This window comes from Rhodococcus cerastii (assembly GCF_033042195.1).
Classification (GTDB): Bacteria; Actinomycetota; Actinomycetes; order Mycobacteriales; family Mycobacteriaceae; genus Rhodococcoides.
Genome location: NZ_JAWLKF010000001.1, coordinates 1 through 56,097, shown reverse-complemented (window position 1 = coordinate 56,097; position 56,097 = coordinate 1). Strand labels below are relative to the sequence as shown.

Here is a 56,097-nt window from a genome sequence, read left to right as displayed (position 1 = left end):
CTCTTGACGTTCGCCTGCCCCATCCGGAGCTGAATCTGTTTGTCGAACATGGTCATCAGCGGTAGCGGATCGGCCATGCCGCCGTACACCCCGATGATCGAGATGGTTCCACCGCGGCGGACGATGTCGATTGCCGAGTACAGCGCGCCGAGTCGATCGACACCGGCCTTCTGCATCATCGGCGCGGCAACGGCGTCCGGAAGCATTCCGACGATCTGCTGTGCGAGTTTGCCGACCGGTGATCCGTGCGCCTCCATACCCACCGCATCGATGACCGAGTCCGTGCCCCGGCCGTCGGTCATCTCGCGGATGACGTCGCCGACGCCACCGCTGTGCTCGGCCAGGTTCACCGTCTCGATTCCCCGTGCCGCGGCGCGGGCGAGTCGCTCGGGTACGAGGTCGACGGCGATCACTCGCGCGCCCTTGTGCTGTGCGATGCGCGCTGCCATGTCTCCGATGGGCCCGAGACCGAGGATCGTCACCGATCCCCCGTCTGGAATTGCCGCATACTCGACGGACTGCCATGCGGTGGGCAACACGTCGGAGAGGTAGACGAATCGCGAATCCGGCGGTCCCTCCGGAACTTTGATGTGAGTGAACTGCGCCTGCGGGACGCGGAGGTACTCGGCCTGACCGCCGGGAACTTGCCCGTAGAGCTTGGAGAAGCCGAACAGTGCTGCACCCGTTCCCTGCTCGCGGACCTGCGTGGTCTCGCACTGGGTGTAGAGGCTCGAATCGCACATGTAGCAGTGCCCGCAGGAGATCTGGAACGGGATGACCACTCGGTCTCCGACTGCCAGATCGCCGGTCTGCGTACCGACTTCCTCGACGATGCCCATCGGCTCGTGGCCGAGGATGTCACCTTCGTCCATGAAGGCACCGAGTGTTTCGTACAGATGCAGGTCCGAACCGCAGATGTTTGTCGTCGTGATCTTCACGATCGCGTCCGTCGGCAGTTCTATCCGCGGGTCGGGAACGGTGTCCACGCCGACTTTCCTCTTGCCTTGCCAGGTCACTGCGCGCATGTGGTCCTTCCGATGGAACGACCTCGAAGTTCGATGTCGTGCAGTGTGCATTGCCTGTTGTGACAGGTCACAAACACAGAGGTCGTGAGTGGTTGGTACCGAGCGTCAGCGGGTAGCCACCACTATGACCGCGTTGTTCTCAGTCGATCCGTCCACCGCCCGCTGCCCTGCGCTGCCCACTCCCTGTGGGCCGATCTCCGATGCCATCACTCGGTGCCTGACCGCGGGTGAGCCGAACGGGACTGCGATCGTGCCGACGCCGACCGAGGTCGATGCCACGTCACGAGACGTGCAACTGTCGCTCCTGATCTGCTACGAACTGCACTACCGCGGGTTCGCAGGAGTCTCGGACGCCTGGGAATGGGATCCCGAACTCCTTCGACTGCGAGGAGCTCTCGAGTCCGCCTTCCTGGCCTACGTACGGGAGAACGTGGAACCCGGCACCGACGCGATCGCAGAGATGGACGCACTGTCCGTCGAGGCCACCTCGGGAACCGGCCCGTCCTGGTTCCTGCGCGACGAGGGGTCATGGGAGCAGATGCGCGAATACTTCGTGCACCGATCCGTCTACCACCTCAAGGAAGCCGATCCGCATGCCTGGGCCATTCCCCGCTTGACGGGTCAGACCAAGGCTTCCTACGTAGCAGTGGAATTCGACGAGTACGGCGGCGGTAAAGGCGACCGCCTGCACCAGCATCTGTGGGCCGAATCGATGGTGGCCGCCGACCTCGATGCAACGTACCTCGGCTACGTCGACCGCGTCCCGGCGCAGACACTGGCGTGGGTCAATCTCATGTCGCTCTTCGGCCTGCACCGTGGTCTGCGCGGTGCCACCGTGGGCCACCTCGCGGCAACCGAGATCACCTCGTCTCCGGGCTCACAGCGCTACGTGCAGGGACTGCAGAGGCTCGACGCCCCCGCAGCATGCATCGCGTTCTACGCCGAGCACGTCGAAGCGGACGCCGTGCACGAGCAGGTACTACGTCACGATGTGGTCGGCACGCTCCTCCGCGACGAGCCCGAATTGGAGGCAGATGTGGTGTTCGGAATGCGTGCGCTGGATTTCGTCGAGAACGAGCTCGCCGACCACGTGATGGAGCGGTGGTCTGCCGGTCAGTCCTCGCTGGACTGAGAGGGTCGCCGCTTGGCGCGGTGGCTCGTGTCGCACAGCGGATAGTTCTTGCTCCGCCGACACGTGCACACCGCGACGACGAAGCGATCCGACTCCACCCGCGTACCGTCGTCGAGTTCGATGCTCACCGGTCCGTCGATCAGCATCGGTCCGCCGCGGACGATTCTCACCGTGGTGCGCGCACCTGCCGCGTCATCGCTTGTCGCCACGAACGACCACCAACTCCTCTGTTCGGCACCCCGGAGCCAATGCTCCGCGAGCTTCCAGCCATTCTGCGCGCCGGTGCATCACAGGCCCGAAATCGATGGTCTGCCGGCCGGCTTCCGTCACCGAGAATCCGTTGTCGGAGAGCATTCTCACGGTGCGGTGGGGGCCGGAGAACTCCGAATGGACGACGAGCAGCACGCCACCCGGCGCGAGCAGGTCGGCCGAGGCGCGACACAGCGGATCGAGCACCGTCCGGCCGTCCTCGCCCGCATCCCAGGCGCGGTGCAGGCCCATCCCCGTCGGAGGAAGCTCGGACGGGACGTACGGGGGATTACAGAGCAGTACGTCGAACGGTTCGAGCTCGGCGGCCTCTGCCAGGGAACCCAACCTGACGTCCACCTCGACGCCTACCGAGCGTGCGTTCCGCTCGGCGCAGTCGACAGCGCGGGGCGAGATGTCGAATGCCACCACTTCGCGCGCGCCCAACAGTGCGGACGTGATTGCCACGGCACCACTGCCGGTGCACATGTCCAAGACTCGCGCGCCGGGGACGATGCCCGTCGTGGCGGCGATGTCACACAGCAGAAGCGAATCCTCCTGCGGTTCGTACACTCCGGGATCGGCGTGCACGGATGTCAATGCTCGGATGGAATCGGATTCGGCTGTCGTCATCGGCGTGCCTCCCACGGTGTAGCGATCGATGTCGTATTCCCGTCGGACCCGCAGTCAAACCCGTTGCCGCTTCGAGGCTTACGAACACCCCACCCCGGGTAGTCCTGTGGAGCGTGGTTGAGGAGTAGCCCGCGGTCCCCGAATGTCGACTGTCGATTCCCCCGTGCGCCGGGCGAGGAGTTCGGCTGCTCAGGAGTGTGTTCATGATCGTCGTACCGTCCATTACGCCCCCGCTAGCCGAAGTGATTCCGTCACTGAAAGCCTCGCGGAGCTTCGATACCGAGATGATGCTGTCGGTCGACGAGAGCGCGGGTGCCGACATCGTCGTCCGAGTGACCGGCACGATCGGTGACTCGGATGTCCCCCTCCTGGCCGAAACGCTCGGTGAGGCAGCCGAGCGCGGGCGAGCGTTGATACTCGACCTGTCGTCGGTGGCCGGAGCCTCGGCCGGTGTCCATTCCGTACTCGACGCCACCGCCATCCGACTAGGCCGGTGGAATCAGCAACTGTCAGTGGTACTTTCGCCGGCACTGCAGCAGTCCGGCATCGGTCTCGTACCCGACCGAGTCGAGGTACGAGGATCCACGACCGAATCCGTGCTCGCGCCGACAGCAGACACCCGGTGATCCGTTCGATGACGACGAGCGCACGCACCGAAGCGCGGCAGGTGTCTCTGTGACCACCCCCAACACGACCTACGACGTGCTCGTCGTCGGCGGCGGCAACGCGGGCATCAGCGCGGCAGCCCGACTTCTGAAGAAGGGCATCTCCGACGTCGCGGTGCTCGAACCCAAGAAAGTGCACACCTATCGCCCACTGCTCTCGTACGTGGGCTCCGGTCAGGCAGCTCTGACCGAGGCCGAGCGCACCCAACGTTCGGTGATCCCGACCGGATGCGTCTGGCTGGAGGACTCGGCGACAGCGATCGACCCGGTGAATCGTCTGGTGCGCTGCGCGTCGGGCACCGAGTACGGCTACCGGGATCTCGTGCTCGGACAGGGGCTCGTCGTCGACACCGACGCGCTGCCCGGAGTGTGGGCCGCGCTCCGATCCCCCACCGTCACCAGCAATTACCTCGACCGAGCCGAACGCACCTGGCAGTTGGTACGCGATCTGCCCGCCCACAGCAGCGCGGTGTTCACCGTGCCGCGGCCACCGGTCGGGTGCACCGGCACCACCCTCAAGCCGCTGTTCCTCGCGGCAGACCATTGGACCCGCACCGGCCGCATGCCGGGAATGGACATCACGCTGGTGGTGGATCGACACCGCCTACTGGGTGTGCCGCAACTCGACAGCATCGTGATCGCACGACTACGCCAGCTCGGCGTGCGCATTCTGACCCGCACTGCGGTGACGGCACTGCACCCGGAGAGCGGACACATCACCGTCACGGACCACGACGGCATCGATGAGCGGCTCGGCTACGACATGCTGCACCTCGTACCGCCGTTCCGCGGTCCGAAGTGGCTGGAGGAATCGAATCTGACCGGGTCCGCCTCGCACGGTGTCGTCGACATCGACGGACGAACTCTGCGCCACCGGATCCATCCGGAGATCTGGGCCGCAGGTGACGGCGCAGCCATCGACACCGATTCCTCGGGTGGCGCACTGCGCAAACAGATTTCGATTCTCGTCGACAATGTGATCGCAGCGCGCAGCGGCACTCCGTTGTCGGAGTACGACGGCTACACCGTGGCCCCCATCCCGGTCGACGCACACCGCCTGATCGCTGCCGAGTTCGATCGCACCGGAACCCTGACGCCGTCGTTGCCGTCGTTCGTCGACCCGCTGAAACCCCGGCGCTCCGCCTGGGCGTTCGACCGTTACGGCCTACCGCTGTCCTACTGGAACATGATTCTCGCCGGCCGACTCTGACCGATCGGGCGAGCCCATGAACCCGTCGGGGTCGTGGACGATGACCCGGTGACCGTCGTCCTCCAGGGCGCGAAACGCATCATGCAGGAGCCGTCGAGCCGTGCCGTCGATTGCCCGCACCTCACTGAAATCGACTGTCGTACTGTCATTTTCGCCGAAACCGTGGACCATTCGGGCGATGATCGCCTCGGCACCCGCGAACCGAAGATCACCCTGCAGCTCCACTGTGGTCATACCCTCCGCCTCGGTCACGCTGCGGATGGCCGATTCGCCGCTGGGTGCCACATGCATCATGTGCAGACCCAGATCGCGCGAGAGCCTCTCGAACACCGCCACCCCACGGACGCTGTTGCCGTGCTCGTTCAGCCTCGGAGACAGCACGGCAATCCCCACCTGACCGGGCAACACACCGATGATCGCCCCGGCAACCCCGCTCTTGGCCGGAATACCCACGGACGCAAGCCAGCTGCCGCTGCCGTCGTACATTCCACAGGTGGCCATGACCGCCAACACGTGTCGATCGATCGCCGGGTCGACCACCTGTTCGCCCGTGCCGGGATCCTTCCCACCGTTCGCCAACACCGCGGCGATCCGGGCCAGATCGTTGCAGGTCACGGTCACCGCGCACTGACGTGCATAACCGTCGACGACATCGGCGGGCTCGGCTCCGAGATGGCCGACCGACTTCAACAGGTGCGCGATCGCGGTGTTCCGGTCGTCGGATTCGAGTTCTGCCTCGTACACCTGACGGTCGACGGAGAGTCCGCGGCCGGCCATTCGGCTCAGAAGGTCCGTCAATCGCCCTGCCCGCTCTTCGCTTCCGTCGCCTCGAATCATCGAATGCACCGCCAGCGCACCGGCATTGATCAACGGGTTCCGCGGTCTTCCGGTCTCCGCTTCGAGGGATATCTCGTTGAACGAGTCTCCCGACGGCTCGACGTCGACGGCCTCGAGCAGCGCCTCGATACCGTTGTCCTCGATGGCGAGCGCGTACGCGACCGCTTTGGCGATCGATTGGATCGAGAATTCGGTGTCGGTGTCGCCCGCTCCGTGCAGCGATCCCCCGACGGTGGCGAGGGCGACCGCGAACGTGTCGGGATCCGCCGAGGCCACTACCGGGTTGCCCTCGGTCACCGTCCCTCCGTCGAACTGTCTGCAGTCCTCCAACACGGAGGCGAGGTATTCGGGAACAGGCGATCTCATGTGTCCACGCTAGTCCTCGGCGAACAGGTCTTGACATCACGGCCGTACTGCCGCTTACACTCCTGGTTCCTCAACCGTTGTAGGGCCCCCTCCCGCAAAGATCGGATTCCTGACGTGCGATTGCGACGCCTGATCGCTGCCGACTCGACAGATCGTCTGGCCGTGTACGCACCCGAGTCGGGATCGTGGGTCGACCTCGATACCGCCGTGTCGACATTGGGTGCCGACGAGTCTCTCCGCCCGCTCACCCGCACCGTGCTCGGATTTCTCGATGCCGGCGAACGCGTGCGCGACGCGGCCTCTGCCGTGATGCAGCGCGCAGTGTCCGAGGGAGTCGCGGTGATCGACCGACCGGCACCGACGCTCCCGGTGGTCCCGGCGTCGCTTCGCTGCTTCCTCGGCTGGGAGGCTCACTGGGATCTGGCCGCGCACAACCTGGTTCGCCGCAACCTGCCGAAAGCTCTCCCCTTCATCCGCGGATTCGAAGCCGTCACTCGATCGACGTTTCCGGCGCTCCGTCCGGGGCCTGGGTTCGACGACCATCCGGTCTACTACACCGGCAACCACCTCACCGTCGTAGCCGACGAAGCTCCGGTCGATTGGCCGTCCTACAGCCGGGCACTGGATTTCGAGCTCGAGTTCGGAGCCGTGGTGACCAGGCCCGTCCGCGACGTATCCGAGCGGCGGGCCACTGCTGCGATCGGTGGGTACGTGGTGTTCGACGACATAAGCGCCCGCGACACCCAGTGGGAGGAACAGCGTCGCACCCCGTTCGGTCCGGTGGTCAAGACCAAGACATTCGCCAGCTCCATGGGAGCCGACATCGTGACCGCCGACGAGATCACGCCGTATCTGGATTCGTTGACGGCCACCGTCACCGTCAACGAGGAACTGTGGTCGACGACCGGCACCGCCGGTATGCGGTACTCGGTCGGCGAATCTCTCGCATACGCCAGCCGCGGCGAAAACGTCCATCCCGGTGAACTGTTGACGTCCGGCACGCTTCCACATGGATGTGGCCTGGAACTCGACCGCTGGATCGCCCCGGGCGATCGCGTCGAACTGAGTATTCAACGGATCGGATCGGTCACCAACACGATCGGGACTCGCTGAACTCAGCGCTCGGTATCGGACTTGTCGGTGGAGGCATCCTGGAACATCTCCAGGAACGATCCGAAGCCGGATGCTCCCTTGCGTGGTTCGTCCATGTTGTGGTCGACGGCTCCCGCCGCCCCCTCGTCGTGTGTCATGTCTTGTAGCTTGCCGCTCGCAAATTTCAGCGAATCAGGGACCGAGGACACGAATCGGCAACGAAAGATAACGGACCGATAACGACGAACTCGAAGCTATGGATGGATCGAGCACGGTTTCCATCCATAACTTCGAGTTCGGTGGAGAGAGTTAAGCCAGCTCGAAGCGATCGAGCATCATGACCTTGTCCCAGGCAGCGACGAAGTCCGCGACGAACTTGTCCTTGGCGTCGTCGCAGGCATAAACCTCTGCGAGAGCGCGCAATTCGGAGTTCGATCCGAACACCAGGTCGTTGCGAGTTCCGGTCCACTTCTTCTCACCGGTCGCCGCATCCTTGGCTTCGTAGATGCCTTCCTCCGCGGCCGGGACCCATTCGGTGCCCATGTCGAGGAGATTGACGAAGAAGTCGTTGGTGAGCGTTCCGACCTTGTCGGTCAGGACGCCGTGCGACGACTTTCCGAAGTTGGCTCCGAGCACACGCAGTCCGCCGACGAGCACGGTCATCTCGGGTGCACTGAGCGACAACAGGTTCGCCCGATCGACTAGGGAGTACTCGGCCGGAAGCTTCTGACCCTTGCCGAGGAAGTTGCGGAATCCATCGGCCTTCGGCTCGAGATCGGAGAACGAATCGACGTCCGTCTGCTCCTGCGTCGCGTCCATGCGGCCCGGCGTGAACGGCACGCTGACACCCGACGCCTGCTCGAGTGCTGCGACGCCACCGAGAACGACGAGGTCGGCGAACGACACCGTTCCGGAGAACGACTGCTGGATTCCCTCGAGCACACGAATGACCTGTGCGAGCTCGTCGGGCTCGTTGACCTCCCAGCCTGCCTGCGGCTGCAGGCGCAGACGGCCACCGTTGGCACCGCCGCGCTTGTCGCTGACTCGGAACGACGACGCCGCGGCCCAGGCAGCCGAAATGAGCTGCTGCTGAGTCAGTTCGGAGTCGAGGATCGTCTTCTTGAGCTCGGCGATCTGCGCCTCACCGATCAGTTCGTGATCGACGGCCGGGATCGGGTCCTGCCAGAGCAGAGTCTCGGACGGAACCTCGGGGCCGAGGTAGCGGGTGACGGGTCCCATGTCGCGGTGGGTGAGCTTGAACCACGCCTTCTGGAATTCTTCGGCGAGCTCCTCGGGATGGTCGAGCCAGCGACGAGTGATCTGCTCGTAGATCGGGTCGACGCGCATCGCGATGTCGGACGTGAGCATCGACGGGTGGCGACGCTTGGAGGGATCGGCGGGGTCGGGAACGAGATCCGCGCCCTCGCCGTTCTTCGGGCGCCACTGGTGCGCACCTGCGGGGCTCTTGTAGAGCTCCCACTCGAATCCGTACAGCGTCTCGAGGAAGCTGTTGTCCCACTGGGTGGGTGTGGGGGTCCAGATGACTTCGAGACCACTGGTGATCGCATCCGCGCCGACGCCACTCTGATAGCTGTTCTTCCAGCCCAGACCCATCTGCTCGATGGGTGCACCCTCGGGCTCGGCACCGATGTGCTCGTCGGGATCCGCCGCACCGTGCGTCTTGCCGAACGTGTGCCCACCGACGGCGAGTGCCGCGGTCTCGATGTCGTTCATGGCCATCCGGCCGAAGGTCTCGCGGATGTCCAGTGCGGACTGCACCGGATCCGGGTTGCCGTTGGGGCCTTCGGGGTTGACGTAGATCAGGCCCATCTGCACTGCGGCCAAGGGGTTTTCGAGACTGGTGCGGTCACCGTTGTAGCGCTCGTCGCCCAGCCAGGTCTGCTCGGGGCCCCAGTAGACGTCCTCGTCCGGCTCCCAGGCGTCGACGCGACCGCCGGCGAAGCCGTAGGTCGGCAGACCCATGGACTCGATGGCCACGTTGCCGGTGAGCACGATCAGGTCGGCCCACGAGAGCTTGCGACCGTACTTCTGCTTGACCGGCCAGATCAGACGACGAGCCTTGTCCAGGCTGGCGTTGTCCGGCCAGCTGTTCAGTGGGGCGAAGCGCTGCATGCCCGCTCCGGCTCCACCGCGTCCGTCCTGCTTGCGGTACGTGCCTGCGGCGTGCCACGCCATGCGAATGAAGAAGGGGCCGTAGTGACCGAAGTCGGCAGGCCACCAGGGCTGCGAGTTGGTCATGAGGGCTTCGATGTCGCGCTTGACCTCGGCGAGGTCGAGGGAGTTGAACTCGGCGGCGTAGTCGAAATCTGCACCCATCGGGTCGCCGACGGCCGGGTTCTTCTTGAGAATCTTGAGGTTCAGAGCCTTGGGCCACCACTCGCGGTTGCCGCCACCCTCGACGGGCATCGGCATCGAGTCGTGCATGACCGGACACTTGCCACCCGACTCCTGTGGCTGATCCTCGTTCATCTCTTTTTCGCGTGTTGTGTGATCTTGTGACACGTGCTTCCTTCCGAAGTGTGACGATCGGGCTGTGATCGAGGTCGATTCACGAACTCTGCTGTGTTCGAGAACCGGGAGGGAACGAAACAGGAGCTGTCGACTGCCCTCGAGCAGCCGAACACTGTGCGCAGAAGCCCCAGTAGATGACTTCCGCCTCGTCGATCGTGAAACCGACGGAGTCCGATGCGGTGAGACACGGCGTTTCGCCCACCGCGCAGTCCACGTCGGCGATGACACCGCAGGAGCGGCACACCGCGTGGTGATGGTTGTCGCCGACACGAGATTCGTACCGAGCAGGAGATCCTGCCGGTTCGATTCGCCGTACCAGGCGCGCCGCGGTCAACGCATTGAGCACGTCGTACACGGTTTGCCGCGACACCTCGGGCAGCACCGATCGCACGAGCCCGAGGATCGTGTCGGTGTCTGCATGAGGATTGGATCCGACGACCTCGAGCACCGCGACCCGAGGACGGGTCACGCGCATGTCGGCGGTGCGTAACAGCTCCGCGTACGGTGAGATCGGCATCACAGCAATACTATCCTCCGCTTTTCTGGACAAAGTCAAGTATGCAGACGAATTCGCCGAATGTCGACCGCAACGACGCTCGACGCGTCACCTCGGAGCCGACACGACTCCCACTGTTCGTTTTTCGGTCACTCCCCCGTGGCCTCGAACCCGATCTCAGGCCGGGTCGGAGACAGCCGCACCTGTGCGGCCTCGATCAGCGCCTGCCGTTCCACTGCTTCTCGATGCCGCGCAACACCTCGAGCGTCCGAGCAGAATCGGCATCGACAGCCATCCTCGACCGGGCGCGCTCGAGCGCACGCTCGGCCCGCGTCACCGCACGGTGCCCCGAGTCGGTGGCCTCGACCATGTACTGCTGCCGATTTCGCGGATTGACGCTCCGCGCCAGCAGCCCCGCCTCGACCAGACTTGCCGTCGTGGCGGTGATACTCGTCCTGTGCCGCACCAACTCCCGCGACAGCGCACTGTAGGACATCGGCCCTCGTCTGCACACCAGTTCCAGTACCTCGTACCTCGCCCAGCTGAGCCCCTGCGCATCCAATGCCTCGGCCAGACGAACTCGCGCGGCCGACGCCATGCGCAGCACCGTGGACACGATTTCGAGCTCGGTCGAATGCACCGGAGAGCTACCACCGTCGAACGATTCAGCGAGGGCAGTCATCGAACACCCCCTACTTGATCTCTGCGAGGACGGTGCCTTGGGTGATGGCGTCGCCTGCGGTGACGGTCAGGCCGGTGATGGTGCCTGCTTTGTGGGCGTTGACGGGGTTTTCCATTTTCATTGCTTCGAGGACGGCGATGAGGTCACCGGCGTCGACGGTTTGGCCTTCGTCGACGGCGACTTTGACCACGGTGCCCTGCATGGGTGCGGTGACCGCGTCTCCGGATGCCGCGCCTGCTCCAGCACCACCACGGGTACGAGCTTTGGGCTTGCGGCGTACCGCGCCCGCGGGCCCGCCGCCGCTACCGCCGCCGAGGGACAGTTCCCCGGGCAACGACACCTCGACGCGGCGGCCACCGACCTCGACGACCACGGACTGCCGCGGCAGGACTTCCTCGTCGTCGATGGGTTGTCCGGCGGTGAACGGGGGAACCTGGTTGTCCCATTCGGTTTCGATCCAGCGGGTGTGCACCGAGAAGGAGTCGCCGTCGCCGATGAACGCCGGATCGGAGACCACCGCGGCGTGGAACGGAATCACCGTCGCAAGTCCTTGGACGTCGAATTCGGCGAGTGCTCGACGTGAACGGGCGAGGGCTTCCTCGCGGGTCGCGCCGGTGACGATGAGCTTGGCGAGCATCGAATCGAACTGGCCACCGATCACCGAGCCGGATTCGACACCGGAATCGACGCGAACACCCGGTCCCGACGGCGCACGGAAGGTGGTGACCGGTCCGGGGGCGGGTAGGAAGCCGCGTCCGGCGTCTTCGCCGTTGATCCGGAACTCGAACGAATGCCCCCGGGGTTCGGGGTCGTCGGTGATGGACAGTTCTTCACCGTTGGCGATCTTGAACTGCTGCAACACCAGGTCGATGCCCGAGGTTTCCTCGGTGACGGGATGCTCGACCTGCAGACGGGTGTTCACTTCCAGGAACGACACGAGGCCGTCCTGGCCGACGAGATACTCGACCGTCCCGGCACCGTAGTAGCCGGCTTCGAGGCAGATCGCCTTGGCGGAGGAGTGGATTTCTTTGCGTTGGGCGTCGGTGAGGAACGGTGCGGGTGCTTCCTCGACGAGTTTCTGGAAGCGGCGTTGCAGGGAGCAGTCGCGGGTGCCGGCGACGATGACGTTGCCGTGTTGGTCGGCGATGACCTGCGCTTCGACGTGGCGGGGCTTGTCGAGGTAGCGCTCGACGAAGCATTCTCCGCGCCCGAACGCGGCGACGGCTTCGCGGGTGGCCGAATCGAACAGTTCGGGGATTTCCTCGCGGGTGCGGGCGACTTTCATGCCGCGGCCGCCGCCACCGAACGCGGCTTTGATCGCGATCGGCAGGCCGTGTTCGTCGACGAAGGCGAGGATTTCGTCGGCGTCCTTGACCGGTTCGGAGGTGCCGGGGACCGAGGGGGCTTTGGCGCGGGCGGCGATGTGGCGGGCGGTGACCTTGTCGCCGAGGTCGCGGATGGACTGCGGGGACGGTCCGATCCAGATCAGACCGGCATCGATGACGGCTTGGGCGAAGTCGGCGTTCTCGGAGAGGAATCCGTAGCCGGGGTGGATGGCGTCGGCCCCGGACTTGGCGGCTGCATCGATGATCTTGTCGATCACCAGGTACGACTCCGCGGAGCTCTGCCCGCCGAGCGCGAACGCCTCATCGGCCAGACGGACGAACGGGGCGTCGGCGTCGGGTTCGGCGTACACAGCGACACTGGCCAACCCGGCATCGGCCGCAGCCCGGATCACCCGCACCGCGATCTCACCACGATTGGCGACAAGAACCTTCGAGATTTTCTTATGGGAAGTCGAGGTAGTCATGTACTGAAATTCCTTCACTGGCCATATCGGGCATTGACGAAAAGAGCTGGGGCACTTGCAAGTCCGTAGCGATGCATGTCTTCCGGGCGACCCCACAGATCGATTGGGGCCGGCAATTCCTCGGCCACCGACGGCTGCGCGGCAGTCAAAACCGCAACGAGAGCAGCGATCTCGACGTCCGTCGGACTTCCGCGAAACGACCAACTGACCGACGCCGCATCATGATTCGCTTCGCTCACTGCGTCATGATTCGCTTCGTCGTTCGCTGCGTCATGATTCGCTTCGTCGCTCATAGTGGGATGTTTCCGTGTTTCTTGGGTGGGAGGGTGACTTGTTTGCGTTCGAGTAGTCGTAGTGCGGTGACGATCTGGCCGCGGGTGTGGCTGGGGGGTATGACGGCGTCGAGGTAGCCGCGTTCGGCGGCGATGTAGGGGTTGACGAGGGTGTCTTCGTATTCCTGCTGCAACCTCAGGCGCAGGGCGTCGACGTCCTCACCGTTCTTCGCTGCTTCGAGCAACTGTTTGCGGTAGACGAACCCGACGGCACCGGAGGCTCCCATGACGGCGATCTGCGCGGTCGGCCATGCGAGGTTGACGTCGGCTCCCATGTGCTTGGACCCCATCACGTCGTAGGCGCCGCCGTACGCTTTGCGGGTGATGACGGTGATCTTGCCGACGGTCGCTTCGCCGTAGGCGTAGAGCAGTTTCGCGCCGCGTCGGATGATGCCGTTGTATTCCTGCCCGGTGCCGGGCAGGAACCCGGGAACATCGACCAGGGTGATGATCGGGACGTTGAAGCAGTCGCAGGTCCGCACGAACCGGGCTGCTTTCTCGGAAGCATCGATGTCCAACGTTCCGGCGAACTGGGTGGGTTGGTTGGCCACGATCCCCACCGATCGGCCGTCGATGCGCCCGAACCCGACGATGATGTTGCGGGCCCGACCTTCTTGGACTTCGAGGAATTCGTCGTCGTCGAGGATCCGGGTGATGACCTCGTGCATGTCGTACGGGGTGTTCGGTGAGTCGGGGATCAGGGTGTCGAGTTCGAGATCCTCGGCGGTCAGATTGTCTTCGATGGACCCGGTGATCGGGTCCGACGGTGCGGTGCGGGGGGCGTCGGCGCGATTGTTGCTCGGTAGATAGGACAGGAGGTCGCGGACGTAATCCAACGCGTCTTGTTCGCCGGAGGCGACGTAGTGCGCGACACCGGATTTCTCCATGTGGGTGTGCGCGCCACCGAGTTCTTCCATGGTGACGTTCTCGCCGGTGACGGTTTTGATGACGTCGGGTCCGGTGACGAACATCTGGGAGGTGCCGTCGACCATGACCACGAAGTCGGTCAGTGCCGGGGAGTAGACGTGCCCGCCGGCGGCGGGTCCCATGATCACCGAGATCTGGGGGATGACTCCGGAGGCGCGGACGTTGCGGTGGAAGATCTCGCCGTACAACCCGAGGGAGACGACGCCTTCCTGGATGCGGGCTCCGGCGCCTTCGTTGATCCCGACCAGGGGGCGTCCGGTTTTGATGGCCAGGTCCATGACCTTGACGATCTTCTCGCCGTAGATTTCGCCCAGGGAGCCGCCGAAGACGGTTGCGTCCTGGGAGAACACGCACACATCGCGGCCGTCGACGGTGCCGTAGCCGGTGACGACACCGTCACCGAAGGGCCGGTTGTCTCCGAGCCCGAAGTTCTGGGAGCGGTGCCGGGCGAGGGCGTCGAGTTCGACGAACGAGCCCTCGTCGAGCAACGCGGTGATCCGTTCGCGGGCGGTGAGCTTGCCTTTGGCGTGGACCTTGTCCACCGCTGCCTCACCGGACGGAATCTCCGCAACCGCGAGACGTTTACGAAGATCGGCCAATTTACCCGCAGTGGTATGGATATCGGGTTCGGTCGTGGTCATGAAGGTGTCCCCTACGGTTGCTTGTTCGGGCGTGTCGAGTGGGTTCTGATGTCAGCTGGTTGCGAGCGATCGGGCGATCACCAGACGCTGAATTTGGTTGGTGCCCTCGAAGATCTGGGTGATCTTGGCGTCGCGCATGTATCGCTCGACGCGGAAGTCGCGGGTGTAGCCGTAGCCGCCGAAGACCTGTACCGCGTCGGTGGTCACCTTCATGGCCGCATCGGTGGCGATCAGCTTTGCCACGGAAGCGTTGCGCGAGTAAGGAAGTCCGGCGTCACGCCGACGGGCGGCGTCGAGGTAGGTGGCGCGAGCGGAGTCCACTGCGGCCGCCATGTCCGCCAATACGAAACCGAGGCCCTGGTGGTCGATGATCTTCTTGCCGAACGCCGTACGTTCCTGGGCGTACTTCACCGCGTCGTCGAGTGCCGCCTGGGCGATTCCCACTGCTACAGCGGCGATTCCGAGCCGTCCGGCGTCGAGCGCGCTGAACGCGATCTGCAGCCCCTGCCCCTCCGCACCGATTCGCCACTCGGTGGGGACGTGCACGTTGTCGTAGTGCGCCGAGGTCGTCGGGACGGCGTGCAGCCCCATCTTCTCCTCGGGCCTACCGAAGCTCAGGCCGTCGGTTCCGTCCGGAACGAGGAAGCACGAGATTCCCTTGGATCCTTCACCTGTTCGGGCGAACAGGTTGTAGAAGTCCGCCACTCCACCGTGCGTGATCCACGCCTTCGAACCGTTCACCGTGTAGCCGCCCTCGGTCGGGGTGGCCTTGCAACTGAGTGCGGCAGCGTCCGAACCGGCCTGCGCCTCGGACAACGAGTAGGCACCGATCTGAGCCCCGCCGAGCATGTCGGGAAGCTTGTCGGCTTTCTGTCGGTCGGTACCGAAGGCCATCACGGGATAGCAGGCCAGACCGTGCACGCTCACTGCAACGGCCACTGCCGCCCAGCGCGACGCCAGTTCTTCGAGGACCTGGAGGTAGACCTCGTACGGTTGGCCACCACCGCCCCATTCCTCCGCGTACGGCAGGCTCAGCAGTCCTGCCTCCCCCAGGGTGGCGAACACATGGTCCGGGTACGCCTCACGCCGCTCGTGATCGTCGACGATCGGGTCGAGCACCTTGTCTGCCACGTCGCGGGTCAGCGCGATGAGGTCGCGCGCTTCGGCAGTGGGCAACAGACGATCGACGGGCACGTGAAAAACCTCCGGGAAGTTCGGATCAGTACTGCCGGATGATCCGCAGTACTGATGCACAGTACTGCACAAGGCGATGCAGTACCATCCCTGATGTGAACGCACCCGTGACCTCGCATGCCACGGCACGCCGTTCCGAGCTCTTCGACCAGCTCGTGAGCCTGTTTCTGGCAGAGGGCTTCGCCCACCTGACGCTCGACACCATCGCTGCCCGCCTCCGATGCTCCAAGTCCACGCTGTACACACTGGCGTCGAGCAAGGATCAGCTCGTCGGCGGTGCCACAGTGCACTACTTCAAGTCCATGACCACCCAGGTCGAGAACGCGGTCGCCGAGGTGGACGGCACCCGCAATCGCATCACCACGTATCTCACCGCCGTCGGCGCGGCCCTGGAATCGGCGTCCGAGCAGTTCATGACCGATCTGGCATCTCTCGAATCCGCTCGTTCGGTGTACGAACGCAATACCGCGATCGCCGCTCGGCGTGTTCAGGAGTTGATCAGCGAGGGCGTCGCCAGCGGTGAAGTACGAGACGTGCACGCCGCATTCGTCGGCGATGTCGCCTCCTCGGTCATGGTGCGCATCCAGACGCGTGAGGTGTTTCGCCTGACGGGTTTGAGCGACGGCGACGCCTATCTCGAATTGGCCAAGCTCTTGACCGCTGGAATCGGCGCCTAGCGGGAGCCGGGAATGAATCCACCTCGACACACGCTGCAGTACTGTGAACTTAGTTGATCCTTCAACGAAAGAGCGCGTGATGAAGAAGATCGGATTCTTGTCCTTCGGACATTGGTCGGCATCCCCACAGTCGCAGACACGGTCTGCGTCGGACGTGCTGCTGCAGTCCATCGACCTCGCGGTCGCAGCCGAAGAGCTCGGTGCCGACGGCGCGTACTACCGCGTCCATCACTTCGCCAACCAACTCGCGTCGCCGTTCCCCCTGCTCGCCGCCGTGGGTGCCAAGACGAGCACCATCGAGATCGGCACCGGCGTCATCGACATGCGGTACGAGAACCCGTTCTACATGGCCGAGGACTCGGGCTCTGCCGACCTCATCTCCGGCGGACGGTTGCAACTCGGCATCAGTCGGGGATCGCCCGAGCAGGTCATCGAGGGTTACCGCTACTTCGGCTACGCACCCGCCGACGGTTCGGATCATGCCGATATGGCGCGTGAGCACACCCGCATCTACCTCGACCTCCTGGAAGGCAAGGGCTTCGCGCAGCCCAATCCACGACCGATGTTTCCCAACCCACCCGGACTGCTGCGCCTCGAACCGCACTCCCCCGGATTGCGTCAGCGCATCTGGTGGGGTGCCGGAACTCGCGAGACCGCCGAGTGGACCGCGCGCCAGGGTATGAACCTGATGAGCTCGACACTGCTGAGCGAAGACACCGGTGTGCCGTTCCATCAACTGCAGGCCGAGCAGATCGAACGATTCCACAAGACGTGGAGCGATGCAGGCCACGATTTCGCACCGCGAACGTCCGTGAGCCGCAGCATCTTTCCGATCGTCAGCGATCTCGATCGGGCCTACTTCGGCCGAGAGGGCACCGGCGACGACCAAGTCGGCTACCTCGACGGCGGCAAAGCACGGTTCGGCAAGACCTACGCGGGCGAGCCCGACCGGCTGATCGAGGAACTGGCCACCGACGAAGCGATCGCTGCCGCAGACACTCTGCTGCTCACCGTCCCCAACCAACTGGGCGTCGACTACTGCGCTCACTTGCTCGAGACACTGCTGCGCGACGTCGCTCCCGCCCTGGGGTGGCGTTGATCACCTGCTGAGCAGCGGCGTTTGGCTTCGGTGAACGTGGGTACTGGCAGCAGGTTCACCCACCCCACCTGCCAGGAGTTCCCATGCTCAAACGCGACGTATCCGCGCGCCTCGATGTAGACATCACCGCAGCCACCACGCTCGAATTCCAGATCGCAGTCGCACCGCACCCAGGTACGACGGTCACCGAGTCACTGTCCTTCGTCCTCGACGGTAACCCCATCGAGGCCAAGGAAGTGAGCGGACCGCACGGCAACCGGATCCACGTCATGCCTGCCGACGTCGGCAATCTGCAGGTCTCGTACGACGCCACCATTCTGGGCAACACCACCCCGGCTCCGGTCACCGACTACGACATGTCGCTCTATCTCCGGCCGAGCCGGTACGCCGAGGCCGACAAGTTCTACGGGTTCGCCGCAACCGAATTCGGCGACTACGCGGACTCCGAGGAACTGCTGGCGAAGATCTCCGCATGGGTGGGCGCACGTCTGAATTACGTTCCGGGAAGCAGCGATCCGATCGACGGAGCCGTCGACACATTGCTCGCCGGACAGGGTGTCTGCCGGGACTACTCGCACCTCGTGGTCGCCATGCTGCGTGCGGTCAACGTTCCGGCTCGGCTGGTGGCGGTGTACGCACCCGGCTGCGATCCGATGGACTTTCACGCCGTCGCCGAGGCGTTCGTGGGCGGCCAGTGGCGTGTTGTCGATGCCACCTGCCTCGCCCCTCGCTCGACGCTGGTGCGAATCTCGGTCGGTCGCGATGCTGCCGACACCGCATTCCTGGACAACCACAAGGGTGCGATCACCCTGAACAGTTCGGTCGTGACCGCTGTCGTCGACGGCGAGCTGCCTCAGGACGACATCACCGAGCTGGTCTCTCTCACCTGATGCTCCGAGCGAACACTGCGGCGATATGAGCTACATCACAGCGGCGTTTGCTTTCAGGGGCGGAAACCGACTAAGTATCCGTTACCAACAATCACAGCCACCTGAAAGGGCAACACCATGAGCTTCATCGACAAGGCCAAGAACGCTGCAGAAGACGCCATCGGCAAGGCCAAGGAGGTTGTGGGCGACGCAACCGACAACAAGGACCTCGAGGCCGAGGGCAAGAAGGACCAGGGTTCGGCAGGCGTGAAGAAGGTCGGCGAGAACATCAAGGACACCTTCAAGTAACCACCCCCATCGCATCGAGTGCCGCCGATCTCGATGATCGGCGGCACTCGCCTTTCACTCCCACCTTTCCTCACACCAGAGAACGGATGCCCCTCATGACCACATCGACAGACACGACCAAGGCCCCCAAGCGTCGCGGCGGATTCGCCTCGAAGTTCGCCCTCCTGATCACGCTCGTCCTGGTCGCAGCGCTGGTGATCTTCGTGCTGCAGAACACCGTGCACACCACGATCAACTTCCTGGGTTGGAACTTCGACCTCGGTCAGGGTGTCTCCCTGCTCGGCGCAGCCGTCGTCGGTGCCGTCATCACGCTGACCGCGACCGCAGCGCTCAAGGTTCGACGCGCAGTCCGCTGACCGACTTCGACCCGAGAAGGAATGCCCGATGCTTCCCCTGCTTGCCCGTAAATACCTGTACCGCTACCTGATCGTCGCGATCGGGCTACCCATCCTCGCCCGACTGCTGGCCTTCGCCGGTCAGAGCCTCGAAAAGCGAACAGGGAACGACAACTTCGTGTCCAGGGGCCTGAAATCGGCCGGCAGATTCGCGCAGAAGCGCGCCGACAAGTCCCAGGGCAAGCAGGACCGCAAGTCCCGCAGCGTCGGTCGCTAGAGCCGGTCGCCGGTTTCTCGGCGGAGGTCCTTCAGCACTTCTCGGAGCACGACCCGATCGTCGAATTCGACGATGTCTCGACCGTAGGCCTGCTCGGTGTCGCAGCCGCGGCCCGCGACCACGACCACATCGTCGGGTTCGGCCATCTTCACTGCGAGCGCGAGCGCAGTACGACGGTCCGGCTCGACGACGACCGACGCCGACCGTGCAGCTCGCGCACCTTCCGCCACCGCAGCTCGGATGGTGTCGGCATCCTCGGACAACGGACTTTCGTCGCTGACGATCACCACGTCGGCAAGTTCGGCTGCGGTAGCTCCCAGCGGGAAGCGTTTGCCCGGATCGCGTTCACCCGTTGCCCCGACGACCACGATCACCCGACCGGTCACCAAAGTCCGTACGAACGGCAACAATCGGCGTTGTCCCGCGGTGTTGTGCATGTAGTCCACCAATGCCAGAAACGGCTGCCCGGCATCGACCTTCTCGAGCCGTCCGGGAACGGATCGAACGCTCTCCAATCCTGCGGCGACCACCGCGAGATCCTTGCCTGCGGCCAGTGCTGTGGCAAGCGCAGCAAGTGCGTTACCGGCCTGGTGCGGACCGAGCAGGGGCAGTCGAACGTCGATCGAACCCGTAGGTGTTCGGACAGTCATCGTTGTATCGACGCCGGTGCATTCGATGTGCTCTCCGAACACCTCCGCACGGATGTCGAGTACCGACCACCTCCAGCACGGAACGTCCACGAGCTGGGCCAACCTTCTTCCGTACACGTCGTCGATACCCACCGCCGCGGCTGCTGTTCGGTGGGCTGCGAACAACTCCGCTTTGGCGGCGAAGTATCTGTCCATGCTGCCGTGATAGTCGAGGTGGTCGGGACCGAGATTAGTGAACCCGACCGCAGAGAAGCGCATACCGTCGATGCGGTGTTCGGACACTGCATGAGAGGACACCTCCAGCGCGACAGCCGTTGCGCCCTCGTCTCGAAAGCGGCCGAGCGTGCGCTGGACCGTTGCAGCCTCGGGTGTCGTTCGCGCAGTGGGTGACCACGTCGCCGGCCCGGCCAGTCCGATGCCGGTCATCGTGCCGACCGTCTCGCCCGAGGCCTCTAGCCCCGCAGCGAGCAGCAGTGCAGTGCTGGTCTTTCCATTGGTTCCGGTCACCCCGTAGACGTCCATGGCGTCCGCGGGGAAATCGTGGATCAGTGCGCAGACCGCGCCTGCGCTTCGGCGCGGGTCGTCGACGACGACGGTCGGCAGCACGGTCGACGGCCTGTCGGACAGGACGGCCACCGCTCCGCGCTCGTACGCCTCGAGTTCGTGGTTCGACCCGTGGGCGTGAGAGCCCGGAAACGCCAAGTACAGGTCTCCGGGGCGGACCGTCCGGGAATCGTCACTCGCCCCGGTCACGCGCACGGATTCGATGGGTACAGGTGATCCGATCGTGCGAGCGATATCAGCGAGCGCCGTACCGAGACCTCGGCCCGGCGACTCCCAGGATCCGTCGGCCACGGGCTCGGTCAATGACCCGCCGGGTCGGTGAGGGATTTGCCTTCCTTGGCCTTGACACGCTTGCGCTCCAGGAGGACCAGAGCAATCCCGGCGACGAGTAGCACCGGCGCGGCAACGGCCCCGATCCACACCCACCCGGTGAATCCGTAACCTGCCGCGGTGAGAGTGAGACCGAGACTCACCAATGCCACTCCGATACAGATGTACCCGGGCCAGTTGCGTGTGTCGACGATTGCCTCACCCGCGTGCCCGCGCGTCGTCCGATCGTCGTCGGTTGCCCCGGCGTCGGATTCTCTCGTGTTCTCGTCTGCCATGTGGATCCTCTCCGGATACGGACCGTTCGTCCCATTCGAGACAAGCGGTTCGTATCGGCTGCCCGCTAGTCACCGGCGGTAAACCTGAGGTCGGATCGGACGATCAGTCGTGCCAACTCACTGCCGCGAACGGAGCGTGGCTGGCGAGTCGGCCGACGATGCCGGCGTGCGCGAAATCCTTGGCCGTCGCGACGGCGTCGAGCACGTCTGCGCCTTTCGCGAGCTCCGCGGTGATGGCTGCGGCGAACACGCAGCCGGCACCCGACACGCGCTCTTCGCCCACCTTGGGGGCGCGCAGCACGGTCAGTTCGGACCCGTCGTAGACGACGTCGACGGCCTCGTCGCCGGGCAGACCTGTGCCACCCTTGACCACCACGAAACGAGGCCCGAGATCGGCGATTCTCTTGGCGGCCTCACCCAGATCGTCGACGGTGTCGATGGCGTCCATTCCGGACAAGGTCTGCGCCTCGAACAGATTGGGGGTGATCACGGTGGCCAACGGAAGGATCTCGCGCCGCAGGGCATTGTCGGTGTCGAGTGCGGCACCCGGCTCCTGGCCCTTGCAGATCAGGACCGGATCGACGACCAAGTGCCGCCACGGCTGCAGGCGCAGCGACGCCGCTACCGTGTCCACGGTGACGGGGGTGCCGAGCATGCCGATCTTGACGACATCGAGATCGTGAGCGGCAGTGGCCACTTCGATCTGATCGGCGATGACCGTGCTGTCGATGGGCACGAATCGGTGCCCCCAGCCCGCCTTCGGATCGAACGAGACGATGCACGTGATCGTGCCGACTCCGTAGACCCCGAGCCGCTCGAATGTCTTGAGATCTGCTTGCAGACCGGCTCCGCCGGTGGCTTCCGAACCAGCGATGACATAGGCGATTGTCGACATGGCCTCAGTATGACAATCGCAGATCGGCACCGACGCGAGTGGTCGCCACGGGATTGGGTCCGGAGGTTTCGGGGCATACGTCGAAGTCGGTGCGTCTCCTCGAGCAACCGACGACACCGCGCAGTACATCGACTTCGAGCCCAGGAGTAGCGGAGCACGATCGGAGATCGTGCAATCACGCACAACGACGAGAGTTTCGGAGGCCGAATCGTGCCCACCAGCAGAAATACGTCAGCCACCTGCGAGGACGTCTGGAACGTCCTGGCGAACGGATGGAGCTATGCGACCTGGGTCGTCGGCGCGTCCCGCATCCGCGCTGTCGACGGCAACTGGCCCGCAGTCGGCAGCTCCATTCATCACTCGGTGGGTGCGTGGCCTGCAGTACTCAGTGACGTCACGCGGTCGGTGGGACTCCATGCCGGTCGAGAACTTGTGCTCGAAGCCCGTGCACTGCCGTTCGGGAAGGCCTCGATAACAGTGCGACTGCATCCTCTCGCCTCGGGCTGCCGCATCGAAATCATCGAGCACGCAATCACGGCACCCTTCGATCTGGTCCCCGACCGGGTCCAACATCTTCTGGCGCATCCACGCAACGCCGAGGCGCTGCGCAGGCTTGCACTCCTGGCCGAGCGGTCCACTGCACCGTGACCAAGACCCCACTGCGACAAGCAGTTTCGGGAAAAATGCTGTTCGTGTTCATTCTCGGCGATGTGCTCGGTGCCGGAATCTATGCTCTCGTCGGTGAGATCGCGGGTGAGGTCGGCGGAGCGATCTGGCTCCCCATGCTCGTCGCGCTGCTGATGGCGCTGCTGACCGCGGCGTCGTACGCGGAGTTGGTCACCAAATATCCGAGGGCGGGCGGCGCGGCGGTCTTCGCGCAACAGGCGTACGGCAAACCGATAGTGTCGTTCCTCGTCGGATTCTCGATGCTCGCAGCGGGTGTCACCAGTGCGGCCGGGCTGGCACTCGCCTTTTCGGGTGACTACCTGGGCGTGTTCCTCGACGTGCCTGCCGTACCCGCTGCAGTGGTCTTCCTGCTGTTGATCGGGTTGCTCAACGCGCGCGGCATCACCGAGTCTCTCCGCGCCAATCTCGTGATGACGGTGGTCGAGGTGTCCGGGCTGGTCGTCGTCATCGCCCTTGCCGGACTGGTGTTGAGCCGCGGCGACGGTGTGCCCTCTCGCGTCCTCGCATTCACCGACGAGACGACACCGACCTTGGCGGTTCTCGGCGCGGCTCTGCTGGCCTTCTATTCGTTCGTGGGTTTCGAGACGTCCGCGAACATCGCCGAGGAAGTCGAGGACGTGCGCCGGGTCTACCCACGAGCCCTCCTCGGTGCCGTCACCGTGGCCGGTGTGGTGTACGTGCTCGTCGGGCTTGCTGTCTCGACGGTCGTACCTGCCGACACACTGTCGCAGTCCACCGGTCCACTGCTCGAGGTCGTCGCTGCAGCGGATGCCGGCATTCCGCCGTCGGTTTTCGGTCTGATCGCACTCGTCGCTGTCGCCAACGGCGCGTTGCTGACGATGATCATGGCATCGCGGCTGACGTTCGGGATGGCGCGCGACGGTCTGCTCCCCGGAGTGCTCGCCGAGGTTCTGCCGGGTCGCAAGACACCGTGGACTGCCATCGTCGCCACCACAGCTGTCGCGATGGTCCTGGCCACCACCGGTTCTGTTGCGGCACTGGCCGAAACCGTGGTGCTCCTGCTGCTGTTCGTCTTCGTCAGCACCAACGTCGCCGTGCTCGTACTACGCCGAGATCGGGCAGAGACCGACCATTTCCGAACGCCCACAGCACTTCCCGTCCTGGCGCTGATCACCTGTGCCGTACTGCTGACCCAGCAGTCGGGAGCAACGTGGCTCCGCGCCGGACTGCTTCTTGCGGTAGGCGTAGCGCTGTACTTCGTCGGTACCGTGCTGACCGGCAGGACGAAGACCGAGCAGAGGAGTACATCCCGATGACCACGACCGAAGTAGACGCGATCGTGATCGGCAGTGGCCACAACGGCTTGGTCGCGGCGGCAGCGATGGCAGACGCCGGCTGGGACGTCGTGGTCCTCGAGGCCGCCGAACATCCCGGCGGCGCTGTGCGCAGCGCCGAGCTCGTTCCCGGTTTCACCAGCGACCTCTTCAGCGCGTTCTACCCGCTGGCGCTCGCCTCGCCTGCCATGAAGGCACTCGAGCTGGAAAGCCACGGGCTGCAGTGGGCACACTCCCCCGCGGTGTACGGCCATGCGCGATCACCGCAGGACACCGACGCTCCGGTCGTCCACCACGATGTCGAGATCACCGCCGCGCGGCTGTCGGAACACGACGCGCGGGACGGCCGCACCTGGTTGCGACTCTTCGAGCAGTGGGAGCGCATTCGCGAGCCCTTCATGAACTCGCTGTTCGGACCGTTTCCACCCGTCGTCCCCGCGGCTCGCCTCGTCCACGCCTTGGGCGTACCCGAGACGCTGCGCTTCGCACGATTCGCCGCCCTCCCCGCCCGCGTGATGGCTCACGAACTCTTCCACAGCGAGGCCGCTCGCTGCCTCCTGCTGGGAAACGCCATGCACGGTGACGTCCCGACCGATGCCCCCGTGAGCGGGATGATGGGCTGGCTGCTCACGATGCTGGCCCAGGACATTGGGTTTCCGACCCCCGTGGGCGGATCCTCTGCGCTGACGTCGGCGTTGATTCGGCGTGGCGCCGCATCGGGTGCGGTGCTGGAGTGCGGTCAGGCGGTCGAGCACATCGAGGTGCGCGGCGGTCGAGCTCGGGCAGTGCACACCGCGGCCGGCGACACGTTTCGGGCGCGCCGAGCGATCGTGGCCGACGTGTCCGCACCGGCGCTCTACGGTTCACTGCTTCCGTACGACGCCGTGCCGCGCCGTGTGCACGACGACTTGCGCACCTTCGAGTGGGACACCCCTGTGGTCAAGGTGAACTACGCGCTCGATCGTAGAATCCCATGGAATTCACCGTCTCTGGCCGATGCCGGCACCGTTCATCTCGGTGCGGACGACAACGGTCTCGTGCATTGGGCAGCCGATCTCACGACCGGAGTCCTTCCCGCGAGTCCGTTCATGCTGTTCGGTCAGATGACCACTGCCGATCGGAGCAGATCACCGGAGGGCACCGAAAGCGCTTGGGCCTACACGCATCTGCCGAGAGGCGTCGTCGACGACGCGGCCGCCGACACCGTGGCGGATCGGGTGGACGAAGTCCTCGACGCCCACGCACCGGGGTTTCTCGATTCGGTCGTCGGGCGGGTCGTACAGCGACCGAGCGATCTGTACGGTGCCGACGCGAATCTGCACGGTGGTGCGGTGAACGGCGGAACCGCACAGCTGCAGCAGCAGTTGATATTTCGACCGACACCGGGTCTGGGTCGGGCGGAGACGCCGGTGGAGGGCCTGTTCTTGGGTTCGGCATCGGCGCACCCCGGTGGCGGAGTGCACGGAGCCGCCGGGCTCAATGCCGCCCGGGCAGCGCTCGGCCAGCGAGGTGTCACCGGCTGGGTGAAGAAGAAAGTCACCGGTTCACTCATCGACATGTTGACCCGGTGACGCCGTTATCGAAGCGAGATCTTTCGTTACCGGTTCGAGACCTCGGACGAGGTCTACCGAAATCGGACACTGACATTGTTGAAAGCACAACAACTCAGCGTCGTGCACCGTACGGGAAGACCGACCGGTCCGAGCGCTTCGGGGAAGAGGTAAAGACATGTTGACCAGCACCGCAACCATGGAACGCTCCCTTCGCGACGACGAAGGCGTGTTCCGACTCGAGACCGTCGTGCGACCGGACCGCCGCAACACGCTGCGCGCGTTCGGCGAACTGGACATGTCCACCCGGGCCGAGTTCGTGCACAGCCTCGACCGCCTGGCATCGGCGTCCGTGCAGGTGACGGTCGACTTGTCGGAGGTCTCGTTCATGTACTCCGGCGTCGCCAACGCGATCATCGATTTCACCTTTGTACATCCGGGCAAGATCGCCGTATTCGCGCCTGCACGCTCGGTCCGCATGGTCCTGGAAGTACTGGGCGCAGGTGACCTGTTCGTCGACACGTTTCGGTCGTGAATCCGACTCGACAACAGGTAACGTCCAAGTTATGTCAGAGGAGCCGACCGGAGGACCGTTCGAGATCGTGGCAGCCGAGCACGACTCGGCCACCGTACTCACCGTTCGAGGCGAGTTGGATCTCGACACCATCCCAGAACTGTCCGCCACCGCGTTTCCCGCGGCCGACAGTGCAGCAGGAGGTCTCGTCGTCGATCTGACCGACGTCAGCTTCCTGTCGTCGAGCGCGATCACTGTGCTGGTGCGAGTGTGCGATCGGCTACCCGATGCCTCACGTATGGCGCTGGTAGCGGTCGACGGAGTCGTGGTTCGTCCGGTGCAGCTCAGCGGAATCGATCGAGTGATGGCGACATTCACGACCGTGCCCGACGCGGTTGCCCACGTTCGGTCGGCTGCTCTCGACGCGGAGGTCGACCGATGACCGACCGATACCGAATCGGGCGACGACGATGACCGAGAGCAGTCTCGCTCCCAGTCGTTGGAGCCACACCGCCCCGGCCGAGCCCGGCGTGGCGACCGTACTTCGGCGCCGGTTGCATCACTGGACTCTCGAACTCGGCGTGAGTAGTGATCTTGTCGACGACATCGTCCTCGGGGTCTACGAGGCACTGGCAAACGTGGTCGAACACGCCTATCACTCGGTGCCCGAGCCAGGGACGATGACGATCACCGCCGCCTACGAACACCGGACGCTGACGGTGACGATCTCCGACACCGGGACGTGGCGTCCACCGACGCCGACGACCAATCGAAGTCACGGCCTGCAACTCGCAGCCGCGGTGGCCGACGACCTCCTGGTCGACCATCGACCCGGTTTCGGCACAGTGGTCACTGCTGTGTGGACCGATCCGATCACAACCGACCACTCGAAACCCGCCACCCGCTCGTCCTGACCGAAGGGAGTCCCCATGTCTGCCACGGCTGCTGATCTACTCGACACTGCACCGTGCGGCGTGTTTTCGGTCGACGTCGCCACTTCGCGAATCCTCTACGCCAACGCGGCCGCCGCTCGGATCACCGCGCGCAGCCGCGAGACGCTCGTCGGAATGTCCGTCACCGACCTGTTCACGGTCGAGTTCGAGCCGATCCTGGCGGCCCTGATGGATGTTGTGTCGACATCGGAATCGGACTCGCCGGTCGGAGCGAACGCGAAGTTGACCGTCGCGTCCGATCCACGCGCCGCGATAGCCGTGTCGATCCTGGCCAACAGTCTGCGCACGGCCGAAGGGGCCGTGACGGTGACGATGACGCTGCACAACGAAACCGAACGCCATGTGCGCGAAAAGGATCTGGTCGACGCCCGCGACAACGCGGAGGCCGCCCAGGACGATGCCGAGGCCGCTCTGGACAGATCGCAGGACGCATTGGGGGCCTCGGAAGAAGCACGCAAGCAGGCCGAGGCGGAGAGAACCCAGGTGCAGATTCTGGCGTCGACGCTGCAACGCACTCTGCTGCCGCCGATCCTGTCGGCTCCGACGGGCATGAACGTGGCAGCGCACTATCACCCCGCATCCATCGACGAGGTCGGTGGCGACTTCTACGACGTGTTTCCGCTCGACAAGCAGACGTGGGGATTCTTCCTCGGTGACGTGAGCGGTAAGGGCGCGGGCGCCGCCGCCGTGACCTCTCTGACCCGGTACACCCTCCGCGCCGCCGCAGTGTTCGACCGCAACCCGATCTCGGTGCTCGAAAACCTCAATACCGTTCTGCACCACGAGTTCCACGGAGACGATCCACGTTTCTGCACGGTGGTTTTCGGCACCATCACCCCGGGACCGGACGGCGCAAAGGTGGAACTCGCCAGCGGCGGACATCCGCCGGCACTGCGTATCACGCACGACGCCGTCGTCGACTTCGTCGACACCACAGGTGGCCAGTTGGTCGGAGCGTTGGCCGAGCCGCACTTCGCATCGGCATCGGTGACCCTGCGCCCCGGCGACGTCATGGCGTTCTACACCGACGGATTGACCGAAGCGATCGTCGGGCCCGGGCGGACGCGCTTCGACGACGACGGTGGCCTCGAATCCTTCGCTGCGAGAAAGGGTGCGACCACTGCACCGAAGATCGTCGACGATCTCACGTCACTGTTGGCATCCTTCGGGGACGGCCTGCAGGACGACGTCGCACTGCTCGCCTTCGAGGTACCCCGGCCCGAGGCCGACTCGTAGCAATCGACGCCGGAGCCGCGAGTTCGCTCACCGAGCGAAATCGCGGTACTCGGTGCATCGCATTCGACTCCGCGCCATTGTCACGCTTGCGCAGCGAGCGCGCGTCCGGCCTGCCGGCCGCCGAAGATGCACCCACCCAGGAACGTTCCCTCCAACGAGCGGTACCCGTGCACACCGCCGCCACCGAACCCGGCGATCTCACCTGCCGCCCACAATCCGTCTATCGCCTGTCCGTCGCCGTCGAGGACACGGCCCTGCAGGTCGGTTTGAATGCCGCCCAATGTTTTTCGCGTGATGATGTTCAACCGCACGGCAATCAGCGGACCCGATTTCGGATCGAGAATCTTGTGCGGTGAGGCGGTACGCGCGATGCGCTCTCCCCGCGATCGACGCGAATTGTGGATCGCGGAGATCTGCAGGTCCTTGGTGAACGGGTTGTCGACCTCACGGTCGCGGGCCTCGATCTGCCGCTTCAGATCGGCGAGGTCGATCAGATCCTCGCCGGAGACCCTGTTCATTCCCTGGACGAGTTGGGCGAGGGTGTCGGCGACGACGAAATCCTCTCCGTTCTTCTTGAACGCCTCCACCGGTTCGCTGGCACCGGGCAACACCCGGCCGAGAACGAGCTTGAGGTTCTTTCCGGTGATGTCCGGGTTCTGCTCCGATCCCGAGAGTGCGAACTCCTTCTCGATGATCTTCTGCGTCAGAACGAACCAGGAGTACTCGAATCCACTGTCCTGAATGGCTTTCAACGTGCCGAGAGTATCGAACCCCGGAAAGTTCGGAACCGGGAACCGTCGCCCACGCGCATCGAACCACATGGACGACGGGCCGGGAATGATTCTGATTCCGTGGTTCTTCCAGATCGGATTCCAGTTCTTGATGCCTTCGGTGTAATGCCACATGCGGTCTTTGTTGACCAGACGGCCACCGACTTTCTCGGTGATGCCGAGCATGCGGCCGTCGACGTGTTCGGGGACTCCCGAGATCAGGGACTTCGGAGCCGTTCCCAGCCGTGCCGGCCAGTTCTCCCGCACCAGGTCGTGGTTGGCTCCGATGCCGCCCGCAGTGACGAGCACGGCCCCGGCACGCAACTCGAACTCACCCACCTCGACGCGGCTACTGGCCGAACCTCGCTCCGCGGCACTGGGTTCGAGAAGTGCGCCGCGGACTCCCTCGACTGTGCCGGCACTGACGATGAACTCGTCGACGCGGTGACGAAAACCGAAGCGCACCAACCCTTTGTCAGCGGCCTCACGTACGCGTCGCTCGAACGGCGCAACGACCCCTGGACCGGTACCCCAGGTCAGATGGAACCGCGGAACCGAATTGCCGTGCCCCTCGGCGAGGTAGCCACCACGTTCGGCCCACCCGACGATGGGAACCCACCGCACACCCTGCGCGTGCAGCCAGGACCGCTTCTCCCCCGCCGCGAAATCGAGGTACGCGCGCGCCCACCGATGGCCCCAGTAATCCTCGCCCGCGGGATCGTCGATGCCGCGGTCGAAGGTCGCGGTTCCGAGCCAGTCCTGCCACGCAAGCTCCGCGGAATCCTTGATGCCCATGCGTCGCTGCTCCGGGGTGTCGACCATGAACAGACCGCCCAATGACCAGAACGCTTGGCCGCCCAGGTTCTGCTCGGGCTCCTGGTCGAGGAGCAGCACCCGCTTTCCGGCATCGGCCAGTTCGGCGGTCGCCACCAGTCCGGCCAGGCCTGCACCCACCACGATCACGTCTGCGTCCATTGCCCCACTGTGCTGTCGTCGGTGCCGGATCTCAAGGAAACCGCCTCAAATGACTATAGGATTTATCAGATACTGACAAAGAGTGGGGAGGTAGGTCGATGTACCCAGCGCGGGTCGCCGTAGTCGCGAAGATCGAATCGGAGCTGGGTCCCGTCGTCGCATCCGCAGTACACGCGATTCGCGCCGCGATCCCGGTCTACCGATCACTGCAGGGTGCGCAGTTGGCCGATGTCGAGGCCATCGCATATTGGTCGCTGAGGCGGTTGATGGCCCTGTGGGCGCATGGCGATCGGACCATCGACGACCGTGACCACAGTAGATTCCGCGCGATAGGTGCCGCGCGCGCAGCGGACGGGCGCCCGCTGGCCGATGTGCTGCGTGCGTATCGAGTCGCGTCGAGCGTGTTCGTTCGGCACGTGACAACCGAGTATCTCGATGTACTCGAACCACCGGACATTGCCGAACTCGGCCTCGGCGTGCTCGACGCCATCGACGCAATCTCCGAGGAAATCATCGGCGCGTACGTCATTGCGCGCGAACAGCTCACATCCAACCGTGCGCAGGCGCATGCCGCGCTGCTCGACGACCTGCTGGCTGCCAGACACAACTCACCCGGGACGGTGTCGGATCGTTCTCGCGAACTCGACCTGAAGCTGCCCACGCACCCGAATCTGCTTGTGGTGCAATCGACAGATCCGGGCCGACCCATGTCCGACGACACCGTCGAATCGCTGGCCCTCGCAGTAGGACTCGTTCCGCCGGACCGCACCGCACCGTCGGGTCAGCGGAGCCACTTGTGCACTCGGCGCGAGCAACGCGCGATCGTGCTGTTGCCACCATCGATCCACCGCGCCGAGGCGGACCTCGCGTGTCGAGATCTGATGCTGCGCGGATGCCTAGTGGAGAGATCCACCATTGCCGGTATCAGCAGTTCGTGGCGACTCGCATCGGAGGCTCTGGATACTGCACCGGATCACGCGTTCGACGACCGGGCACTGCTCGATCAGGGTGACGGTCAGCTGCTGGCACTGCTGACCGCGCGCCCCACCGCGGACACGAACGAGGTGGTACGTAGCGTGCTCGGTCCGCTGGCCGAGGCGGCGAACGAACATATTCTGCAAGGCCTTTCGGCCTTCATCGCCACCGGTACGGCAACGGCTGCCGCCACCCGACTACAGGTACACCCGCAGACTCTGCGCTACCGACTGCGCCGAGCCCAGGAACTGACCGGCCGAGATCCCCGATCTGCGTGGCATCGCCTCGCGTTGGACACTGCGATTCAACTGCGGCAACTCGGGTGATCCGATCTTCGGCAATGCCGGGCACATCGAAAACCCGGACACCCATGCATGAACCCATACGCGGTCTCGTCACCTGAATGGGACGGTGGTCGAGCGATTCAGTTGATGTTCCACGACTCGACAGCATCGAGTCGCCGGCCGTCGGAGTCGTACGTGTAGAAGCCTTCACCGTCCCCGAGACCGGTCTTTCCCGCGTCGATACCCTTTTGCAGTATGTCGGCAAATTTGACCTGATCCTCGCCACCGTGTGCGCGCGCGATATGTGCAGCGACGTTGAAGCCGACAGTGTCGTATATCTGGAACGGACCGGCGGGTGCCCCGGTGGCTATGCGCCACACGTTGTCGATGTCCGCCGGATTGGCAACCCCGCCGACGTAAAGGTTGGCTCCTGCTTGCAGAAGCGGGATCAGAAGACTGTTCAGCACGTATCCCGGAATTTCCTTACGGACCGGAACGGGGACGAGACCGATCTCCGCCGCAAAGCTCAATACGACATCGAAGTAGACAGGATCTGTTGCAGCAGTTGCCATCACCTCACCGGTGTTGTACCGCCACACGAGATTGGCGAAGTGCAATGCAAGAAACTTTTCCGGCCGCCCGGTGGCCTCGGCGAAACTGCTGGGCAGTAGCGACGACGAGTTGGTCACGAAGATAGTTTTCGGCGGAGCGGACGCGCCGATAGCCGACCAGACCTTCTTCTTCAGGTCGAGATCCTCCGGAACTGCTTCGATCACCAGGTCGGCGTCCGAAACGGCCTCGGCGACGCTGGTGGTGGTCGTGATGGATTCGATGGCCTTGTCGAATCGCTCCTCGTCGAAAGTCTTCAGGTCACGCTTGTAGTATCCGCGCATCCATTCCCAGCGACCCGGCAGCTTGGCAAGCAGTTCGTCGGAAATGTCGTATCCCACAACGGTTTTTCCGTGGTAGGCGGCCTGCATCATGATCTGCGAACCGAGCACTCCGGTTCCGAATACGGTCACGTTATCGACTTCGGTCATGGACGACACACTTCCCTCTATGGAGTCACTGGTTTCCCGCTCTCCAAGTTCTACCGCTGAGCGCGGAGCCATCGTCTCGTGGGGTCCAACAGTGGACCGACTCGACCGACGACAGCGCTTTACACTCCACAGGATCGACGGTTCACGCATACTCGAACGATGGCTGTCGATCCCCGCGGAAGAGACCTGAAGCGCTACCTCGAAGAAGATCCCGGCGGTCCGGTGGTGATGCTCAACCTGCTTCGGTTTGCCGAGGGTGGTCGCGACTCCTACGCGGAATATGCGAAAGCACTGGACGAGACTTTCCTCCCGCGCTACGGCGCGACGGTGCTGTACGCGGGCGACGGTTCGACCGCACTTGCCGCCGAGGACGGACAGGACTGGGATGCAGTGCTGCTGGTCCAGTACCCGTCACGTAAGGCGTTCAGCGAGATGGTGGCCGATCCCGAATATCAGACGGTGACGGCGTTACGGACCGCCGCGTTGAAAGAGGCGGTTCTGCAGGCCACCATTCCGTGGTCGTGAATTCGACCTTCGGCTTCGCATCGTGTTCGCGAAGAGGGACCTCACGGCGTTGCGAGCAACTTACTGCGGAACAGGTCGAGCACCTGGTCCAAAGCCTGCCGTGTCGGCTGCCCTGGTTCGTCGATGAGTCCCTCCGTGACAACGGAATGCGGCGGTCCGAAGGCTTCCGGGTTGAACGAGGAGTCGGGCAGTTCCACCGAGACGAATGCGTCGCCGAGCTGCTCTCGCAGCCATTGGAATCGCACAGGCGGGCACATCTTGTCGCCCTCGAAGCGCATCCCCAGGACCGTGAGCTCTCCTGCTGCACAACGGCTTTTCACCTTGTCGAGATCGCCCGGGGTGATATCGATGGATCGGGCGCGAGACTTCGATGCCGCGAACGGAAGCGACGGCTGCGAGAGCACCGGTGCGATCAGACGGTCGTCCGCCGCCATAGCGAGAGCGAATCCGCCGGTGAAGCACATTCCGATGGCACCGACGCCCGGTCCGCCGCAGCGCTCGTGCTCCTGCGCCGCCAGAGCCCGCAACCACACCACGATGCGCGACGACTTGCCGGTGGCGAGGATGGTGAATTCGCGACTGATGCACGCCGGCACCATGGCGCGGGACATGGTGGCAACGGTGCCGAGCGCTCCCATCGGCGCGGCCAGGGGATCCTTGCCGTCGACTCCGAACAGGTGCGGAACGACGGCCGTACAACCGATTCCGGCGACGGTTCTCGCGAAGTCCGCGACCCTGGGAGTGATGCCCGGCATCTCCGACATCACGATCACAGCCGGTCCGGTTCCGATGCGATACACGGGCGCTGTCCGCCCGTCCGCGGTGAACTCGGTTCGCTCGAAGTCGGCCAGAGTGTCATCGGTCATGGGAGTGCGTCCTTCTGCCAAGGGTTCACCGCGCCGAGCCGACGCTTGCGATCAAAGCTAGATCATCGCGGATCGACACGACGTCGATCGAACACGTGTCGCCTGCGCAATCACCACGAGTCCGTGTCGGCCAGAATGGTCACACCTAGCGCGACGAAAAGCGTGGCACCGGCCGCAACTCCGAACAGACTCGCGGCAGGCGCACCCGCACGTCGGCCGAGCACGCTCGCCGCGACATCGAGGGCATCGATCCCGACCCCGGCCGCTACCGCTGCCTTGCGAACCTCCGAGGACGGGTGATGCAAGGCCATTCCGAGTGCCACATCGCGCACTCCGAACAGGCGGGTCGCCACCCCCGCGCTTCCGGGTTCGCGCATGGGTCCGAGACCGAAGGCGCGCCACGAGTGCGCAGGGCTCACCCACGACACCAATCCGGCAGCCGATCGCAGAACCGAGAGTGCGAGCAACGGGGTGGACTGTGAACGCATAACGTCTCCTCAGGTTTTGTAGTGGTTACTACACCGACGCTACCTGTAGTGGCCACTACAATCAAGGTGTGGCCACCAAACATTCGCGCGAAGAGATGCTGTCCGGCGCATTGGACGCCGCCCTGGAAGGCGGCCTGAGCCGCTTGACCTTCGGCCGACTCGCGTCGCGTCTGCAGATCAGCGATCGCATGGTCGTCTACTACTTCCCCACGAAGGACGACCTCGTGACGTCCGTTCTGTCGGTGGTGGGAGACCGATTGCAGCACGTGCTGGCCGCGGCGTTCTCGACGCCGATGAACGACCACCGCTCCCTCGTCGCGGCGGCATGGCCGGTCGTGGCAAAACCTGAATACGATCCGTTGTTCGGTCTGTATTTCGAGGCGATCGGACAAGCCACTGCAGGATTGGAGCCCTACCGGTCGGTGGCCTCACTCTTGGTGGAGGGCTGGATCGAGTGGCTCAGCGGCTTTGTCGTCGGTAGTCCGGACCATCGACGGATGGAGGCCACAGCTGCAGTGGCACTGCTCGACGGCCTGCTGCTCATGCGTCTGTTGGGAGGCACCGATCTCGCCGCCACGGCATCGACGTCTCTGCTGCACTCCGGTGGATCCACGAAGGAACGACCGAGTTCATGACGACGTCTGTTCTTCGATCGGCGACTGGAACGACCACAGATGTCCCTCGGGATCGCGCACGCTGTATTCACGAACGCCGTAGGGCATGTCGGTGGGCGGGTAGTCGATCGATGCCCCGGTTGCCGCCACGCGAGCGTGGTGGGCATCGACGTCGTCGACGAGGATCGCAAGCGACGCGGTGACCGATCCGGTTGTCAGCGGCGACACCATCCGAAACTCGGGGGCCTCGCGGTGAAGCCAGACCACACCGTCACCGGCATGCACTTCACCGTGTACTGCTCTGTCGCCGTCGTATTCGATGGGTCCGGGAGCCAGTCCGAACACGTCGACGAGGTAGGAATGCGCTGCTGCGATGTCACGATAGACCAGCAACGTGGTGCGTCTGGTGACTGCCGGCTCCTCGGTCGACAGACCCGAGAGCAGGTCCAACAGCGCGTCGTCGCCGAGGAGAGCACCGTGCAGTAGCCGGTCCTCGACCGCCCGAACCCGCTCTCGCACACGAGCGAGCTCGGCCATCTGCCGGTCCAGGTCGGCCAGATGCTGCCGACTCAGGTGCAGGAGATCCGCTGCGTCCGGATCCACATCGCCCAGCTGGGTGCCCAGTTCACGGAGCAGTCGAATCCGGTACAGCCGGTCGAGGTCACGCCCGTCGTAGCGACGCCTGCCCCCTCCGTCTCGGACGGGAGCGAGCAAACCGAGTTCTTCGTAGTAGCGCAACGTACGCTCGGTGACGCCGGTTCTGCGGGCCACGTCACCGATGCCCCATGTGCTGGAATCGCTGCTGTTCATGCAGGCAACGGTAGAACCTCACGCCACGTCAGGAGCAAACTCGGCCGGTTCGGATCACACGTCTTCGAGTCGAATTCCCTTGGTTTCCTTCATGAAGAAGCAGGCGACACCGGTCAGAGCGGCCAGGAACATGATGTACACACCGAACACCCAGCCCAAGTCGAGGCCGAGGAAGAGCTGGTTGAGATACGGCGCAGTTCCGCCGAACACCGCTACCGAGAACGAATAGGCGAATCCGATTGCCTGCGTGCGGAGTCGGGTGGGAAAGCTCTCCGAGAGAGTCGAGGAAAGGATGGATGCCGGGACGGCGATGACGAGCAGCGCCACCGTCGACGGGAGCAGCAGTGACCACCATTGCGTCGAGATCATCATCGTCAGCGGGATCTGCAGCACGAACATCAGCACGGCGAAGGCGGCCAGCATCGGCCGTCGACCGATCGAATCCGAGAGACGACCGAAGAACGGCAGGGACACCAGCGCAATCAACTGAGCGACGACGAGCATCCAGTACGCGGTGTCCGGGTTCATCCCCCGCTGCGTGATGGCGAACGTCGAGACGTAGGAGGTCCAGGTGTAGTGCGCCGCAGTGATTCCCGACGTCATTCCGATCATCAGCACGATCGCCTTGACGACGGTCTTGCGTGCGATCGGTGCCTGTTCCACCTTGTTCTGCTCCGAATCGAAGACCTCGCTCTCGTCCATGTTCTTGCGCAGGTAGAGCGCGAACAACGCCAGGAGTGCGCCCAGCAGGAACGGGATACGCCAACCCCACTGGCCGACAGCCGATTCCGACAGCGTCGAGGTGATGACGCCACCGACCGTGTACGCCAGAGCCGACCCGCCGAAGATAGCGACGAACGCGACGCTTCCCCACATGCCCCGACGGTTCGGCGGTGCGATCTCGCCGACGTAGGAGTACGCCGTCGCCGACTCACCGCCGTGCGCGAATCCCTGCATGACGCGTGCGAGCAAGAGCAGCACCGAGGCCCAGGCACCGATCGCACCGTAGGTGGGCATGATGCCGATCAGCAGGCTGCCGGTCGCCATCATGAGCATCGTGGTGACGAGAACGAACTTGCGGCCCTTCTTGTCCGCGATCCGGCCGAACACGATGCCGCCGAGGGGCCTCATCAGGAATCCGACGGCGAACACTGCCAACGTCGACAGCAGTGCCGAGACCGGATCTGCCTGGCTGAACATCGCCGCCGCGATGAACGGTGCGAACACCGCGTAGGCGCTCCACTCGTACCATTCGAGAACGTTGCCTACGGTGCTGGCGAACAACGATTTCTTCCGCGAGGAGATATCGGGTGCCGAGCGGGTATCGCGTGATGATCCGACGGTCATGGAGTGTCACTTTCGGTCGAATGAGTTTGCACTGGAACAGGTTTGAGTGCTGCACGCCGAATCTTCCCGGTCTGGGTCTTGGGAAGTTCGTCGATGATGTGAATGACCTTCGGGCGTTTGTAGGCCGCCAGTCGGTCGCGCGCGAAGTCCACCAGCGCATCCGGCGTCACCGTGGTGCCGTTGCGCAGGGATACGTAGGCCACCACCGATTCGCCCTGGTAGTCGTCGGGCCTGCCCACCACGGCGGCCTCGAACACCGCGGGATGTTCGTAGAGGGTGTCCTCGACTTCTCGGGGCCAGACCTTGTACCCCGACACGTTGATCTGATCCTTGAGCCGGTCGACGAGATACACCCATCCGCCGTCGTCGATGATCGCCACGTCTCCCGTACGAAGTCGACCTTCGGGCATCGTCGACGCGGTCGCATCGGGATTGCGCCAGTAGCCCGAGACCACCTGCGGACCCGAGATCTCCAGTTCCCCCGCGATTCCCGCGGCCGTCGGCTCCCCGGAGGAGTCCAACGTACGCAACGTCACTCGCGGCAACGGTAGCCCGACGGACAGCGACCCACTGGCGGAGTCCACCGGCGCTCGGGCGCCGGGCGGCACCGCGATGACGCCCGCTGTCGTTTCGGTCATGCCGTACGCGTTGTGGATGTAGCACCCGAATGCGGACTCGAAAGCGGTGACCGATGCGGGCGGGATGGGCGCGCCGCCGGAGTACAAGGCTTTCACCGACTCGAAGTGGGCACGCGTCGCATCTGCAGTCTCGGAGATCGCGTTGAACACCGTGATCGACCCGATGGTGTACGTGACGCGGTGCTCGACGAAGGCGTCGAGAGTGACTGCCGCATGGAAACGGTGAGCGAAGACGAGCACACAGTCGCGTATCAGAGCAACCGCCGCGTCGAGCATCGCGCCGGTGATGTGAAACAGCGGCGCGACGGCGAACACGACGTCCCCGTCGGCGAGACCGGCCCGTTCCCCGAAATCCAGAGCCGTCGCAAATGCGTTCGCATGCGAGATCTGCGCACCCTTCGGCGGTCCCGTGGTTCCGGACGTGTAGGCCAGGAGCGCGAGATCGTCCGGGTGCGGGGCGAATTCGGGAATGGACCGGCCACGGTACAGATCGATCAGGCCCATCAGATCGTCGTCGGGCCGGGGGGTCACGCGAGACGTCGAAGAGAAGACGCGCGGGTCGTTGCGAGTCTGCAGGTCCAGTCCACTGGTGCTCACGAGTAGCCGAACCGTACTACCCCGCAGTGTCGAACCGAGGGCTTCGAGATCTTGTTCGTCGCAGACGAGCGCGATCGGTTCTGCGTCGTCGATCAGCGTTCGCAGTTCGCGATTGCGGTACATCGGGTTGAGGATCAACGCGACCGCCCCGATCTTCCACAGCGCGAGAAAGGTCAGGGGGTACTGCGGAATGTTCTGCAGATAGATGCCGACACGGTCGCCGCGCGTCACTCCGCGGTCGATCATGGCGGCCGCAAGGGCGTCGGATGCCTCGTCCGCCTCGCGGGCGGTGAGCACGGTGTCGAAGTACGCCAGCGCCGGCCGGTCCGGGGCATCGGACACTCTCCTACGCCATCCATCGAGGACGGTTGCAGGCCCGATCGCTCTGTCGAGGGTCATGGACGGCCCTTTCGGTTGACCGGAATCTCGGCCCAGGAGGACCGACCGAACACTCGCTCGGTGAAGGTGTTCACAGTGTTGCGGATCACAACTTCGGTGTCAACCCGGTGCGTAGCGGCCGGCGACACCCCGGTCGACCTCTACGGTAAGCGCATGACCGCGACCCGCATCTGGCGCACGTACGAGGGATCGAACCTCTCCCCAGCATTGGCGTCGGCGTTGAACACGTTCGTCGAGCAGGGGTACCACGGCACATCGGTGCGGCAGATCGCTGCAGGTGCCGGCCTGTCCGTTCCCGGCCTGTACCACCACTTTCCATCGAAGCAGGCGCTGTTGGTCGGCATCATGGACGCGTCGATGGACGAACTGCTGGATCGGACTCGATCGGCCGAGAACGAAGCAGGGCCGTTGCCGAGCGATCGGTTCGACGCGGTCGTGGAGTCCCTGCTGCTGTTCCACATTCACCGACGCGACGCCGCCTTCGTGTGTTCGACGGAGATTCGCAGCCTCGAATCCGCGAATCGCGCCGCATACATCGCGAAGCGGGACGAGGAACAACGAGTGCTCGACGCCATCGTCGTCGACGGCGTCGAGTCCGGCGTCTTCGACACTCCGCACCCGGCGGATGCCAGCCGAGCCGTCACGACGATGTGCGTCGGTGTCGCAACGTGGTATCGACCCGACGGGCCGCTGTCTCCGAGCGAGCTGGTGGCGGTGTATCTCGACATTGCCCGTCGTACGGTCGGAGCTACGACCGGCGGGCCGGAGTAGCTGCCCCGGAATCCTTGACCCGATCGAGTGATTGTGCCAACCTTCCAGTGACCGAGCGAGTGTTCGGTCGGCACCGGAATGGGAGCGCATCGTGGCCATCGATCTGACATTCGACCCCGACATCGAGAAGTTGATCGAGAGGACACGCACGTTCACTCGCGAACACGTGCTTCCCATCGAGGACAGATTTCTGGGGAACGTCGCCGATGCCGGCGGCGACCGACTTCGCGTCGAGATGCAGGCGGCCGCCAAGGATGCCGGCGTGTTCGCCCCACATGCCCCCGTCGAATACGGCGGCCACGGTCTGTCCATGAGTGACCGCGCTCCGGTGTTCGAGGAAGCCGGTTATTCACTGTTCGGCCCCATCGCGCTGAACCTCGGTGCGCCCGACGAGGGCAACGTCCACATGCTCGCGCACATCGCGTCGGCGGCACAGAAGGAGCAGTTTCTCGCCCCCCTGGCGCGCGGTGACATGCGCTCGGCTTTCGCGATGACCGAACCCGCACCGGGTGCCGGTTCCGATCCGTCGGCCCTGACCACCGCGGCGGAACAGGTCGAGGGCGGCTGGAAGATCAACGGACACAAGTGGTTCATCACCGGTGCCGATGGTGCCGGGTTCTTCATCATCATGGCTCGCACCTCCGGTAAGCCCGGCGATCGAGGCGGAGCGACGATGTTCCTCGCCCCCGCCGACACTGTGGGCATCACGGTCGGCCGACATATCGGCACCCTGGACAAGGCCATGATCGGCGGTCACTGCGAGGTGTTCTTCGAGAACGTGTTCGTGCCCGACGAGAACGTGCTCGGAGCCGTCGACGAAGGATTCGCCTACGCCCAGGTACGTCTGGGCCCCGCCCGCATGACTCACGTGATGCGGTGGCTCGGAGCTTCCAGGCGGGCCCACGACATCGCCGTGGCGCAGGTCGCTCAGCGCGAGGGATTCGGCGGCAAGCTCGGCGATCTCGGCATGGTGCAGAAGATGGTCGCGGACAACGAGATCGACATCGCGGCGACCCGCGCACTGCTGATCAAGGCTTGCTTCGAGCTGGATCGGGGTGGGCACGCGAGCAACGAGACCTCCATTGCCAAGACGTTCGCCGCCGAGGCGATCTTCCGCATCGTCGACCGCAGCATTCAGATGTGCGGGGGGCTCGGCGTATCGGACGATCTTCCGCTGGCGAGGCTCTCACGCGAGGTGCGTCCGTTCCGTGTGTACGACGGCCCGTCCGAGGTACACCGCTGGGCCATCGCCAAGCGGACGATCGGTGCAGCCAAGCGCGCAGCGCGGGAGGCACAGTCGTGAGCGAACTTCCGGGCATGAATCGCGATGCGCTCGAGCAGTTCCTGCGAGGGAACGGCATCGAGGTCGACGGTGAACTGTCGGTCGAGATGATCAGCGGGGGTCGCTCCAATCTCACCTACAAGGCATTCGACGACTCCTCGACATGGGTTGTTCGCCGCCCTCCCACGAGTGGGCTCACCCCCTCGGCGCACGACATGGCCCGCGAGTGGGCCGTCACGGAAGCGCTTGCATCCACCGACGTTCCGGTCGCCGGGACCATTGCGTTCGATCGAGACGGCTCGGTGCTCGGTGCACCCATGACCGTCGTCGACTTCGTACCCGGCCGAGTCGTTCGTAGCCGCGAGGATCTTCGCGATCTGACGGATGCGCAGGTCACCGAGAACGCCGCCGAGTTGGTCCGAGTGCTCGCCAGGCTGCATGCGGTCGATCCCGACTCTGTGGGCCTCGGCAGCTTCGGCCGTCCCGACGGGTTCGTCTCGCGACAGGTCGCGACGTGGGCTCGGCAGTGGGAACGAGTCAAGACTCGTGATCTACCCGACGTCGAACGATTGCATCGTGCGCTGGAAGCAGCAGTACCGGCGGGATCTGCGTCGTCCATCGTGCACGGCGACTATCGCGTCGACAACACCATTCTCGACGCACATGACGTCGGTTCCGTTGCCGCGGTGGTGGACTGGGAGATGTCCACGCTCGGCGATCCGCTGACCGACGTGGCGCTGATGTGCATCTACCGCCAACCGGTCTTCGATGCGGTCCTCGGCGCGGACGCTGCCTGGACGAGCGATCGGTACCCCTCCGCGGCAGACCTCGCGCAACACTACGCAGTGGAATCCGGTCGGGAGCTTCATGATTGGGGCTTCTACCTCGCCCTCGCCAATTTCAAACTCGGAGTGATCGGCGAGGGAATCACCTACCGTGCGCTGTCGGGCTCCGACACCGGGGCCGGTGCAGGCAAGGCCGCCGAGGCCACCGGGGAGTTCATCGCGGCCGGGCTGCGAGCACTCGCAGGAACCACCGACTGACGCGAACCCCGCTGTCAGGCAGGTTCTCTCATCACACCGACGTGGCGGACGGTGCCGGACACACCCGGAAGCTCCTGTGGCTCGGACCAGGTGTTCAGCCCGTCCGTGCTGTCGGAGTAGAAGTACTTTCGGTTGGTGTAGTCGTCGTAGTACAACCGCCAGGTGCCGTCGGGCAACTCGATGACTGCCGGGCCTTCTTTCAGTGGTCCGAAATCGCGGGTGGGAACGACGGTGTACGGCCCGATCAACGACGGTGCCGTCCAGTGCTCGATGACCTTGTGGGTCTCGTTCTTGGTGAACGCGTGGTAGGTCGGCCCTACCTTGACCACCGTGGTGTCGATGTGGTCCGCTCCGATGCCGACGAACGGAACCGGGAAGCTCCACATCCTCAGGCCTGGATCCATGGCCGTCATCAGATACGGCACGAACCCTCCGCCGGTCGACAGGGAGACGATGACGCTGACGCGGTCACCCTCGACGAACCACTCGGGTGCCCATGCCTTCGTGGTGAACGGAGACAACGACGGTCCGTCCGAGAAGCCGGCCGATCCGCTGAATCCGGGAGGGCTGGCAGATCCGGTTCCGGCTCCGGTGCCCGGAAGGAAAGCACAGCAGAACGGGATCGGGAAGTTCTGCAGGAACGTCCAGTTCACGCGGTCACTGCTGCGCGCGAAGCCGATGTTCGCACCGCCGCCGGTCGTGTACGTCACGTAGTACATCCCGTCGGTTTGCCGGAAGATGCTCGCGTCGCGCACCACCCCGGACGGAGGTCGGTACGCCGATGTCTGCAGTGCTGCGAAATCGGTACCGTCGCTGGATTGGTAGACATCCATGTCTCGATCACTGTCGTTGCTGAACGCCACCATCGTGTAGCGCCACGCGGAGGGTGCAGCGCCACCTGTCCCTGCGGCGGAGAACAGCAGTCCGGCGACAGTCAGGATCACCATCGGGACGACGAACAGGAACCTGCGTGCGGTGAATGTCACCGAGGAAGTATGTCCGACCCGTACGCACCATGCGTAACTTTGGTAACAGCTACAACAGATCGTTACCGATGTTGTTATGAATGCGAAATGTACTGGGTTGCGGGCTTGGCCTGGTACATCTCGTGATCGGCATCGTCGAGTATGTCCAGTGCACTTCGGGTGTCGTCGCGGTCGACGGTGACGACACCGATGCTCGCCGTCACCGTCAACACTCGTCCCGCGGCGGTGATGGGCGTGGCCAGTTCGGCACGAACGTCGTCGGCCTCGGTACCGACGCACCGCGAAACGACCGCCACGAACTCGTCACCCCCGATACGACCCACGAAGGCATCGGCCGGGAGCGCGCGTGTCAGTCGGTCTGCGACCACCCCCAGAACGGCGTCGCCGACAGTATGACCGTGCAGATCGTTGATGGTCTTGAAGTTGTCGAGGTCGATGAACAGCACGGCCATGGAGTCCTCGCGATCGGGCTTGGCCAGCTGTTCGTCGAGGCGAGCCAGAATCAGGGGCCTGTTCGGCAGACCGGTCAGGTCGTCATGCGTCGCAGCATGCTCGAGCTTCATGCTCATCCGATAGGTGTCGGTGATGTCGACGAACGTCGCCACCACGGAGGGATTCGGGTCGACCGGGGTGAGCATCGTCGCCGTCAAGGACAACCAGAAGTTCCGACCGTCTCGGCGACGCTCGACCCCGATCACCGCCTGGCAGGGCTCACCGGTTTTCCTGGTGACGGCGACCGGATGCTCGAACGGGTGAATCGGCTCTTCGTCGGTGCCGTACACCCGAAACGGAAGAACCGATGCCTGTCCTGCGGTCGCCAACCCGACCTGGATGTCGAGAATGGTCTTCGCAGCCAGGTTCGCCGATTCGATACGGCCGGTGTGATCGAGAACGACGACACCGGCCTCCAGCGATTCCACGACCGCGGTGAAATGATCCTCGACTCTGCGTACTGCGCTCTGGTCGGCGCAGACCAACACGTAACCGTCGGGCATCTGGGCAGCCGACACGATCACCGCAAGCGCCGTCCCGTCGGCATGTCGATGGGAATCCGTCAGTCGGCCGCCGACAGCGAGAATCGCGGCCGGATCGCAGGGCACCCCGACGGCCGCCGACACGTCACGGCCGAGCACGTCCGCTGCCGGTCGACCGTAGACCGACTCCGCAGCGGGATTCCAGCTCGACACCAGACCGTCGGCGGACACACCGATGATGGCATCGCTGACGTGCTCGACCAGAGCGGCTTGCTTCTGCAGCGCCTTCTGCGCCGCCTTGTGTTCGGTGAGATCGCGAAGAATGACCTGAAACGCCGGCTCACCGTTCCACACCGTGCGCACCGATACCGCTTCCATCGCCAGTGTCGTCCCGTCGAGGGCCAGCACCGTCGCTTCCGACGCGGCGCTGGCGGTGCCGTGTGTGTCGAGCGCGGCGATCCGCGCGAGCATGGGGCCCACCGATTCGGCGGCGATGAACTTCGTGATCGGATGCCCGATGACGTCTGTTGCTGCCTCGGCACGCAGAAACCGCATCCCGGCAGGGTTGAGGTAGACGAGGATGCCTCGTCGATGGACACCGATGGCGTCCGGCGAATGTTCGACGAGAACCCGGTAGCGATCGGCGAGCCCGGGCAACGCGGGACTCGATCGGGGGTCGCCGACGCCATCACGCTCCCCTGGAGCCATGCTCGGTCCTCGCGATCGTAGACGGACGGTCAACACCCGATTGAACCACTTACGAACGTGCCGTTGGCGACTCATGTCTGTTTTGAGCTTTATGTCCGGTTTCTCGGCTGGACCTGACGCCTGTTTGCGGGGCTAAATCGAGGAGCGAGCCGAATCCGGTTCGCGTAACTCGACAAGAAACGGATTTCGACGTGAGCTCTCTCGGCATCGACATCACCGGTATCGGCGCACTGTCCGGCTACGGCTGGGGCGCAGCCGCCCTCTGGGACGGCCTGTCCACGGGCAAGGCGGCGGCCACGCTGCACCACGACCACACCCGACCGGGGCAGAACCCGGTGTGGCTGGCGAAAGTCCCCGACGGCGGGGACCGGAGCGATGGCACCAGCCGATTCGGGCGGGCACTTCGCGGGGCAGCGCGGGAGGCCATCGACGACGCGATGGCGCGGGGCTGGCAACCCGGTCGACGAGTGGGTCTCATCCACGCCGTCGTTCTGGGTGAAGTGGACGAGTGGCGCAACTTCTATCTGCACGACGGCGGCGAACGCCGGGTTCGCGACTATCTCACGCTGATGCCGTCGACTCCGGTGTCCCTACTGATGCAGGAATACGGCTTTCACGGGCCGGCCATGAATGTCTCGGCGATGTGCGCGTCGGGCAATGCAGGGCTGCTCACCGCCAAGATGTGGCTCGATACCGGGTTCGTCGACGACGTGGTGTTCGTGGCCACCGATCTGTCTCTGACTCCGGAGAACATCGACCACTTCGTGAAACTGGGCGTCGGCATCGTGGACGTGGAGCCCCAGGACGGCTGCCGCCCCTTCCAGGAAGGCAGCCGCGGGTTCGGAATGGGTGAGGCTGCAACGGCATTCGTTCTGTCGACGCGAAGCTCGGCCTCGTACGCGCGGGTACTGGGCGGTTCGATGACACACGACGCGTTTCATGCCACCTCGATCGACCCTGCGCTCACCCAGGTGCGGGCCTGCTTCGAGCAGGCGTTGGTCGACGCCGACGTCACTGCCCGGCAGGTGCGGTATCTCAACGCTCATGGTCCCGGCACCGCACAGTGCGATGCGGCCGAAACTGCGATGTTGGAGACGGTGCTTCGATCCCACGCACAGGTGTACTCGGTGAAGCCACTGACGGGACATTGCCAGGGGGCGGCCTCGGCAATCGAAACCGTATCGGCAGTCATGGGATTCGAGCGCGGACTCGTTCCGGCGGCCCCGCAGGTCTCTGATGCTCATCCCCTGCTGCTCGACGGATTCACCACCGCCGAGGCAGGATTGACTGTGAAATCGTCATTGGGAATGGGCGGACACAACTCGGTGGTGGTGTTGGCTCCAGCGTGAGCTGCACTCGTCGGTCCGGCAGCCCGCGTGGTCGCGGGCTGCCGGCTCGACGTGCAGACTTCAGACCTGCGCTGCGTTACCGCAGATTCCGCATTCCTCGAACTCGACGCGCTTCCAGCGTGCGACCGGAACGAAGAACAGCGTGAATTGCTGGTACTGCTTCATCCGCGCCCACTGGGTGGTGTTGTGGCACCGCGGACAGTTTCGGGTTGCCCCCGGGCCGATGTGTTTGCGCTTGCTGCCGAAACCGAAGAGAAGAAACATGACACCAGCCTAGGGGTCCGGACGGAGTCAGCTCGCGATCATGCCGTGGGGATCGATGACGAACTTCTGTGCGACTCCGCTGTCGAATTCACGGTAGCCGCGTGGTGCGTCGTCGAGCGAGATGACGGTGGCGTTCACGGCCTTGGCGATCGAGACACGTTCCTTCAGAATCGCATTCATCAATTCACGGTGGTAGCTCATCACCGGGCACTGACCGGTGGCGAACGACAGCGACTTCGCCCAACCGGTGCCGAGACTCAACGACAGCGCGCCGCGCTGGGCCGCCTCGTCCACGCCACCGGGGTCTCCGGTGACGTACAGCCCCGGGATGCCGATTCCGCCGCCGGCCGTGGTGATGTCCATCAACGAATTGAGAACCGTCGCAGGCGCTTCACGAGACGAATCTCCGCCGTGTCCGCGGGCTTCGAATCCCACCGCATCGACGGCCGCGTCGACCTCGGGGACTCCGAGGATCTGCTCGATCTGATCCTGCGGAGCTCCCTTGCCCACGTCGACGGTCTCGCAACCGAACGTTCGCGCTTGGGCGAGCCTGTCGGCGTTCATGTCGCCGACGATCACCACCGACGCTCCCAATAGTTGTGCGCCGACAGCGGCGGCGAGGCCGACCGGACCCGCACCCGCGATGTACACCGTCGCACCGGGTTTCACCCCTGCGGTCACCGCCCCGTGGAACCCGGTGGGAAAGATGTCCGACAGCATGGTCAGGTCCAGAATCTTCTCCAGGGCCTGGTCACGATCGGGAAACTTGAGCAGATTGAAATCTGCGTACGGTGCCATGACGTATTCGGCTTGGCCGCCGACCCAACCGCCCATGTCCACGTAGCCGAATGCCGAACCCGGTCGATCGGGGTTGACGTTCAGACAGATTCCGGTCTTGCGCTCCTTGCAGTTACGACACCGGCCGCAGGCGATGTTGAACGGTACGGAGCAGATGTCACCGACCTTCAGAAACTCGACGTCTCTACCGACCTCGACGATCTCACCGGTGATCTCGTGACCGAGCACCAACCCCTCGGGTGCAGTGGTTCGCCCGCGAACCATGTGCTGATCACTGCCGCAGATGTTGGTCGAGACAACCTTGAGGATCACTCCGTGCTCGCACTTGCGGCCGATGTTCGCCGGGTTCACTCCAGGGCCGTCGGTCAACTCCAGGCCCGGAAAAGCAATGTCCTGGACTTCCACTTTGCCCGGTCCTGCGTACGTCACTGCGCGGTTGTCTGCCATGAGTTCTCCTCTTCGTCGAGTGAGTTGTGTGCTCATCGAGCCGAGATCATCGACCCGATCGCACCTGTGGCCTGCCTCACACCAGTATGCACAGTTGCGAATAGGTGCGTTGACGAGAAACTCGAATCGGCGCGAGTGAACACTCTCGCCTCGCACTCGATGAACCGATGCATCCCACACACTTGACTCGACCGATGTTAGCGCTCACACTGTGTTGCACACGTCACAGCGAGTGGCACCGCGAAGGAGTTCTGCATGCCGGTTGACCAGTACACGGTAGGTGTCGATTTCGGCACCCTGTCCGGACGCGCCGTCGTCGTTCGCGTGTCCGACGGTGCCGAAATTGCCTCGGCAGTCCACGATTACCGACACGCGGTGCTCGAGGAGACGCTGCCCGGCGGCACGGTCCGGCTGCCCGACGCGTGGGCACTGCAGGTGCCCGACGACTATCGCGACGTCCTGCGCCGCGCGGTGCCTGCTGCTCTGGCCGCCGCGGGCATCGAACCCGACCAGGTCGTCGGCATCGGTACCGACTTCACCGCGTGCACCATGGTGCCCACCTACGCCGACGGCACTCCGCTGTGTGAGGATCCGCGCTTCGCCGATCGGCCGCACTCGTACGTGAAATTGTGGAAACACCATGCAGCACAGGGGCAGGCGGACCGCATCAACGAACTGGCAGAACAGCGCGGCGAGAGTTGGCTCCCTCGCTACGGCGGACTGATCTCCTCGGAATGGGAGTTCGCCAAGGCGCTGCAGATCCACGAGGAAGACGCCGAGATCTACGACGCGATGGACCGATGGGTCGAAGCGGCCGATTGGATCGTCTGGCAGCTCTGCGGACACTACGTGCGCAATGCGTGCACTGCCGGATACAAGGGCATCTATCAGGACGGGCACTACCCGTCCGCGGACTTCCTCAGCGAGTTGGCACCGGGCTTCGGCTCCTTCGTCGCCGACAAACTCGATCAGCCGTTGGGCGAGTTGGGTTCTCGCGCAGGTACATTGACCGCCGAAGCCGCGCACTGGACTGGGCTGCCCGAGGGCATCGCCGTCGCGGTCGGCAACGTCGACGCGCACGTGACGGCCCCCGCGGCCGGAGCGGTGGAACCGGGCCGGATGGTCGCCATCATGGGAACCTCGACCTGCCACGTGATGAGTTCGACCGTCCTGAAGGAAGTTCCCGGCATGTGCGGGGTGGTGGACGGTGGAATCGTCGCCGGATCCTTCGGCTACGAGGCAGGACAGAGCGGCGTCGGCGACATCTTCGGATGGTTCACACGGACCTCGGTTCCCGCGTCGTACAGCGAGGCGGCGGAAGCGGCGGGTGAGTCGGTACACGAGCACCTGACGCGTCTCGCGCAGACGCAGGACGTGGGTGAGCACGGGCTCGTCGCGCTCGACTGGCACAGCGGAAACCGATCGGTCCTGGTCGATCACGAACTCTCCGGGTTGGTCATCGGAACCACGCTGGCGACGCGGCCCGAGGACACCTACCGCGCGCTACTCGAAGCAACGGCGTACGGAACCCGAGTCATCGTCGAGACGTTCCGCGACAGCGGCGTTCCGGTCGAGGAGTTCGTGGTGGCGGGAGGGTTGGCACGCAACCCGCTCCTGATGCAGATATACGCCGATGTGCTGCGAATGCCGTTGTCGGTCATCGCTTCTGCACAGGGACCGGCACTGGGATCGGCCATCCATGCCGCGGTGGCAGCCGGGTGCTACCCCGATGTACCCGTCGCGGCGAAATCGATGGGCAAGGTACGTCGCGGCGCATTCGTGCCCGACGAATCACGCTCGGCGGCCTACGATTCCCTGTTCGAGATCTATCTGGAGTTACACGATCGATTCGGCCGAGACGTGCCGACCATGCGCCGACTGCGGGCGCTTCGACGTGACGCACTGACGCGAAAGGTGGACGCGTCATGACGGTCGTCGACGATGTGCGCGAGGTCATCGAGGAAGTGCGCCGTGACGTGTGCAGATTGCACGCCGAGTTGGTGCGCTACGGACTGGTGGTCTGGACGGCAGGCAACGTCTCGGCGAGGGTCCCCGGCCGGGACCTCATGGTCATCAAGCCCAGCGGAGTCTCCTACGACGACCTCACGCCCGGCAACATGGTGGTGTGCGATCTGCACGGCAGGGTGGTCGAGGGTGACCATGCACCCTCCTCGGACACCGAGGCGCAGGCCTATGTGTACCGGCATCTCGACCACATCGGCGGTGTGGTGCACACACATTCGCCCTACGCGGTGGCGTGGGCGGCCCGAGGAGAACCCATCCCTGTGGTCACCACCATGTGCGCGGACGAATTCGGCGGAGACATTCCGGTCGGCCCCTTCGCCGTGATAGGCGACGACTCGATCGGACGCGGCATCGTCGATACCCTCGCCGACAGTCGATCTCCGGCGATCCTCATGCAGAACCACGGTGTCTTCGCGGTCGGCCCATCCGCCCGATCTGCGGTGAAAGCCGCGGTCATGTGCGAGGACGTCGCGAGGTCGGTACACCTGGCTTATCAACTGGGACAGCCTCTTCCCATTCCGAGCTCGAAGGTCGACGCACTCTACGACCGCTATCAGAACGTCTACGGCCAGCGCTGACCGGCGCGCCCGATCTTCTCTCCCCGGAGGTACCCCCATGTCCGAAATATGGTTTCTCACCGGCAGCCAAAGCCTCTACGGCCCCGAGACCCTCGAGCAGGTAGCAGTTCAGTCTCGCGAGATCGCAGACAAACTCGATGCGGCACTGCCCGTCTCGGTGGTCTGGAAGCCGGTGCTGCTCGACGCGTCGTCCATTCTGCGCCGTATGCGCGAGGCGAACGCCGCCGACGAATGTGTGGGCGTCGTGACCTGGATGCACACCTTCTCCCCCGCCAAGATGTGGATTGCCGGCCTCGACGCGTTGGATGTCCCGCTGCTGCACCTGCACACGCAGGCCGGAATGTCGTTGCCGTGGTCGACGATCGACATGGAGTTCATGAATCTCAATCAGGCCGCCCACGGCGACCGCGAGTTCGGACACGTCGAATCTCGGGTGGGTGTTCTGCGCACGATCGTGGCAGGCCACGTCGACAACCCCGCGGTGATCGAGCGTGCGGAGCAGTGGGTGCGAGCAGCTCTCGGCCGCGCGGAGTTGAAGTCACTGTGCCTGGCACGTTTCGGCGACAACATGCGCGACGTCGCAGTGACGGAGGGCGACAAGGTCGAAGCCCAACTGCGATTCGGAGTCTCCGTCAACACGTACGGCGTCAACGATCTGGTCGAGGTCGTGGACGGCGTGAGCGAATCGGCCGTGTCCGACCTGATCGACGAATACCGGTCGTCGTACGACATCGCACCGAGTCTCGACAAGGGCGGTGACCGCCACGAATCGCTCCGGTACGGCGCCCGGGTCGAGGCCGGGCTGCGGAAGTTCCTCACCGACGGTGGATTCACGGCCTTCACCACGAACTTCGAGGATCTCGGTGGGCTTCGCCAGTTGCCGGGACTCGCGGTGCAGCGCCTGATGGCCGACGGGTACGGGTTCGGCGGTGAGGGCGACTGGAAGACCTCGATGTTGTTGCGCGCCATGAAGGTGATGGCCGAGGGACTCGACGGTGGAACGTCGTTCATGGAGGACTACACCTACAACCTCGTCCCGGGGGCCGAGAAGATCCTCGGCGCACACATGCTCGAAGTGTGCCCGTCGATCACGACCTCGCGGCCTACGCTCGAGATCCATCCGCTCTCCATCGGCGGCCGCGAAGACCCGGTGCGCCTGCGCTTCACCGCCGATCCCGGCCACGGCGTCGTCGTCGGACTCTCGGACGTCGGTGAACGATTCCGATTGACGGCCAACGTGATCGACGTCGTCGAGCCTGACGAGGCGCTACCGAATCTGCCGGTGGCCTGCGCTGTGTGGGAGCCGCAGCCCTCGCTGTCGGTATCGGCCGAGTCGTGGCTGACCGCAGGAGCACCCCACCACACGGTTCTCAGTACCGCGATCGGCCTGCCTGTGCTGGAGGCATTCTCGGACATGATCGGCGTCGAGCTGCTCACCATCGACTCCGCAACCACCACACGTCAATTCCAACAGACACTGCGATGGAACGCGGCATACCACCGACTCGCGGCGAAGTTGTGAGGTCGTTGCTCCGGCCGCCGGCTCACCCGTGACGTCTTCGGTATTCCTGTTCGGCTCCGGGGTGGAGGGGGATGCTTCCGGTCATGACCAATGACCGCGCGTCGAGAAATTGGCTGCCGATCGCCTGACCGGGCACCAGCGCGGACGACTGATCGAGAAGCACACTCACCAGTGCAGCGACCACGCGGTCCGGCACGTCCAGATGTGCCAGCAGAAGATTCGGAATACCGACGGTGGTGACCTCCGGATGCTCGCCGTACACGTTCGGCGGCACCGGCACCGCCTCGTACGCGGTACCGAATTCGCGTCTGAGATCAGTGACGACGGTTCCGAGATCCAGTAGACGAATCGCGGCTCGGGGCTGGGCAAATGCCGGAGTCGGCAACCCGCCCGCCCACATCACGGCGTCGATTTCGTTGCCCGTCAGTGCATCTGCTGCCGAGCTCATCGACAGCCGAACCTGTTCGACAGCACCGCCGTCCGCCACACCCGCTGCACGGAGGACTCGCTGTGACACTTCGGTGGCACCGGATCCCGGGGCACCGATGCTCACCTTTCTCCCTCGCAGACCGTCCATGGACTCGATATCCGAGTCCGCTCGTACAGCCACTTGGAAGTAGTTCTCGTAAACGCACCCGACCGCCGCCAGCTCTCCGCTCGGATGACTGTAGGCGGCGTCCATGAGCGTCAGGGCAGCTCGGCCTGCCGTGAACCCAACGCCTCGAGGTTGTCGACGGAGCCGGCCGTCGTGAGTGGAACGACCTCGGCGACATCGGTGTTCGCGGCAGCGTCGGACAGCAATCCGGCGAACTCCCAGAAGAAGCCGCCGACCTCGCCTGCCGCGAGGCGCAGCTGCATCGGCGGGTCCGAGGCGCAGCCACCCACGACGGCAGCGCTCAGGGCCAACAGACCGGCCTGCAGCGCCGTTCTACGTGAGAACGACGCTGCCGGCTCGGCCATGCCAGTCACTGTAAGGCGTAGCCGGTCACTGGAACGCTCGGCCCTGCTCTCGGTCGAGCACGGTCTCGGACTTGTTGCGCAGTACGAAGATGTACACCAGCAGCGAGATGGCGATCACGACCGTCACGTACAGAATGAACCAGCCCACGTGCCCACCGTTCTTCGCGGCTTGATAGATCAGTGGTGCCGTGCCGCCGAAGGCCGAGTTGGCGAGTGCGTACCCCAAGCCGACGCCGAGTGCGCGGACGTGCGAGGGGAACAGCTCCGCTTTGACGATCGCATTGATCGAGGTGTAGCCGGTGAGGATGACGTAGCCGACGCACACCAGTGCGAGTGACTGGACCACCGACGTCGCCGTCGGAAGGTACGTGATGAGTACGTAGGTGTACAGCACGCCTCCGATGCCGAAGAAGACGAGCAGCGGCTTGCGACCCACCTTGTCGCTGATCATTCCGCCGATGGGCTGCAGCAGCATGAGGAAGACCAGACCGGCGAGGTTGATCCAGGTACCGGTCATCCCCCGGTCCTCGTATGCGGTCTTGACCATCGAGGGTGCATTGACGCTGTAGGTGTAGAACGCGATGGTGCCACCGGCCGTCACCATGAAGCAGATCAGCAACGCCCGCCAGTGGTTGGCGACCAATTCCTTCAGTGAGCCGGAGGCTTTGTCCGCACCGCTGCGCACTGCGTCGAGTTGATCCTCGGTCAGGGATTCGTCCATGCTGCGACGCAGCCAGAAGACCACCACTGCCGCGACTCCGCCGATGAAGAAGGCTATGCGCCAACCGAAGTCCTCGATCTGCTCGCGCTCGAGGAACACCTGCATCAGCAGCAGAGTCACCTGTGCGAGCACGTGTCCACCGACGAGGGTGACGTACTGGAACGACGAGAAGAATCCCCGACGCTCGCGGGTGGCGGCCTCGGACATGTACGTCGCCGACGCACCGTACTCACCGCCGGTGGCGAAGCCCTGAACGAGACGGCACAGGATCAGGATCACGGCGGCCCATACGCCGATGCTCTCTCGTCCCGGAGTGAGCGCGATGACCAGCGAGCACGCCGCCATCATCGAGACGCTGAACGTCAGCGCTGCCCTGCGCCCGTTGCGGTCCGCGTAGCGGCCGAAGAACCACGACCCGACCGGTCGCATCAAGAACGTGACCGCAAAGATCCCGTACACGTAGATGGTGGAATTCTTGTCGGCGGAGTCGAAGAACTGATTCTCGAAATAGGTCGCGAAGACGGTGTAGACGTACACGTCGTACCACTCGACCAGGTTGCCGGACGACCCCCGCAACGTGTTGAAGACGGCACGGCGGGTGGCAGCGCGCGAGGAGACGGGTGGACTCGGGAGCGTCGAACCGGTGAGCGAGGTGGCCTCGTTGGCCATGGTTTGGTCCTTCCACATTCAGCGGGCAATTGGGCTGCCGGGCAACGATCGGCAACCGAAGCCTCCCTACTGTGACGGCAAGCACAGCCTGGAACCAAGCCGTTTCGGATTTCCTAACACTCCCTTAGGAAACGGCCCTCGGAAGCCGCAGCTCGATCCGAAGTCCCACTGGTCGACCCGCCATGACTCGAAGTGATCCACCGGCTCGCTCGGTCAGGGCGTGGACGATCGACAGACCGAGACCGGTACCGTCGCCGTGCGCACCCGACGCTCGATAGAACCGGTCGACGACCTTGGCGAGCTCGTCTGCAGGCACGCCGGGTCCGTTGTCGGACAACCACATCGTGACGTCCGCGTCACCGGTTCGGTAGCCGACCTCGATGCCGGTGCCGGAGCCGGCGTACTTGGTTGCGTTGCTCAGCAGAGCGTCGAGAATTCGAGTCAGGTCGTCCTCGGACATCGCAACGCGACACTCCGTGTCGGCTTTCGGCTCCGAGACGTGCACGGTCATGTCGGCCACGGCTATCGAGCTCGACCAGAATCCGACTCGATCTGCGACGACCGCACCGAGGTCACACCCTGGGGATCGAGTGGTCGTCGGGGTTTCGGCAGCTGCGAGAACGAGCAGGTCTTCCACAACGGAGCTCAGACGATCGACCTCGAGCGTGGTCCGCAGGTGCGCATCGGTTGCCGAATCCGGAACCCGCATTCCCAGAACATCCATCCGAATTCGCAACGCTGCCAGTGGGTTCCGGAGAGCATGGGCAGTATCGGCCACCAATCGGCGTTGCGCAGCGGTGGCGGCCTCGACGTCGTCGGCCATTGCCTCGAAGGCACTGGACAGCTCACGCACCTCCGGTGGCCCGACATAGGGCACCGGTTCGAGTCGTTGCGAACCTTCGATCGACGCCTGATCGTGGAACTTGTCGCCGAACGAGTGGACTCGCGAGGACAGTGCGGTGAGCGGACGAACGACCCAGCGCGACAACGCAACAGCGATCACCGCGACCGTTGCGAGAATCAGCATGGCACCGAGGGCGATGACCGCCCAGGTGATCGCGACGTCCCTACGCGCAGAACCGGTGGACGCCTCGAGAACCACTGCGCCGTCCACTTGGGTGCCCCCACCGACCGGTGCGGCAATCAACACCGAGGAATCCGACCACGGCGTCAGACTCGACGGTAGGTCACCACGCTGATTGCGCAACGCTCCTGCCACCGCCTGCTGGACGTCGTCGCGCTGCAGGTCCAGGCCGGACACCGCGCGTGCCTCTCCGGTGCGGTCGACGACCGCAACGCCCTCCTCGTACAGATTGTTATAGCGCTGCACCGATTCTCGGATACGGGCCACGCCGGATTCGTCTTCTCGTGAGCTGAGTTCGGCAAAGAACGATGCTGCCGCGGCCCTGTTCTCGCCGAACCGTTGGGCCCGTTCGCGACCGACCAGGAGCGCGAGAGGAACCGACAGCGCAAGCACGACGACGGTGGAGTAGATCATCAACACCAACAGGACACGCCGTCGCACGTCAGGTGTCCCAGCGGTAGCCGAAGCCGCGGATGGTGACGATGGCACCCGGGCGATCGAGCTTGGAACGCAATGCAGTCATGTGCACATCCAGCGTCCGCGAGATCGCTACGTACGCATCGCCCCAGATGGCGTCCATCAACTGTTCCCGGCTCACCGCTTCGCCGCGACGCGTCACGAGATGCGCCAACAGGTCGAACTCCTTGGTAGTCAGTGCAACAGCGCTTCCACCGACTTCCACGGCACGACCGGAGAGATCGACGACGACGTCCCCGAGCGTCAGCCTGTCCGCCGCGGGTCCCGACGCCGAACTTCGACGATGTGCGGCCACCTCGAGTCGGGCGTGTAATTCACCCAATCGAGCCGGCTTGACTACGTAGTCGTCTGCGCCGCCGCGCAGGGCCCGTACCACCGAGCGCTCGTCGTCCCGCGCCGTCAGTACCACCACCGGAACCGAACTCAGCGTCCTGAGCTTCCGCAGAACCTCGAGGCCGTCCATGTCGGGCAGCCCGAGATCGAGCAGCACGACGTCCATGTCGTGGTAGCCGAGCAGGGCGTCGGCGCCGCGGCGCATACGGACAGGCGTGTGCCCCACCTCGGTCAACGCGTCCACCAACGCGTCGCCGAGTCCGTCGTCGTCTTCCACCACAGCAATTCGCATCGAACTCAAGATAGGCCACCATCGGGGGTGGACGCGGGCATGAGTGTTCACGATCGGGTGTCATGCGCGGGATACGGGCTGTTTCGATTTCGAGGTGGCCGTCGTTGGGCTGGGTGTGCGCGTAGGAACTATCGGGGTCGCGGGCGGGCCC

General features: G+C 64.5%; 58 protein-coding genes (1 of these 58 only partly in view). 27 read left to right on the top strand and 31 right to left on the bottom strand.

Annotated features, from left to right (window positions below; genetic code table 11):
- A protein-coding gene (locus R3P93_RS00285; RefSeq protein WP_068050322.1) for a zinc-dependent alcohol dehydrogenase crosses the window boundary here: on the bottom strand, window positions 1–1,025 show its 5' portion. Its footprint begins 157 nt before the window's first position; the window shows 1,025 of its 1,182 coding nt (coding positions 1–1,025); it begins with the start codon at window positions 1,023–1,025; its stop codon lies off the left edge, out of view.
- A 124-nt stretch (window positions 1,026–1,149) separates the two neighbouring features.
- On the opposite strand from R3P93_RS00285, the gene R3P93_RS00280 reads away from it, so the two are divergent.
- On the top strand, window positions 1,150–2,157 hold the full coding sequence (locus R3P93_RS00280) for an iron-containing redox enzyme family protein (protein WP_317532159.1): 1,008 nt from the start codon (window positions 1,150–1,152) through the stop codon (window positions 2,155–2,157).
- Here the strand turns inward: R3P93_RS00280 and R3P93_RS00275 are convergent.
- On the bottom strand, window positions 2,139–2,303 hold the full coding sequence (locus R3P93_RS00275) for a CDGSH iron-sulfur domain-containing protein (protein ID WP_094639170.1): 165 nt from the start codon (window positions 2,301–2,303) through the stop codon (window positions 2,139–2,141). The genes R3P93_RS00280 and R3P93_RS00275 overlap by 19 nt on opposite strands.
- A 46-nt stretch (window positions 2,304–2,349) precedes the next feature.
- On the bottom strand, window positions 2,350–3,036 hold the full coding sequence (locus R3P93_RS00270) for a HemK2/MTQ2 family protein methyltransferase (protein ID WP_317532158.1): 687 nt from the start codon (window positions 3,034–3,036) through the stop codon (window positions 2,350–2,352).
- Window positions 3,037–3,239: 203 nt separating this feature from the next.
- Here R3P93_RS00270 and R3P93_RS00265 point away from each other — a divergent pair, with 203 nt between their 5' ends.
- Both R3P93_RS00265 and R3P93_RS00260 read left to right on the top strand, forming a co-directional pair.
- Entirely contained in the window at window positions 3,240–3,662 is a 423-nt protein-coding gene (locus R3P93_RS00265; RefSeq protein WP_317532157.1) for a hypothetical protein, read from the top strand.
- Between the two features lie 49 nt (window positions 3,663–3,711).
- Window positions 3,712–4,911: an NAD(P)/FAD-dependent oxidoreductase gene (locus R3P93_RS00260; protein WP_317532156.1), complete on the top strand. Its 1,200-nt coding sequence runs from the start codon at window positions 3,712–3,714 to the stop codon at window positions 4,909–4,911.
- Here the strand turns inward: R3P93_RS00260 and glsA are convergent.
- Window positions 4,867–6,114: a glutaminase A gene (glsA, locus tag R3P93_RS00255; RefSeq protein ID WP_094648553.1), complete on the bottom strand. Its 1,248-nt coding sequence runs from the start codon at window positions 6,112–6,114 to the stop codon at window positions 4,867–4,869. The two genes, R3P93_RS00260 and glsA, sit on opposite strands and share 45 nt — an antisense overlap.
- Window positions 6,115–6,228: 114 nt before the next feature.
- Between glsA and R3P93_RS00250 the strand changes: the two genes are divergently transcribed.
- Window positions 6,229–7,227 (top strand): fumarylacetoacetate hydrolase family protein, encoded by a 999-nt coding sequence (locus tag R3P93_RS00250; RefSeq protein ID WP_317532155.1) that lies wholly within the window; start codon window positions 6,229–6,231, stop codon window positions 7,225–7,227.
- Window positions 7,228–7,229: 2 nt separating this feature from the next.
- Here the strand turns inward: R3P93_RS00250 and R3P93_RS00245 are convergent, their stop codons facing one another.
- The 8 genes from R3P93_RS00245 to R3P93_RS00210 all read right to left on the bottom strand — a co-directional run bounded on the left by R3P93_RS00245 (window position 7,230) and on the right by R3P93_RS00210 (window position 15,820).
- Window positions 7,230–7,364: a hypothetical protein gene (locus R3P93_RS00245; RefSeq protein ID WP_255183086.1), complete on the bottom strand. Its 135-nt coding sequence runs from the start codon at window positions 7,362–7,364 to the stop codon at window positions 7,230–7,232.
- A 151-nt stretch (window positions 7,365–7,515) separates the two neighbouring features.
- Window positions 7,516–9,696: a catalase/peroxidase HPI gene (gene katG / locus R3P93_RS00240; protein WP_255183102.1), complete on the bottom strand. Its 2,181-nt coding sequence runs from the start codon at window positions 9,694–9,696 to the stop codon at window positions 7,516–7,518.
- A gap of 79 nt (window positions 9,697–9,775) precedes the next feature.
- Window positions 9,776–10,255, bottom strand: a complete 480-nt coding sequence (locus R3P93_RS00235) for a Fur family transcriptional regulator (RefSeq protein WP_068050305.1) — start codon at window positions 10,253–10,255, stop codon at window positions 9,776–9,778.
- Window positions 10,256–10,451: 196 nt separating this feature from the next.
- Entirely contained in the window at window positions 10,452–10,916 is a 465-nt protein-coding gene (locus R3P93_RS00230) for a MarR family transcriptional regulator (protein WP_068050303.1), read from the bottom strand.
- Between the two features lie 10 nt (window positions 10,917–10,926).
- A complete protein-coding gene (locus R3P93_RS00225) occupies window positions 10,927–12,726 on the bottom strand; it encodes an acetyl/propionyl/methylcrotonyl-CoA carboxylase subunit alpha (protein WP_317532154.1) in 1,800 nt (599 codons plus the stop codon).
- Between the two features lie 14 nt (window positions 12,727–12,740).
- Window positions 12,741–13,019, bottom strand: coding sequence for an acyl-CoA carboxylase epsilon subunit (locus R3P93_RS00220; protein WP_317532153.1), 279 nt, complete (start codon window positions 13,017–13,019; stop codon window positions 12,741–12,743).
- Window positions 13,016–14,626 carry an acyl-CoA carboxylase subunit beta gene (locus R3P93_RS00215; RefSeq protein WP_317532152.1) on the bottom strand — a complete coding sequence of 537 codons (1,611 nt, stop codon included), beginning with the start codon at window positions 14,624–14,626 and terminating at the stop codon, window positions 13,016–13,018. The genes R3P93_RS00220 and R3P93_RS00215 overlap by 4 nt, the downstream gene beginning before the upstream one ends.
- Before the next feature lie 51 nt (window positions 14,627–14,677).
- Window positions 14,678–15,820 (bottom strand): acyl-CoA dehydrogenase family protein, encoded by a 1,143-nt coding sequence (locus tag R3P93_RS00210; protein WP_068046915.1) that lies wholly within the window; start codon window positions 15,818–15,820, stop codon window positions 14,678–14,680.
- Between the two features lie 95 nt (window positions 15,821–15,915).
- Between R3P93_RS00210 and R3P93_RS00205 the strand changes: the two genes are divergently transcribed.
- From R3P93_RS00205 to R3P93_RS00180, 6 genes are all read left to right on the top strand, one after another.
- Window positions 15,916–16,497 carry a TetR/AcrR family transcriptional regulator gene (locus tag R3P93_RS00205; protein ID WP_230074079.1) on the top strand — a complete coding sequence of 194 codons (582 nt, stop codon included), beginning with the start codon at window positions 15,916–15,918 and terminating at the stop codon, window positions 16,495–16,497.
- A gap of 79 nt (window positions 16,498–16,576) precedes the next feature.
- Window positions 16,577–17,596, top strand: a complete 1,020-nt coding sequence (locus R3P93_RS00200; RefSeq protein ID WP_317532151.1) for an LLM class flavin-dependent oxidoreductase — start codon at window positions 16,577–16,579, stop codon at window positions 17,594–17,596.
- Window positions 17,597–17,679: 83 nt separating this feature from the next.
- Entirely contained in the window at window positions 17,680–18,486 is an 807-nt protein-coding gene (locus R3P93_RS00195; protein WP_068283468.1) for a transglutaminase-like domain-containing protein, read from the top strand.
- Window positions 18,487–18,603: 117 nt separating this feature from the next.
- Window positions 18,604–18,774, top strand: a complete 171-nt coding sequence (locus tag R3P93_RS00190) for a CsbD family protein (protein WP_008718579.1) — start codon at window positions 18,604–18,606, stop codon at window positions 18,772–18,774.
- A 95-nt stretch (window positions 18,775–18,869) separates the two neighbouring features.
- Complete coding sequence (locus R3P93_RS00185) at window positions 18,870–19,130, top strand: lipopolysaccharide assembly protein LapA domain-containing protein (RefSeq protein WP_068046905.1); 261 nt, start codon at window positions 18,870–18,872, stop codon at window positions 19,128–19,130.
- 28 nt (window positions 19,131–19,158) lie between these two features.
- Window positions 19,159–19,386 (top strand): hypothetical protein, encoded by a 228-nt coding sequence (locus tag R3P93_RS00180; protein ID WP_149405249.1) that lies wholly within the window; start codon window positions 19,159–19,161, stop codon window positions 19,384–19,386.
- Here R3P93_RS00180 and R3P93_RS00175 read toward each other — a convergent pair.
- The 3 genes from R3P93_RS00175 to thiD form a co-directional block, all read right to left on the bottom strand.
- The gene (locus R3P93_RS00175) at window positions 19,383–20,903 is read right to left on the bottom strand and encodes a Mur ligase family protein (protein WP_317532150.1); all 1,521 of its coding nucleotides are present in this window, start codon (window positions 20,901–20,903) and stop codon (window positions 19,383–19,385) included. The two genes, R3P93_RS00180 and R3P93_RS00175, sit on opposite strands and share 4 nt — an antisense overlap.
- On the bottom strand, window positions 20,900–21,205 hold the full coding sequence (locus tag R3P93_RS00170) for a hypothetical protein (RefSeq protein WP_317532149.1): 306 nt from the start codon (window positions 21,203–21,205) through the stop codon (window positions 20,900–20,902). The genes R3P93_RS00175 and R3P93_RS00170 overlap by 4 nt, the downstream gene beginning before the upstream one ends.
- A gap of 103 nt (window positions 21,206–21,308) precedes the next feature.
- Complete coding sequence (gene thiD, locus R3P93_RS00165; protein WP_317532148.1) at window positions 21,309–22,100, bottom strand: bifunctional hydroxymethylpyrimidine kinase/phosphomethylpyrimidine kinase; 792 nt, start codon at window positions 22,098–22,100, stop codon at window positions 21,309–21,311.
- A 210-nt stretch (window positions 22,101–22,310) separates the two neighbouring features.
- Here thiD and R3P93_RS00160 point away from each other — a divergent pair, with 210 nt between their 5' ends.
- From R3P93_RS00160 to R3P93_RS00130, 7 genes are all read left to right on the top strand, one after another.
- On the top strand, window positions 22,311–22,748 hold the full coding sequence (locus R3P93_RS00160; RefSeq protein ID WP_149405246.1) for an SRPBCC family protein: 438 nt from the start codon (window positions 22,311–22,313) through the stop codon (window positions 22,746–22,748).
- A complete protein-coding gene (locus tag R3P93_RS00155; RefSeq protein WP_317532147.1) occupies window positions 22,745–24,064 on the top strand; it encodes an APC family permease in 1,320 nt (439 codons plus the stop codon). The genes R3P93_RS00160 and R3P93_RS00155 overlap by 4 nt, the downstream gene beginning before the upstream one ends.
- Window positions 24,061–25,653 carry a phytoene desaturase family protein gene (locus R3P93_RS00150; RefSeq protein ID WP_317532146.1) on the top strand — a complete coding sequence of 531 codons (1,593 nt, stop codon included), beginning with the start codon at window positions 24,061–24,063 and terminating at the stop codon, window positions 25,651–25,653. Before R3P93_RS00155 ends, R3P93_RS00150 begins: the two co-directional genes overlap by 4 nt.
- A 157-nt stretch (window positions 25,654–25,810) precedes the next feature.
- A complete protein-coding gene (locus R3P93_RS00145; RefSeq protein ID WP_317532145.1) occupies window positions 25,811–26,167 on the top strand; it encodes an STAS domain-containing protein in 357 nt (118 codons plus the stop codon).
- Window positions 26,168–26,198: 31 nt separating this feature from the next.
- Complete coding sequence (locus R3P93_RS00140; protein WP_269594270.1) at window positions 26,199–26,588, top strand: anti-sigma factor antagonist; 390 nt, start codon at window positions 26,199–26,201, stop codon at window positions 26,586–26,588.
- 28 nt (window positions 26,589–26,616) lie between these two features.
- Window positions 26,617–27,060, top strand: coding sequence for an ATP-binding protein (locus R3P93_RS00135; RefSeq protein ID WP_317532144.1), 444 nt, complete (start codon window positions 26,617–26,619; stop codon window positions 27,058–27,060).
- A 15-nt stretch (window positions 27,061–27,075) separates the two neighbouring features.
- Entirely contained in the window at window positions 27,076–28,335 is a 1,260-nt protein-coding gene (locus R3P93_RS00130) for a PP2C family protein-serine/threonine phosphatase (protein ID WP_317532143.1), read from the top strand.
- An 80-nt stretch (window positions 28,336–28,415) separates the two neighbouring features.
- Here R3P93_RS00130 and R3P93_RS00125 read toward each other — a convergent pair whose 3' ends face one another.
- On the bottom strand, window positions 28,416–30,080 hold the full coding sequence (locus R3P93_RS00125; RefSeq protein ID WP_317532142.1) for an FAD-binding dehydrogenase: 1,665 nt from the start codon (window positions 30,078–30,080) through the stop codon (window positions 28,416–28,418).
- 98 nt (window positions 30,081–30,178) lie between these two features.
- Between R3P93_RS00125 and R3P93_RS00120 the strand changes: the two genes are divergently transcribed.
- Window positions 30,179–31,381: a helix-turn-helix domain-containing protein gene (locus tag R3P93_RS00120; protein WP_317532141.1), complete on the top strand. Its 1,203-nt coding sequence runs from the start codon at window positions 30,179–30,181 to the stop codon at window positions 31,379–31,381.
- A 98-nt stretch (window positions 31,382–31,479) separates the two neighbouring features.
- On the opposite strand, the gene R3P93_RS00115 is transcribed toward R3P93_RS00120, so the two are convergent.
- On the bottom strand, window positions 31,480–32,379 hold the full coding sequence (locus tag R3P93_RS00115; protein ID WP_149405237.1) for a 3-hydroxyacyl-CoA dehydrogenase: 900 nt from the start codon (window positions 32,377–32,379) through the stop codon (window positions 31,480–31,482).
- 159 nt (window positions 32,380–32,538) lie between these two features.
- Here R3P93_RS00115 and R3P93_RS00110 point away from each other — a divergent pair, with 159 nt between their 5' ends.
- Window positions 32,539–32,904 (top strand): DUF1330 domain-containing protein, encoded by a 366-nt coding sequence (locus tag R3P93_RS00110; RefSeq protein ID WP_149405236.1) that lies wholly within the window; start codon window positions 32,539–32,541, stop codon window positions 32,902–32,904.
- 41 nt (window positions 32,905–32,945) lie between these two features.
- On the opposite strand, the gene R3P93_RS00105 is transcribed toward R3P93_RS00110, so the two are convergent.
- Together R3P93_RS00105 and R3P93_RS00100 are read right to left on the bottom strand one after the other, a co-directional pair.
- A complete protein-coding gene (locus R3P93_RS00105; protein WP_149405235.1) occupies window positions 32,946–33,770 on the bottom strand; it encodes a dienelactone hydrolase family protein in 825 nt (274 codons plus the stop codon).
- 110 nt (window positions 33,771–33,880) lie between these two features.
- Complete coding sequence (locus R3P93_RS00100) at window positions 33,881–34,258, bottom strand: hypothetical protein (protein WP_149405234.1); 378 nt, start codon at window positions 34,256–34,258, stop codon at window positions 33,881–33,883.
- A gap of 68 nt (window positions 34,259–34,326) precedes the next feature.
- Between R3P93_RS00100 and R3P93_RS00095 the strand changes: the two genes are divergently transcribed.
- The gene (locus R3P93_RS00095; RefSeq protein ID WP_317532140.1) at window positions 34,327–34,893 is read left to right on the top strand and encodes a TetR/AcrR family transcriptional regulator; all 567 of its coding nucleotides are present in this window, start codon (window positions 34,327–34,329) and stop codon (window positions 34,891–34,893) included.
- Here the strand turns inward: R3P93_RS00095 and R3P93_RS00090 are convergent.
- From R3P93_RS00090 to R3P93_RS00080, 3 genes are read right to left on the bottom strand one after another with little or no spacing between them, the layout of a single operon-like run.
- Window positions 34,888–35,682, bottom strand: coding sequence for a MerR family transcriptional regulator (locus R3P93_RS00090; RefSeq protein WP_317532139.1), 795 nt, complete (start codon window positions 35,680–35,682; stop codon window positions 34,888–34,890). The genes R3P93_RS00095 and R3P93_RS00090 overlap by 6 nt on opposite strands.
- 54 nt (window positions 35,683–35,736) lie before the next feature.
- Complete coding sequence (locus tag R3P93_RS00085) at window positions 35,737–37,029, bottom strand: MFS transporter (protein WP_068046850.1); 1,293 nt, start codon at window positions 37,027–37,029, stop codon at window positions 35,737–35,739.
- Window positions 37,026–38,663 carry a class I adenylate-forming enzyme family protein gene (locus R3P93_RS00080; RefSeq protein ID WP_317532138.1) on the bottom strand — a complete coding sequence of 546 codons (1,638 nt, stop codon included), beginning with the start codon at window positions 38,661–38,663 and terminating at the stop codon, window positions 37,026–37,028. Before R3P93_RS00080 ends, R3P93_RS00085 begins: the two co-directional genes overlap by 4 nt.
- 153 nt (window positions 38,664–38,816) lie before the next feature.
- Between R3P93_RS00080 and R3P93_RS00075 the strand changes: the two genes are divergently transcribed.
- The 3 genes from R3P93_RS00075 (at window position 38,817) to R3P93_RS00065 (ending at window position 41,759) form a co-directional block, all read left to right on the top strand.
- Window positions 38,817–39,434, top strand: coding sequence for a TetR/AcrR family transcriptional regulator (locus R3P93_RS00075; protein ID WP_317532137.1), 618 nt, complete (start codon window positions 38,817–38,819; stop codon window positions 39,432–39,434).
- Between the two features lie 91 nt (window positions 39,435–39,525).
- Window positions 39,526–40,737, top strand: coding sequence for an acyl-CoA dehydrogenase family protein (locus R3P93_RS00070; protein ID WP_317532136.1), 1,212 nt, complete (start codon window positions 39,526–39,528; stop codon window positions 40,735–40,737).
- Entirely contained in the window at window positions 40,734–41,759 is a 1,026-nt protein-coding gene (locus R3P93_RS00065; protein WP_317532135.1) for a phosphotransferase family protein, read from the top strand. Before R3P93_RS00070 ends, R3P93_RS00065 begins: the two co-directional genes overlap by 4 nt.
- Window positions 41,760–41,773: 14 nt before the next feature.
- On the opposite strand, the gene R3P93_RS00060 is transcribed toward R3P93_RS00065, so the two are convergent.
- Both R3P93_RS00060 and R3P93_RS00055 read right to left on the bottom strand, forming a co-directional pair.
- The gene (locus R3P93_RS00060; protein WP_317532462.1) at window positions 41,774–42,706 is read right to left on the bottom strand and encodes a glycoside hydrolase family protein; all 933 of its coding nucleotides are present in this window, start codon (window positions 42,704–42,706) and stop codon (window positions 41,774–41,776) included.
- A gap of 113 nt (window positions 42,707–42,819) precedes the next feature.
- Window positions 42,820–44,427: a sensor domain-containing protein gene (locus tag R3P93_RS00055; RefSeq protein WP_317532134.1), complete on the bottom strand. Its 1,608-nt coding sequence runs from the start codon at window positions 44,425–44,427 to the stop codon at window positions 42,820–42,822.
- Between the two features lie 191 nt (window positions 44,428–44,618).
- On the opposite strand from R3P93_RS00055, the gene R3P93_RS00050 reads away from it, so the two are divergent.
- Window positions 44,619–45,776 carry a beta-ketoacyl synthase N-terminal-like domain-containing protein gene (locus R3P93_RS00050; protein WP_317532133.1) on the top strand — a complete coding sequence of 386 codons (1,158 nt, stop codon included), beginning with the start codon at window positions 44,619–44,621 and terminating at the stop codon, window positions 45,774–45,776.
- A 60-nt stretch (window positions 45,777–45,836) separates the two neighbouring features.
- Here R3P93_RS00050 and R3P93_RS00045 read toward each other — a convergent pair whose 3' ends face one another.
- Both R3P93_RS00045 and fdhA read right to left on the bottom strand, forming a co-directional pair.
- Window positions 45,837–46,040, bottom strand: a complete 204-nt coding sequence (locus tag R3P93_RS00045; protein ID WP_068046830.1) for a zinc-ribbon domain-containing protein — start codon at window positions 46,038–46,040, stop codon at window positions 45,837–45,839.
- A 27-nt stretch (window positions 46,041–46,067) separates the two neighbouring features.
- Window positions 46,068–47,285, bottom strand: a complete 1,218-nt coding sequence (gene fdhA, locus R3P93_RS00040; RefSeq protein ID WP_068046827.1) for a formaldehyde dehydrogenase, glutathione-independent — start codon at window positions 47,283–47,285, stop codon at window positions 46,068–46,070.
- A gap of 255 nt (window positions 47,286–47,540) precedes the next feature.
- Between fdhA and araB the strand changes: the two genes are divergently transcribed.
- From araB to araA, 3 genes are read left to right on the top strand one after another with little or no spacing between them, the layout of a single operon-like run.
- The gene (gene araB / locus R3P93_RS00035; protein ID WP_317532132.1) at window positions 47,541–49,214 is read left to right on the top strand and encodes a ribulokinase; all 1,674 of its coding nucleotides are present in this window, start codon (window positions 47,541–47,543) and stop codon (window positions 49,212–49,214) included.
- Window positions 49,211–49,888 carry an L-ribulose-5-phosphate 4-epimerase gene (locus R3P93_RS00030; RefSeq protein WP_149405225.1) on the top strand — a complete coding sequence of 226 codons (678 nt, stop codon included), beginning with the start codon at window positions 49,211–49,213 and terminating at the stop codon, window positions 49,886–49,888. Before araB ends, R3P93_RS00030 begins: the two co-directional genes overlap by 4 nt.
- A gap of 37 nt (window positions 49,889–49,925) precedes the next feature.
- A complete protein-coding gene (gene araA, locus R3P93_RS00025) occupies window positions 49,926–51,410 on the top strand; it encodes an L-arabinose isomerase (RefSeq protein WP_317532131.1) in 1,485 nt (494 codons plus the stop codon).
- A 22-nt stretch (window positions 51,411–51,432) separates the two neighbouring features.
- Here araA and R3P93_RS00020 read toward each other — a convergent pair whose 3' ends face one another.
- From R3P93_RS00020 to R3P93_RS00005, 5 genes are all read right to left on the bottom strand, one after another.
- Window positions 51,433–52,092, bottom strand: a complete 660-nt coding sequence (locus R3P93_RS00020; protein WP_394855232.1) for a TAXI family TRAP transporter solute-binding subunit — start codon at window positions 52,090–52,092, stop codon at window positions 51,433–51,435.
- A 5-nt stretch (window positions 52,093–52,097) separates the two neighbouring features.
- Window positions 52,098–52,370 (bottom strand): hypothetical protein, encoded by a 273-nt coding sequence (locus R3P93_RS24570; RefSeq protein WP_394855231.1) that lies wholly within the window; start codon window positions 52,368–52,370, stop codon window positions 52,098–52,100.
- A 25-nt stretch (window positions 52,371–52,395) separates the two neighbouring features.
- On the bottom strand, window positions 52,396–53,760 hold the full coding sequence (locus R3P93_RS00015) for an MFS transporter (protein WP_149405222.1): 1,365 nt from the start codon (window positions 53,758–53,760) through the stop codon (window positions 52,396–52,398).
- Between the two features lie 124 nt (window positions 53,761–53,884).
- Window positions 53,885–55,285: a sensor histidine kinase gene (locus tag R3P93_RS00010; protein WP_262498269.1), complete on the bottom strand. Its 1,401-nt coding sequence runs from the start codon at window positions 55,283–55,285 to the stop codon at window positions 53,885–53,887.
- A gap of 1 nt (window position 55,286) precedes the next feature.
- The gene (locus R3P93_RS00005) at window positions 55,287–55,946 is read right to left on the bottom strand and encodes a response regulator transcription factor (RefSeq protein ID WP_149405221.1); all 660 of its coding nucleotides are present in this window, start codon (window positions 55,944–55,946) and stop codon (window positions 55,287–55,289) included.
- Between the last annotated feature and the right edge of the window lie 151 nt (window positions 55,947–56,097).

Bases quoted from the DNA above. Each gene is read 5' to 3' on its own strand.
- R3P93_RS00280 (WP_317532159.1), top strand. From the start codon at position 1,150: ATGACCGCGTTGTTCTCAGTCGATCCGTCCACCGCCCGCTGCCCTGCG.
- R3P93_RS00275 (WP_094639170.1), bottom strand. From the start codon at position 2,303: ATGCTGATCGACGGACCGGTGAGCATCGAACTCGACGACGGTACGCGG.
- R3P93_RS00270 (WP_317532158.1), bottom strand. From the start codon at position 3,036: ATGACGACAGCCGAATCCGATTCCATCCGAGCATTGACATCCGTGCAC.
- R3P93_RS00265 (WP_317532157.1), top strand. From the start codon at position 3,240: ATGATCGTCGTACCGTCCATTACGCCCCCGCTAGCCGAAGTGATTCCG.
- glsA (WP_094648553.1), bottom strand. From the start codon at position 6,114: ATGAGATCGCCTGTTCCCGAATACCTCGCCTCCGTGTTGGAGGACTGC.
- R3P93_RS00245 (WP_255183086.1), bottom strand. From the start codon at position 7,364: ATGACACACGACGAGGGGGCGGCGGGAGCCGTCGACCACAACATGGAC.
- katG (WP_255183102.1), bottom strand. From the start codon at position 9,696: ATGAACGAGGATCAGCCACAGGAGTCGGGTGGCAAGTGTCCGGTCATG.
- R3P93_RS00235 (WP_068050305.1), bottom strand. From the start codon at position 10,255: ATGCCGATCTCACCGTACGCGGAGCTGTTACGCACCGCCGACATGCGC.
- R3P93_RS00230 (WP_068050303.1), bottom strand. From the start codon at position 10,916: ATGACTGCCCTCGCTGAATCGTTCGACGGTGGTAGCTCTCCGGTGCAT.
- R3P93_RS00225 (WP_317532154.1), bottom strand. From the start codon at position 12,726: ATGACTACCTCGACTTCCCATAAGAAAATCTCGAAGGTTCTTGTCGCC.
- R3P93_RS00220 (WP_317532153.1), bottom strand. From the start codon at position 13,019: ATGAGCGACGAAGCGAATCATGACGCAGCGAACGACGAAGCGAATCAT.
- R3P93_RS00215 (WP_317532152.1), bottom strand. From the start codon at position 14,626: ATGACCACGACCGAACCCGATATCCATACCACTGCGGGTAAATTGGCC.
- R3P93_RS00200 (WP_317532151.1), top strand. From the start codon at position 16,577: ATGAAGAAGATCGGATTCTTGTCCTTCGGACATTGGTCGGCATCCCCA.
- R3P93_RS00195 (WP_068283468.1), top strand. From the start codon at position 17,680: ATGCTCAAACGCGACGTATCCGCGCGCCTCGATGTAGACATCACCGCA.
- R3P93_RS00190 (WP_008718579.1), top strand. From the start codon at position 18,604: ATGAGCTTCATCGACAAGGCCAAGAACGCTGCAGAAGACGCCATCGGC.
- R3P93_RS00185 (WP_068046905.1), top strand. From the start codon at position 18,870: ATGACCACATCGACAGACACGACCAAGGCCCCCAAGCGTCGCGGCGGA.
- R3P93_RS00180 (WP_149405249.1), top strand. From the start codon at position 19,159: ATGCTTCCCCTGCTTGCCCGTAAATACCTGTACCGCTACCTGATCGTC.
- R3P93_RS00170 (WP_317532149.1), bottom strand. From the start codon at position 21,205: ATGGCAGACGAGAACACGAGAGAATCCGACGCCGGGGCAACCGACGAC.
- thiD (WP_317532148.1), bottom strand. From the start codon at position 22,100: ATGTCGACAATCGCCTATGTCATCGCTGGTTCGGAAGCCACCGGCGGA.
- R3P93_RS00150 (WP_317532146.1), top strand. From the start codon at position 24,061: ATGACCACGACCGAAGTAGACGCGATCGTGATCGGCAGTGGCCACAAC.
- R3P93_RS00145 (WP_317532145.1), top strand. From the start codon at position 25,811: ATGTTGACCAGCACCGCAACCATGGAACGCTCCCTTCGCGACGACGAA.
- R3P93_RS00140 (WP_269594270.1), top strand. From the start codon at position 26,199: ATGTCAGAGGAGCCGACCGGAGGACCGTTCGAGATCGTGGCAGCCGAG.
- R3P93_RS00135 (WP_317532144.1), top strand. From the start codon at position 26,617: ATGACCGAGAGCAGTCTCGCTCCCAGTCGTTGGAGCCACACCGCCCCG.
- R3P93_RS00130 (WP_317532143.1), top strand. From the start codon at position 27,076: ATGTCTGCCACGGCTGCTGATCTACTCGACACTGCACCGTGCGGCGTG.
- R3P93_RS00125 (WP_317532142.1), bottom strand. From the start codon at position 30,080: ATGGACGCAGACGTGATCGTGGTGGGTGCAGGCCTGGCCGGACTGGTG.
- R3P93_RS00120 (WP_317532141.1), top strand. From the start codon at position 30,179: ATGTACCCAGCGCGGGTCGCCGTAGTCGCGAAGATCGAATCGGAGCTG.
- R3P93_RS00115 (WP_149405237.1), bottom strand. From the start codon at position 32,379: ATGACCGAAGTCGATAACGTGACCGTATTCGGAACCGGAGTGCTCGGT.
- R3P93_RS00110 (WP_149405236.1), top strand. From the start codon at position 32,539: ATGGCTGTCGATCCCCGCGGAAGAGACCTGAAGCGCTACCTCGAAGAA.
- R3P93_RS00105 (WP_149405235.1), bottom strand. From the start codon at position 33,770: ATGACCGATGACACTCTGGCCGACTTCGAGCGAACCGAGTTCACCGCG.
- R3P93_RS00100 (WP_149405234.1), bottom strand. From the start codon at position 34,258: ATGCGTTCACAGTCCACCCCGTTGCTCGCACTCTCGGTTCTGCGATCG.
- R3P93_RS00090 (WP_317532139.1), bottom strand. From the start codon at position 35,682: ATGAACAGCAGCGATTCCAGCACATGGGGCATCGGTGACGTGGCCCGC.
- R3P93_RS00085 (WP_068046850.1), bottom strand. From the start codon at position 37,029: ATGACCGTCGGATCATCACGCGATACCCGCTCGGCACCCGATATCTCC.
- R3P93_RS00080 (WP_317532138.1), bottom strand. From the start codon at position 38,663: ATGACCCTCGACAGAGCGATCGGGCCTGCAACCGTCCTCGATGGATGG.
- R3P93_RS00075 (WP_317532137.1), top strand. From the start codon at position 38,817: ATGACCGCGACCCGCATCTGGCGCACGTACGAGGGATCGAACCTCTCC.
- R3P93_RS00060 (WP_317532462.1), bottom strand. From the start codon at position 42,706: ATGGTGATCCTGACTGTCGCCGGACTGCTGTTCTCCGCCGCAGGGACA.
- R3P93_RS00055 (WP_317532134.1), bottom strand. From the start codon at position 44,427: ATGGCTCCAGGGGAGCGTGATGGCGTCGGCGACCCCCGATCGAGTCCC.
- R3P93_RS00045 (WP_068046830.1), bottom strand. From the start codon at position 46,040: ATGTTTCTTCTCTTCGGTTTCGGCAGCAAGCGCAAACACATCGGCCCG.
- fdhA (WP_068046827.1), bottom strand. From the start codon at position 47,285: ATGGCAGACAACCGCGCAGTGACGTACGCAGGACCGGGCAAAGTGGAA.
- araB (WP_317532132.1), top strand. From the start codon at position 47,541: ATGCCGGTTGACCAGTACACGGTAGGTGTCGATTTCGGCACCCTGTCC.
- R3P93_RS00030 (WP_149405225.1), top strand. From the start codon at position 49,211: ATGACGGTCGTCGACGATGTGCGCGAGGTCATCGAGGAAGTGCGCCGT.
- araA (WP_317532131.1), top strand. From the start codon at position 49,926: ATGTCCGAAATATGGTTTCTCACCGGCAGCCAAAGCCTCTACGGCCCC.
- R3P93_RS00020 (WP_394855232.1), bottom strand. From the start codon at position 52,092: ATGGACGCCGCCTACAGTCATCCGAGCGGAGAGCTGGCGGCGGTCGGG.
- R3P93_RS24570 (WP_394855231.1), bottom strand. From the start codon at position 52,370: ATGGCCGAGCCGGCAGCGTCGTTCTCACGTAGAACGGCGCTGCAGGCC.
- R3P93_RS00015 (WP_149405222.1), bottom strand. From the start codon at position 53,760: ATGGCCAACGAGGCCACCTCGCTCACCGGTTCGACGCTCCCGAGTCCA.
- R3P93_RS00005 (WP_149405221.1), bottom strand. From the start codon at position 55,946: ATGCGAATTGCTGTGGTGGAAGACGACGACGGACTCGGCGACGCGTTG.